The organism is Paraburkholderia piptadeniae (genome assembly GCF_900007165.1).
In the GTDB taxonomy this organism is placed as follows: Bacteria; Pseudomonadota; Gammaproteobacteria; order Burkholderiales; family Burkholderiaceae; genus Paraburkholderia; species Paraburkholderia piptadeniae.
The window spans coordinates 1-57,094 of record NZ_CYGY02000050.1 but is presented as its reverse complement, the minus strand read 5'-3'; the positions used below and the strand labels follow the sequence as shown (position 1 = coordinate 57,094).

The window sequence follows — 57,094 nt, the reverse complement described above, 5'->3', positions numbered from 1 at the left end:
ATGTTGGGCGGCGGCGTGCGGTCATAGGCCCAGTCCCACAGGTCGCCGTGCAGCAGGTATTGATGGCTCTGCGGCTCGAATATGTAGCCGTGGTGCGGATGCGCGCGTTCGAACATCGTCTTGAGCGCGTACATCTCCGGCAGATGCGCCATCGCGCGGCGCGTCTTCGCGTACGGAAACCAGATGCTGTCGGTCCAGCCGTAGCCCGAATGGCAATCGAGCGCGAACGACAGCGGCCGCACTGCCAGCTCTTCTTCGACGACGCGCAGCAGTGCCGCCGCCTCCACCTCCATCGGCGCGCCGCGCCGTCCGCGATACCACGGCAGCCATGGGCCGACGCGCTGTCCGCCCGCGAGCCACGGCACGCGTTCCTCGGCGTCCTGCGGCGCGTTGCGCATCAGGTCGACGCCGTTCGGATTCGCGCGCGTCGCGGCCCACATGCCGCCAGGATTGACGATCGGCATGAAGATGAGGCGGATCGATTGAAGCTGGCGCACGAGCAGCTCGTCCCATTCGAGCCGCCCGAGCAGCGCGCGCATGTAGTCGAGGACGAGTTGGGTGCCGATCCGTTCGAGCCCGTGGATGCCGCCGAAAAAGCCGATTGCAGGCGCCCGCGGATCGCGCGAGCCGATGCTCGCGGTGTGCACGAAGAAGGTTCTGCCGTGAGCGCGCGTTTCGCAAACGGTATGAATCTCGAAGCTGCCGCTGCCGACGTCGAGTATCGCCTTCAGATCTTCGTACTCCGTGAACGTATCGGGCAAAAAGCTGAGAGCGTGTGGCATGGGCGGCGCCCGTTGTGGAGGTTATTGGAGACGGCTCACGCGCTGATGCCTTCAACTATAGCGGTTCGCGCTTGCCAATGGATGACAGACGGCGGACAACGCCTCGCCTGTCATACGCCTGACACATTGCAGCGCTTTTCGCGCCGTTTTCGGGTCTTGTCGAAAAGATATAGTCGTCTAGATGTTGCGACACCTTCACTCAACCGTCATACACGCTTTCTAAAATGTTCCACAACTTCCGGCAAAGCACCGGAGTCATCGACAGGACACACATGGACGCAATCCGCATCGAACGTCTGAGCAAGACTTTCAGCAATGGTCGCAAGGCGCTCGACGAAATCGACCTGCGAGTCGAACAAGGCGAAATGGTCGCGCTGATCGGCGCGTCCGGCTCGGGCAAATCGACATTGCTGCGTCACATCGCCGGCTTCACGGCATCGGATGCGCAGCCCTCGCAGATCTCGATACTCGGCCGCCCGATCCAGCAGAACGGCCGCATCGTGCGCGAAGTGCGCAGCATTCGCCGCGACATCGGCTTCGTATTCCAGCAGTTCAATCTCGTGAACCGGCTGAGCGTCGAAGCAAACGTGCTGATCGGCGCGCTCGCGCGGCTGCCGCTGTGGCGCCGGCTCACGGGCGCCTTTCCGCGCGGCGAACGCCAGCTGTCGATGTCGGCGCTGAATGAGGTCGGCATCGGCGAGCATGCGCGCGAACGCGCGTCGAACCTGTCGGGCGGCCAGCAGCAGCGCGCAGCGCTGGCGCGCACGCTCGTGCAGCAGGCGCGCATCATTCTCGCCGACGAACCCATCGCATCGCTCGACCCCGAGTCGTCGCGCCGCGTGATGGACATGCTGCGCACGCTCAACATCGAGCACCAGTTGACGGTGCTGGTGTCGCTGCATCAGGTCGATATCGCGATGCAGTACTGCAAGCGCACGATCGCGATGCGGCGCGGCAAGGTCGTCTATGACGGGCCTTCTTCGGCGCTCACGCCCGCGCTGTTGCAAAAGCTCTATGGCGACGACGCGCGTGAATTGCTCGAGGACAACCCCGCCGCCGACAGCACGCCCGGCACGACGTCCCGCGCGTGCGTCATACCGTTCGATGCGGCACGCTCCGCCTGATCGCTTTCTTCAACCGTAACGCAGTAACCGACTCACTCACCTGGATCAGAACTCATGAAATTTTTGCGCTCTCTGCTCGTCGGCGTCGCAGCCGTATCGGCTTTCGCCAGCTTCGCCGCTCAAGCCGAAGACCTGAACCTCGGCATCATCTCGACCGATTCGTCGTCGGTGCTCAAGCAACGCTGGCAGCCGCTCATCGACGACATGAACAAGCAGACGGGGCTGAACGTCAAGGCGTTCTTCGCGACCGACTACGCGGGCATCATCGAAGGCATGCGTTTCAACAAGGTGCAGGTCGCGTATCTCGGCAATGCATCGGCGATGGAAGCCGTCGACCGCTCGAATGGCGAAGTGTTCGCCAAGACGACGTATGCGAACGGCGAAGCCGGCTACTACTCGCTGCTGATTACGAACGTGAAGAGCCGCTTCAAGACGCTCGACGACGTGTTCAAGAACACGAAGGACGTGACCCTCGGCTTCGGCGATCCGAACTCGACGTCGGGCACGCTGATTCCCGGCTACTACCTGTTCGCGAAGAACAACGTGAACGTGCGCACGGGCTTCAAGACGGTGATGCCCGCGAGCCACGAAGCGAACCTGCTCGCCGTCGTGAACAACAAGGTCGACATCGCGACGAACAACACCGAGCAGCTCGACTCGCTGCAGAAGCACCACCCGGAGCAGTTCGCGCAAGTGCGCGTGCTGTGGAAGTCGCCGCTGATTCCGTCGGACCCGCTCGTGTATCGCAAGGATCTGCCGGACGCCACGAAGGAAAAGGTGCGCAAGTTCTTCTACGGCTACGGCAAGACCGACGCGCATGAAAAGGCCGTGCTGGCGAACATTTTCGGCTATAGCGGATTTGCGCCGTCGACGGATGCGCAGCTTGCGCCCGTTCGCCAGGTCGCGCTGTTCCAGCAGAAGCAGAAGATCGAAGCCGACACGTCGCTGTCCGACGCGGACCGCAAGACGCAGACGGCCGCGATCGACGCCAAGCTGTCCGCACTCGGCGCAGCACAAAAGCAATGAACGCAGCCGACCTGAGCGCCGACCGCTCGACCACTTCGTCCGCACAGCCATCGAAGGCGACGGCTGCTGCTGCGGGCAAGCGCAGCTGGACATCGCTCGTCGGCTGGATTGCCGTGATCGCCGTGCTGGGCCTGTCGTGGCATCCCGCCGACATGCGCCCGCTCGATCTGCTGTCCGACTCGGGCAACATGGGTCAGTTCGCGCGGGACTTCTTTCCGCCTGACTTCAGCGACTGGCGCACGTATGTGCACGAAATGATGGTGACGTTCGCCGTCGCGGTGTGGGGCACCGCCCTGTCGCTCGTGTGCGCGGTGCCGTTCGGACTGCTGTCCGCGCACAACATGGCGCCCGCGTGGGTCGTGCAGCCCGTGCGCCGCATCATGGACGCGTGCCGCGCGATCAACGAAATGGTGTTCGCGATGCTGTTCATCGTCGCGGTCGGTCTCGGGCCGTTTGCGGGCGTGCTGGCGTTGTGGGTGCACACGACGGGCGTGCTCGCGAAGCTCTTCGCCGAAGCCGTCGAAGCCATCGATCCGCGTCCCGCCGAAGGCGTGCGCGCGACGGGCGCGTCGAGCCTCGACGAGATCATCTATGGCGTGCTGCCGCAAGTGCTGCCGCTGTGGATTTCGTATGCGCTGTACCGCTTCGAATCGAACGTGCGCTCGGCGATGGTGGTCGGCATGGTCGGCGCGGGCGGCATCGGCGTCGTGCTGTACGAGTCGATCCGCTCGTTCAACTACGCGCAGACGGCGGCCGTGATGCTGATGGTGATCGTCGTCGTGACGGTGATCGATCTGCTGTCGGCAAAGCTGCGCGAGCGCGTGATCTGAGCGTTCGCGCGTCTTCTGGACGCGGCGCTTGCAAGGGTCTCGATCAGGGCCCGTGCAAGCGCCGCGTTTTGTTTGGTGCTCTCCGTTCGGCGCGGGCCTGGACGCGCTAGCACGCCGCCCGCGCAATTTCCACAAATCCCCTCCTGTTCGCACAAAAAGCCACAACAACCCGCCCGACTGCGGAATAATCACTCTTTTGCTGTCCCCTCTTTTCCCTTCGATGGATACCCTCGTCGTTCTGCTCGTCCTGTTGTCCGCGATGCTCCATGCGAGCTGGAACGCGTTCCTGCGCCTCGCGGAAGACCGCATCTGGCTGCTCGGCATGATGTCGATTCCGTATATCGCCGTCAGCGCGATCGGCGTGGCCGTGCTGCCGCTGCCCGCGCCCGGCGCGTGGCCGTATATCGCCGCGTCCGTCGTGCTCGAATTCGGCTATTGCCTCGCGCTAATCCGCGCGTATCGCAGCGGCGACTTCGGACAGATCTATCCGATTGCGCGCGGGCTCTCGCCGCTGCTCGTGTTCGCCGGCGCGCTCGTGTTCGCGCACGAGTCGCTGAAGCCGCTCGCGGCGACGGGCGTCGCGCTGGTGTCGCTCGGCATCGTGTCGCTCGCGTTTCGCCGCGACATGCGCTTTTCCGGCGAAAGCGTGCCCTATGCGCTGCTGACGGGCCTCTTCATTGCGTCGTACTCGGTCGTCGATGGCATCGGCGCGCGCGTCGCGGGCAACGGCATGAGCTACATCATGTGGGTCTATCTGCTGTGGAACGTGCCCCAGTTCCTGCTCGTCTGGCATTGGCGCGGCGGCGCGAAGGGACTCTTCACGTCGCGCGAGACGATGCTCAAAGGGATGCTCTCGGGCGTGATCGCGCTGAGCGCGTATTGCCTGATCATCGAGGCATACCGCTATCTGCCCATCGCGATGGTGTCCGCGCTGCGCGAGCTCAGTTCGATTTTCGCGGTGCTGATCGGCTTTTCGTTCATGCACGAGAGGCTGACGGCGCGCCGTATCGTCGCTTGCACGCTCGTCACGCTCGGTGCGGTGCTGATCCGGCTATAGCTGCCGGACCGGCGTGAGTGTCACCGCGTTCACGCGCATTCACGCGAAGAGCGGCAACGTCGTATCGATCGCTTGCGCGAGCGTGTCGAACGCGGGCGCGATCTCTTCATCGGGTACGCACGCGTAGCCGATCAACAGCCCCGACTGCGCGCGCGACGCCTGCGCGTAATACCCAGACAGCGGACGCACGACGATATTGCGTTCGAGCGCGGCCGCGGCGACGGCACGGTCGTCGGTGCCTTCGGGCAGTTGCATCACCAGATGCAGGCCCGCATCGCCGCCGACCGCGGGCAACGCGTCGCCATAGCGCCGCGCGGCGGCGTCGAGCAATGCGGAACGCCGCTGGCCATAGAGCGTGCGCATCTTGCGGATGTGCGACGTGAAATGCCCTTCGCTGATGAACTCCGCGAGCATCGCCTGCTGTAGCAACTGCCCCTCGCGATACAGCTCAGCGCTCGCCGTCGCGAAACTCTCGGCCAGCGCCTCGGGCGCGACGAGATAGCCGATCCGCAGCCCCGGAAACAGCGTCTTGCCGAAGCTGCCGACATAGATCACCTGCCCCGTCGTGTCGAGACCCTGCAACGAAGCGAGCGGCCGGTTGCCGTAGCGGAATTCGCTGTCGTAGTCGTCCTCGATGATCCAGCAGTGGTGCTGCCGCGCGTATTCGAGCAGCATCCGCCGCCGCGCGAGACTCATCACCATGCCGAGCGGGTACTGGTGCGACGGCGTCACGAGCATCAGCTTCGGCGGATGCGCGAGATCGTCGGGCGAAGGGTTGATGCCTTCGTCGTCGACGGCAATCGGCCGCGACTTCAGTCCCGACACGTGCATCACGCTGCGCACGCCCCAATAGCACGGGTCTTCCGTCCAGATGACGTCGCCGGGATCGGACAGCAGACGCACGGCCAGATCGACGGACTGGTGAATGCCCGTCGTGATGACGATCTGCTCGGGCGTGCAGCGCACGGAGCGCGACGTGCGCAAATAGTCCGCGAGCGCGTGGCGCAACAGGGACAGGCCGCCGCCCGGCGCATACGTCAGCAGATCGGGCCGCAGACGCCGCCAGTACTTGTTGTGCAGTCGGCTCCACACGCGCGCGGGAAAGCGCGTCACATCGGGCACGCCGGGCATGAACGCGCCCCACTGACGCTTGGACACGCCCGCGCCCGCGATCAGCCGCGAACCGCGCTGCGACAACGCCCGCGCGGCGGGCTGCGTGTCCAGCAGCGCTTTGGACCTTGCAGGCGGCAACGCCTGCTGCAACGGCTCCAACGCGCTCGAGCGCATCGGCGTGGCCTGCGCATCGGGCGATCCGACGATTTCATCCGGCGACGTATCGGCGACGAACGTGCCGCGCCCCGTGGCCGACGTCACATAGCCTTCCAGCGCCAGCTGCTCGTAGACCTGCGTGACGGTATTGCGCGCGATGCCCAGTTCGTTCGCGAGCAGCCGCGACGACGGCACCTTGCTGCCCGCGGGCAACTCCCGCGTGAGGATCGCCTGTTGAAGCAGCCGGTGCAGCTGCCGATACACGGGCTGACCGTTGCCACGGTCCAGACGCTGGGCCAGCCAGTCGGACAACACGCTCGCGCGCATAAATTGGCTCCTGGTTTTTTATTGAAATGGCTCTGAAACCTAGAGCCAAATATAAGTATAGTCGGTGCATGTGCCGCGATGAGCGCGAGCGCCCGAACGAACCCAACCAGGAGATCTCCGTGAAGAATGCCGAACTGAAGAGCCGCAAGGACGCCGCCACGCCGCGCGGCGTGGGCGTGATGTGCGATTTCTACGCTGCGCGCGCGGAGAACGCGGAGCTATGGGACATCGAGGGCCGCCGCGTGATCGACTTCGCGGCGGGCATTGCCGTGTGCAACACGGGCCATCGTCATCCGAAGATCGTCGAGGCCGTGCGCGCGCAGCTGGACCAGTTCACGCACACGGCGTATCAGATCGTGCCGTACGCGTCGTATGTCGAGCTGGCCGAGAAGATCAACCAGCGCGCGCCGGGCGACTATCCGAAAAAGACGGCTTTCTTCACGACGGGCGCCGAGGCCGTCGAAAACGCGATCAAGATCGCGCGCGCGGCGACGGGCCGTCCGGGCGTGATCGCGTTCACGGGCGCCTTCCACGGCCGCACGATGATGGGCATGGCGCTGACGGGCAAGGTCGCGCCGTACAAGCTGAACTTCGGCCCGTTCCCGGCCGACGTCTTCCACGCGCCGTTCCCGAATCCGCTGCATGGCGTGACGACGGCCGACTCGCTGAAGGCAATCGAGCATCTGTTCAAGGCCGACATCGATCCGAAGCGCGTCGCGGCGATCATCTTCGAGCCGGTGCAAGGCGAAGGCGGCTTCTATCCGGCGCCCGCCGAGTTCGTGCGCGCGCTGCGCAAGCTGTGCAACGAGCACGGCATTCTGCTGATCGCCGATGAAGTGCAAACGGGTTTTGCGCGCACGGGCAAGCTGTTCGCGATGCATCACTATGACGTCGTGCCCGATCTGATGACGATGGCCAAGAGCCTTGCAGGCGGCCTGCCGTTGTCGGGCGTGGTCGGCCGCGCCGATCTGATGGATGCCGCCGCGCCCGGCGGACTGGGCGGCACGTATGCGGGCAATCCATTGGCGGTGGCTGCGGCGCATGCCGTGCTGTCGATCATCGATGAAGAGAAGCTCTGCGAGCGCGCCGTCGAACTGGGCGACCGGCTCAAGGGCCGCCTGAGCGCGCTGCAAGCGGAAGTACCGCAGATGGCCGATGTGCGCGGGCCGGGCGGCATGGTGGCCGTCGAGTTCTGCAAGCCGGGCACGTCGGAGCCGGATGCCGATTTCACGAAGCGCGTGCAGACGCGCGCGCTCGAGCGCGGGCTTCTGCTGCTGGTTTGCGGCGTCTATTCGAACGTCATCCGGTTCCTGTTCCCGCTGACGATTCAGGATGCCGTCTTCGACGAGGCGCTCGCCATTCTCGAAGATGCGTTGAAAGAGACCGTGGGCGTCGCTGCCTGAAGTCACCGCCAAGCAAAGGACAAACCGAAATGACCGATCTGCGTAGCAAACTGAAAGACCCGGCGCTGCTGCAAAGCAAGGCGTATATCGACGGCGAATGGCAAGACGCCGACAACAACGAAACGTTCGAAGTGCTGAACCCGGCAACGGGCGAACTGGTCGCACACGTCCCGCGCATGGGCGCACAGGAAACGCGCCGTGCGATCGAAGCGGCGAACAAGGCCTGGCCCGCATGGAAGGCGAAGACGGGCAAGCAGCGCGCGGAAATCCTGCGCAAGTGGAACGACCTGATGCTCGCCAACGCCGACGACCTCGCGTTGATCCTGACGACGGAACAAGGCAAGCCGCTCGCCGAAGCCAAAGGCGAAATCGGCTATGCGGCTTCGTTCCTCGAATGGTTCGGTGAAGAAGCGAAGCGGGTCTACGGCGACACGATCCCGACAGTGGCCAGCGACAAGCGCATCGTCGTGACGAAAGAGCCCGTCGGCGTGTGCGCCGCGATTACGCCGTGGAATTTCCCGGCCGCGATGATCACCCGCAAGGTCGGTCCGGCTCTCGCGGCCGGCTGCCCGATCATCGTCAAGCCCGCTGAAGCCACGCCGCTGTCGGCGCTCGCGCTTGCCGTGCTCGCCGAGCGGGCGGGCGTGCCCGCCGGCATCTTCAGCGTCGTCACCGGCGATCCGAAACCGATCGGCGGCGAGATGACCAGCAACGCAACCGTGCGCAAGCTGTCGTTCACGGGCTCGACGGGTGTCGGGCGTCTGCTGATGGCGCAGTGCGCGCCGACGGTCAAGAAGGTCTCGCTCGAACTCGGCGGCAATGCGCCGTTCATCGTGTTCGATGACGCCGATCTCGATGCCGCCGTCGAAGGGGCGATCGCGTCGAAGTACCGCAACAGCGGCCAGACGTGCGTGTGCACGAACCGCTTCTATGTGCACGACAGCGTCTACGATGCGTTCGCTGAAAAGCTGAGCGCGGCCGTCGCCGGACTCAAGGTCGGATACGGCACCGAACAAGGCGTGCAGCAGGGTCCGCTCATCAACGAGGCCGCGGTGCTCAAGGTCGAATCGCATATCGAAGATGCGCTCGGCAAAGGCGCGCGCGTCGTCACGGGCGGCAAGCGTCATGCGCTCGGTCACGGCTTCTTCGAGCCGACCGTGCTCGCCGATGTCACGCCCGACATGAAGGTGGCCCGCGACGAAACGTTCGGCCCGCTCGCGCCGCTGTTCCGCTTCACGTCGGATGCCGAGGTGATCGAGATGGCGAACAGCACTGAATTCGGCCTCGCGTCGTACTTCTATAGCCGCGATATCGGCCGCATCTGGCGCGTCGCGGAAGCGCTGGAGTTCGGGATGGTCGGCATCAATACGGGCGCGATCTCGAATGAAGTCGCGCCGTTTGGCGGCGTCAAGCAGTCGGGCCTGGGCCGCGAAGGCTCGCACTATGGGATCGACGAGTATGTCGTGATCAAGTATATGTGTATGGGGGGTGTTTGATTCCCTGAGCAGCACGCGTAGACGAAACAGGCCGGTTGTCTCTCATGCAACCGGCCTGTTTGCTTCATCGCACCCCGCTCACCCCCAACCCCGCCGTCTCATCCGCATGATACGACGAGCGCCCGAGCGGTCCCGACACCACTTCACTGAAACCCAGCCTCAGTCCCCGTTCGCGGCGTGCCGTCCATCGTCACGCCCCGAAGAAATCGTTGAGCAAGCGGTTCACTTCGGATGCCGACTCCATCTGCACCATATGCCCCTTGCCTTGCAGCACATGCACGCGGATATCGCCGGGCAATCCCTGCGCGTGGCTCGCCGGAATGATCTGGTCCAGCTCGCCCCAGATCACGAGCGTGCGCGGCGCGAGACTGCCGATGCGATCGCGATAGTTGCGCTGCTGCACGCCCTCGTTGAACGACGACGACGCGATCTTCTGCAACGTTTCGCTCACGCCTTCGAGCCGCTTGTACTTCACGATGTCCTCGACGAGTTGCCGCGTGACGAGCGAACCATCGGCGAACAGCTTCGTCAGATGCGGCTTCAGCGTATTGCGGCTGTTGCCCGCGACGAATCCGTCGATGTACTCGCGGTTGATCTCGCTGCCGAGACCCGCGCCCGAGATCAGCGCCAGCGATGCCACGCGCTGCGGAGCCCTGTCGGCCACCGTCATCGCGACGAGACTGCCCATCGAGTGCCCGACGAGATGCGCCCGCTCGATGCCGCGATCGTCGAGAAACGCAATCACGCTGTCGGCGAGTTCGTCCGCGCTGCCCGACTCGACGGCTTTCGTCGATTCGCCATGCCCCGGCAAATCCAGCGCATACACCGTGCGATGCGCGGCAAGGTCGGCGTGATTGAACAGCCAGTTGTTCAGATCGCCGCCAAAGCCGTGGATCAGCACGGCGGGCGTGCCGCCGTCGCCGATCTTCAGGTAACGCACCGTGCGTCCGCCGATCTGCGCTTTCTCGGGCTGCGGGCCGGCGTCCGCTGAATCGGCGGCGAGCGGCACAAAGTCTCGCTGAAATGCTTCGACGGCTGCATCGATGTCGGCGTCCGCGTCGTCAGCGTCGGCCACCACGCCCAGCAGCGCGCCGACGGGCAGCGTGTCGCCTTCCTGCGCGATCTGCCGGCGCAACGTGCCGTCGAATGCGCATTCGACGGCCGACGCGATCTTGTCGCTCTCCACGTCGAGTACTTCATCGCCCTTCGCCACCTTGTCGCCTTGCGATTTCAGCCAGCCGTTGACCTGCCCCTGCTCCATTGACAGGCCCCACTTGGGCATCGTGATCATGTGAATCGACATTGCTCAGTTCCTCCCTTGGTGCATGTTGATGCCGCGTCAATGCTGCGTCTGCTTGACGGCTGCGGCGATCTTGTCCGCCGACGGGATGTAGAGATCTTCGAGCACGCCCGAGAATGGCGTGGGCGTATGCGGTGCCGTCACGATCTCGATCGGCGCCTTCAGCGAATGGAATGCCTTCCGCGCGACGAGCGCGGCGATGTCGGTCGCAACCGAGCAACGCGGATTGGCTTCGTCCACCACGACGACGCGGCCCGTGCGTTCCGCGCTTTCCAGAATCGTGTCTTCGTCGAGCGGCGACGTGGTGCGCAGATCGATCACCTCGGCCTTGATGCCGTCTTTCGCGAGCTCGTCGGCGGCGTCCGTTGCGTAATGCACCATGCGTCCATACGTGACGATGGTCGCGTCATCGCCTTCGCGCACGACGTTCGCTTCGCCGAACGGAATCGAATACAGCTCTTCGGGCACGTCGCCTTCGCGGCTATACAGCAGCTTGTGCTCGCAGAAGATGACGGGATCGTTGTCGCGGATCGCCTGGATCATCAGGCCTTTCGCGTCATACGGCGTCGACGGGCATACGACCTTGAGCCCCGGCACATGCGTGAACAGCGAGGTCAGCATCTGCGAATGCTGCGCGGCCGCGCGCAAACCCGCGCCCTGCATCGTGCGGATCACGACGGGCGTCACGGCATTGCCGCCGAACATGTAGCGGAATTTCGCGGCCTGATTGAAGATCTGATCGAAGCACACGCCCATGAAGTCGATGAACATCAGTTCGGCGACGGGACGCATGCCCGCTGCCGCCGCGCCCACGGCCGCGCCGATGAAGCCGCCCTCCGAGATCGGCGTGTCGAGCACGCGGCCCGGATACTTGTGGAAAAGCCCTTTCGTGACGCCGAGCACGCCGCCCCATGCGTCCTGCTCGCCGGGCGCGCCCGCGCCGCCCGCATTGTCTTCGCCCATCACGATGACGCTTTCGTCGCGCGCCATCTCCTGACTCAGTGCTTCGTTGATAGCCTGAGAAAACGTGATCTTGCGTGCCATGTCTGTCTCCTGGTTTGCCTGAAAGTAATTGCGTTCAATTACGGATACGACACGTACACGTCGGTCAGCAGATCGGCTTCTGTCGGCAGCGGCGCGGCTTTCGCCTTCACCACGGAATCTTCGATCAGCGCTTTCACGTCTGCGTCGATCTTGCGCAGATCGTCGGGCGTCAACATCTCCGCGCGCACGACGCGCTCTTCGAAACGCTTCAGGCAATCCTTTTCGTCGCGCAGCTTCTGCACTTCGCCCGGCGCGCGATAGGTCTGTGCATCGCCTTCGAAGTGGCCGAAGTAGCGCGACAGCTTCACTTCGATGAGCGTCGGCCCGCCGCCGCCACGTGCGCGTTCGATCGCTTCGCCTAGTGCTTCATGCACCGCGAAGAAATCGAAGCCGTCGACGATCACGCCCGGCATGCCGAAGCCGCTCGCGCGATCCGCGATGTTGTCCGACGACACCGACCATGTCGACGATGTCGCCTCCGCATAGCCGTTGTTCTCCGCAACGAAGATCGCGGGCAGGCGCCACACGCTTGCGAGGTTCATCGATTCGAAGATCACGCCCTGGTTCGACGCGCCATCGCCAAAGAAGCACACGCCCACGCCGCCCGTCTTCTTCAGCTTCGCCGCGAGCGCCGCGCCGCACACGAGCGGGCCGCCCGCGCCGACGATGCCGTTCGCGCCCAGCATCCCCTTCGACAGATCGGCGATATGCATCGAGCCGCCCTTGCCTTTGCACACGCCCGTCCGCCGGCCGTAGATCTCCGCCATCATCCCGTGCACGTCGACGCCCTTCGCGATGCAGTGACCGTGGCCGCGGTGCGTCGTCGCCACATAGTCGCGGTCGTTCAGATGCAGCATCGTGCCCACGGCCGACGCCTCCTCGCCCGCGTACAGGTGCACGAAACCGGGTATGTCGCCAGTCGCGAACTCGACGTGCAGGCGCTCTTCGAACTCGCGAATGGTGCGCATCGACCGATACGCTTCCAGCAATTTCTCCCTGCTCAACTGACTCGAAACAGACATGGTGTGTCTCCTTGATGATGTCGATCGTGACTGCAACGGTCGCGGAGTGGGCTCCGCTTGATTGAATGAACTCCCTTTATTTCGCGTGCACGCGTGCTTGTGGCTGTGTTTGTGACTGCGCTTGCGACTGCATTTGCGCATGCGCTCGAGCGATTGCTTGCGTCGATGCGCCCGCCATCTCGCGCATCAACTGGCGCGACGCCGCGAAGCGCAGCGTGCGGCTCACGTCGACCGTCAACGGGCCGCTCCAGTCGAGCGAGATTTCATAGCGGTCGTCGCGCTCGATTTCGATTTCACGCTCGCCGTCGAACGCAAGCGTGCCGCGCGATGCATCGACGGGCAGCCAGTCGCCGACCTCGAAACGCTCGCAACTGCGCATCGTCACCTGATCGATGCGGCCGGGGGCGATCGGCGCGAAGATGGGCACCCCGTCGCCGTTCATTGCGCCGTGCTCGTCGGGCTGCGCGAACGTCAGATGCAAGCCGTGCGGCGCCGTGCGTTCGACGGGCGCCCACGCGCCACCGATCGACGACAGGCCGATGCCGTCGGGCGAAGCGAACGTGAGAAAGAGCGACTCGATATCCGACGGCTCGGACACGGCCCGCGCGCCGACGAAACGCTGACGGCTCACGCACACGTCGACGAGCGCGATCTCTTCGCGGCCCCGGTTCGGACCCGCTACGCAGCGCACGACGAGCCGCTTGTTGCGCGTCAGCGCGACATCGGGCGGCACGACGCCCGACGCGACGAGCGCGCCCGCGAGACCCGCGACCGTCGCTTCGCGCATGTCGGGAAACGCGTTGTTGGTGCCCGTCGAAAGCGTCAGCAGCGGCACGCCGCCGCAATGCGCGGCCACTGCGCGATGCGTGCCGTCGCCGCCCAGCACGGCGATCAGCTCGACACCTTCGCGCACCATGTGCGCCGTCCCCACATGCGTATCGGCGACGGAATCGGTGATGGGCAAATCGACGAACTCGACTTCGGGCCAGCGCTCGGCTGAACCCGTCGCCGCATGCGTGTCGAGCGCACGCAGCAGCAGCGAGGCGACACCCGTGCGATCGCGCAACGTGAGCACGCGATCGACGCCCAGCGCGCCAAGTCCCGCGAGCAGACGCACGACCATGTTGGCCTTCTCGGCGGTCGGGAACACGGACGCATGGGTCGTGAGGCGGCGAATGTCGCGACCCGACGCGGGGTTCGCAATCACGCCGACAGTGATGGGCGATGCCACTGGCTTGTCTCCTTGTGCTTGTCGATAGCGGCCCGCGGGTAGTGCGCGTAGGCCGCTTCGTGTGACGGGCATTACTGCAACACGTATGCCAATGTCACAACGTGTTCGTGCAAGTCGCTGAAAGCCTTCTGCGACAAGGGCTTCAGACTGTCGACAACATGCACGTGCAAGCGCGAGAACCGTCGCATGACGCGGCGCACATGACGCACATCGCATCTCGCGCGATGTGCGCGTCATTGCGATGGGCCGCGCATGCGTTGCGCCATCGAACGATGCGCGTCTCACGACTGTCTCACGCACAGGTGAGACGTTCGTCTCAGGCGTCTCGTGTGCTGCGACGCAATGTGATCGCACGGGCGGGATGTGCTACAAGAAGGTCCGATCAGCATGATCGACCGTCATCAACGGGACCATCCAGAGCGCGTGCGCTCGCCGGGAGCCGACCATGCCTTACGTCTCTCAAACGCAGCACATCGACCGCGTGCGCGGTGCGATCGAAGGACGCCTGCCCGCGCCCGCCAATTCGTCGCGCCTCGTGTCGTCGTGGCAGCGTTCGTATGAGCAATACCGGCTCGACCCGGGCTCGGTGATCGGGCCGCGCGTGCTCACGCCAGTCGAGTTGCGCGAAGTGCAAGGCAAGGAAGAAGCGTTCTTGCGCGCGTCGGGCCAGTGCCTCACGCGCCTGCACGACATGATCCGCGTGGCCGACTACTGCGTGATGCTGACCGACGCGCACGGCGTCACGATCGACTATCGGATCGACCGCGACCGGCGCGGCGATTTCAAGCATGCGGGCCTCTATATCGGCTCGTGCTGGTCGGAGCGCGAAGAAGGCACGTGCGGCATCGCCAGCGTGCTGACCGATCTCGCGCCCATCACCGTGCACAAGACCGATCACTTCCGCGCGGCGTTCACGACGCTCACGTGCAGCGCGTCGCCGATCTTCTCGCCGTCGGGCGAACTGATCGGCGTGCTCGATGCGTCGGCCGTGCGGTCGCCAGACAACCGCGACAGCCAGCGGCTCGTGTTTCAGCTCGTGCGGCAAAGCGCGGCGCTGATCGAGGACGGCTATTTCCTCAATCAGACGGCGCAGCATTGGGTGATCTTCGGACACCAGAGCCGCAACTTCGTCGAAGCGCAACCCGAAGTGCTGATCGCGTTCGACGAATGCGGCAACATCGCCGCGTCGAACCGCAAGGCGCAGGAGTGCATCGCGGGGCTGAGCGGGCCGCGTCATGTCGACGAGATCTTCGATACGTCGGCCGTGCATCTGCATGACGTGGCGCGCACGGATACCATCGTGCCACTGCGTCTGCGCGCGACGGGCGCGCTGCTCTATGCGCGCATTCGCGCGCCGTTGAAGCGGCCTTCGCGTGTCACGCCTGTCGCTACTTCCGCGAACGCCTTCAACGCATCATCCGATGCCCGCGCGGCCACGAATCTCGACGCCATCAGCCGCTTCCTGCACAGCCGCGATTCGCGTCTCGCGCGCAATGCGGAAGTCGCGTTGCGGATCGCCGGCAAGCATCTGCCGATCCTGATCCTCGGCGAGACGGGCGTCGGCAAGGAAGTGTTCGCGCAGGCGCTGCATGCGTCGGGCGCGCGGCGCGCGAAGCCGTTCGTCGCCGTGAACTGCGGCGCGATTCCCGATTCGCTGATCGAGAGCGAACTGTTCGGCTATGCACCCGGGGCGTTCACGGGCGCGCGCAGCCGGGGCGCGCGAGGCAAGATCGCGCAGGCGAATGGCGGCACGCTGTTCCTCGATGAAATCGGCGATATGCCGCTCAATCTGCAGACGCGCCTGTTGCGCGTGCTCGCCGAAGGCGAAGTGCTGCCGCTGGGCGGCGATGCGCCCGTGCGCGTCGATATCGACGTGATCTGCGCGACGCATCGCGATCTGGCGCGCATGGTCGACGATGGCACGTTCCGCGAAGACCTGTATTACCGGCTGAGCGGCGCGACACTGCATATGCCGCCGCTGCGCGAGCGCACCGATATTCTCGATGTCGTGCATGCCGTCTTCGACGAGGAAGCGCAAAGCGCGGGACATGTGCTGACTCTGGACGCGCGCCTCGCCGGGCGCCTCGCGTGTTTTGCGTGGCCGGGCAACATCCGCCAGTTGCGCAACGTGTTGCGCTATGCGTGCGCGGTGTGCGACTCGACGCGCGTCGAACTGCGGCATGTGTCGCCGGATGTGGCGGCGCTGCTCGCGCCCGACGAAGCAGCGCCGCGCCCCGCGCTCGCGTCTCTCGACGACGAGCGCGCGCGCATCGTCGATGCGCTCACGCGGAATCATTGGCGGCCGAATGCGGCGGCCGAAGCGCTGGGCATGTCGCGCGCGACGCTGTACCGGCGGATTGCGAAGCTGGGGATCGTCGGGCCGCATCGGGTTTGATGCTTGCGTTTGCGCGTTTGTGTGCGTTCGTGCCTTGCATGCACGCGCGCTTGCATGCGAGTGCCCCCGTGCGTTGTGCCGTTGAAGCCTTTGCGTTCGCGCAGTCAGCCCGCGTTGAGCGTCGCGATCTGCTCGCCGAGCTTGCGCAAACGCTCGCGCAATTCCGGCGGATCGAGTACTTCGACATGACCCGCGAAGCCTAGCAGTTGTTCGGCCGCGTAGCCGAACTGTTCGACGGGCAGCGTCACTTCTTGCCAGCCGTCCTGCTCCGAAGGCGGCATGATCTGCGCCTGTTCGACGGCCGCCGCGCCGAGCCGGTGCAGACGCGTCATGCCTTCCGGCGACAGGCGCAAGCGCGCCGTGTGCTTGAGCAGGCCCTTCTCGAAGGCCGCGACAGCCGACGTCCATTCGTCGCGCAAGTCGAAACCATCCGGACGTTCGAACGTTTCGTCATGCACCGTCAACTGCGTGATGCTCGACACGCGATAGGTGCGCAACTGCGTGCGCACGCGCGCGACCAGATACCATTCGCCGCCCTTCAGCACGAGCCCGAGCGGGTCGCGCACGCGCACGCCTTCGTTTTCGTCGCGGCCGTTCCACGTGCGGTACTGCATCGAGATGCGCTTCTGTTCCCACACCGCGCCCGCGAGCAACGTGAGCCACGGCGTCGGCGATGGCCGCTGATACCAGCCGACGGGATCGATATGCAGGCGCGAACCGATGCGCGAGGTGTCGGGCGCGGCATCGGGCAGCGCGGTGACGAGCTTGAGCTGCGCGGCCCTTAGCTGCTCTGACAGGCCGAGATCGGATGCCGCGCCCGTCAGGCCGGCAATCGACAGCGTTTCGGCTTCGGCCTTCGTGATGCCCGTCAGCTTCGCGCGATAGCCGTCGAGCAGCGCGAAGCCGCCGCCAGGCCCGCGATCCGCATACACGGGCACGCCCGCCGCGCTCAACTGGTCGATGTCGCGATAGACGGTGCGGATCGACACGTCGAACTCATCGGCGAGCGCCTGGGCGGTCACTCGGCCCTTGACCTGCAGCATCAACAGCATCGAAACGAGACGGCTCGTCGCCAATTTTCACGCCCTTCCTAATTCATGACATCGGTTGTCAGCTATTGAAGAGTATAAAGGTATTCATCGCTGATGATTCAATGAGGATACGTAGTATGCACGTTACGTATGTGGTCCGTTTCCAGGTGCGGCCCGACAAACTCGAACGCTTTTTGAGGCTGCTGAACGGCGTGCTCGACGCGATGCGCAACGAGCCGGATTTTCATGAAGCCGTGCTGCATCGAGACCCCGATTCGCCATGCCGTCTGATGCTCTACGAGACGTGGGAAAGCCGGGAAGATGCGAACGACGAACAGATTCACCGGCCGTATCGGCGTGCGTATCACGAGGCGCTTGCCGATCTGCTCGTGCGTCCTCGCGAGGTCACGGAATGGCACACGATGCGCGCGGACCGCGCCGATCGTCACGGCCGTCACGGCACGCCGTCGCAATCGCGCTGCGCGAACGAGCCGGCCGAGGTCCACGCATGAGCGCATCGACGCGCGCCGGGAGTCTGAGCGTGATGCAGGGCGCCGCGCTCTATGTGGGCGCGGTGCTCGGCACGGGCGTGATTGCGCTGCCCGCGCTCGCCGCCGAGGCCGCGGGCCCCGCGTCGCTCGTTGCGTGGCTCGCGCTCGTCGTGCTGTCGGTGCCGCTCGCGGCCACGTTTGCCGCGCTCGGTGCACGCTATCCGGACGCGGGCGGCGTCTCGACCTATGTGCGCAACGCGTTCGGGCCGCGCATCGCGGCCATCGTCGGCTGGTGCTTCTACTTTGCGGTGCCCGCGGGCGCGCCGGCCGCGGCGATGTTCGGTGGCGCGTATGTCGCGGCGGCGTTCGGTGGCGGCGAATGGGCAGTGATCGGCACAGCCGCCGCGTTGATGCTGACCGTGACGCTTGCCAATGCGCTCGGGCTCACGGTATCGGGAAGGCTGCAACTGGTGCTCGCCGCGTTGCTCGTCGCGCTGCTGCTCGCGGCCGTGATCGCATCGGCGCCACATGCGCAAGTCGCCAACCTGCATCCGTTTGCGCCGCATGGCTGGCTCGCGGTTTTTCCGGCGGCAGCGCTGCTGGTCTGGAGCTTCGCGGGCTGGGAGGCCATCACGCATCTCGCCGCGGAGTTTCGCCGTCCCGCGCATGATCTGCCGATGGCGGCGGGTATCGCCGTCGTCGTAGTCGGCGTGCTGTATATGGGCGTCGCGACAGCGAGTGTGATGGTGCTCGGGCCGAACGCAGGCGCGTCGGGCGCGCCGCTCGCGGAACTGCTCGCGCGGGGACTCGGCGGCAAGGTGCAGATACTGGCCGCAGTCGCCGCGCTGCTGCTCACGCTCGGCACGATGAACGCCTATTTCGCGGGCGCCGCAAAGCTCGGCGCGGCACTGGGGCGCGACGGCGCGCTGCCCGGGTGGCTCGCACAAGGCAGCCGCGCCGGCGATGTACCGCGTCGCAGCCTGTTCGTGATAGCAGCGCTTGCCACATTCGCGCTCGTCGTCGTGGTCATCGCGGGTGTCGGTCCGAAACCGCTCGTGCTGCTCACGACAGGTTCGTTCGTCACCGTGTATGCGCTTGGCACGGCAGCGGCATTGCGACTGTTGCCGCGCGGCAGCTGGGCGCATCGTTGCGCGCGCGTCGCGCTGGTTGCGGTGGCGGGATTGTGTTGCGCGACGGGCTGGTATCTGTTGTGGCCGCTCGTCATCACGGGCTGCGCATTGCTCTACCTGCGCGTACGCCGTGTATTCGTTTCGAGTTCGAGGGCAGTTTCATGATGATGCAACGCGCGCGAGAAAACTGGTTGACAATGCATCGGCGTCACGACAAACTCGAATACATGCTGACGCTCACCACCATCGCCTACGCGATTTATAAAAACCCAATGGAACGCCATCGCGGCGGGCCTATGGGAGCGTGCGTGCGTTAGATATCCGCAGCAGTCAGCTGAACGATCCCAAGGCCCCGCCGGTAAACGGAAGGGGCCTTTTGTTTGAGTGGCGCCTTCCGTCCTCCGGCTCATTTGACGGAGTGCATGATGGACAAGGTTTGCCAGCAGTTCACCGATGACGATTCGCTCTGCTTATCGCGTTTGCAGGAAGAGCGATTACCCAGAGTCGTCGTCCACTTCGAAGTACAACCCGGCGCGACGATGTCATGGCGCGTCGATGCGAACACCGAGCTTTTGGTGCAAGGCGCGCGCGTGTGGCTGACGCGCGCGGCGTCACCGTATGACCATTGGTTGCAGATCGGCGATACGTTCCGCCTGCAGCGCGGCGAGCGTGTCTGGGTCAGCGCGGATGGCGATATGGCTGCACGGCTTTCGCTGACCACCCATCTCGCGACATCACGCGGCATGCTGGCGCGATTGATCGAGCGTTGCTGTTCGCTGGGCGCGAATAGTTTTGCGCCGTGGTCGCGATGAGCGTCTTGCGTTGCGGGGCGGGTGTCGTCGGTCGGTTGCTTGTGTGCTCTGCGCGGCTAACAGCATGCGCGGATCGCTGCGGCATGCTAAAACGGTCAAAACAAATGCAGCCGCAGACCCACAAGCAAGGAATTGCATGCAGCCTTCCGATAGCCCTGTCCTGCCCGCGCTCGAATGCCGTGCACTGAGCAAGGCATACGACGTGAAGCGCGTCGTGCTCGAGCGCCTCGATTTCGCGCTCGGCGCGGGCGAGTTCGTCGCGATCATGGGCGATTCGGGCGTCGGCAAGTCGACATTGCTGAATCTGATCGCGGGCCTCGATCACGCGGATAGCGGTGACGTGCTGATCGACGGCACGCCCGTCTCCACGCTCGACGACGACGCGGCCACACGCCTGCGCCGTCAGAAGCTCGGCTTCGTGTTTCAGGCATTTCACGTGCTGCCGCATCTGACGCTCGCGCAAAACGTCGCGTTGCCGCTGCTGCTGAACGGCATCGCCCCGGCGCGCGCGAACGAAATGCTCGCGGCCGTCGGACTCGAAGGGCGCGGCGATGACATGCCGCGCCAGCTTTCGGGCGGCGAACTGCAACGCGTCGCGATCGCGCGTGCGCTGGTGCACCGGCCTACGCTCATCCTCGCCGACGAACCGACGGGCAATCTCGACCCCGACACCGCACACGAAGTGCTGGCGCTGCTGCGCGAGGAAACAAAAGCGAACGGCGCGGCGGCGATGATGGTCACGCATTCGGAGGCGGCCGCGGCCTTCGCGGACCGCGTCCTCGTTTTGAGCGACGGCAAGCTGCACGCAACGCACGTCCGCTCGTCGCACGCGCTGCGCCCCTCCGATGAATGACTCTGTATTCACGGACAACACGCGACGCAAGCCCCATGGACTGCGCACGCTCACGCGCTGGCTGCTCGCCGCCGAATGGCGCAGCCACAAAGGCCGCGCGCTGATCGCGATTGCGACGATCGCGCTGGGCGTCGCGCTCGGCTACGCGGTGCAGCTGATCAACAGCGCCGCGTTCAACGAGTTCTCGGCGGCCGCGCGCAGCCTGTCGGGCGAAGCGGACTTACAGGTGCGCGGCTCGCAGCCCACGTTCGACGAACGCGCGTATCCGCAGCTTGCGACACAAGCGGGCGTCGCGCTCGCGAGCCCCGTGCTCGAACTCGACGTAACGGTGCCGAGCCGCACCGCGCCGCTGAAGGTGCTCGGCATCGACGTATTTCGCGCAGGCCGCATCGCGCCCGATCTGACGGGCGTGACGGACAGCGATCATTCGTTCGACTCGCTCGCCGACGACGCGATCTTCCTCTCGCCCGCCGCGCAGCAGTGGCTCGGCGTGCGCATCGGCGATACGGTGACGCTGCGCAGCGGCACATCGGACGTGCGCTTGCGCGTCGCGGGCGGCATCGTCCGTGCGCGGCCCGGGCAGCGCATCGGCGTGATGGATATCGCGGCCGCGCAGTGGCGCTTCGGGCGGCTCGGCAAGCTGTCGCGCGTCGATCTGCAACTGGAGCGCGGCGTCGATCGCGAACGCTTCCGGCAAGCGTTGCAGGCGCGGCTCGGCAGCCGCTTCATGGTGACGGCGACGCGCGATGTCGAAAGCCGCACCGACCGGCTCTCGCGCGCCTACCGGATCAACATGAACGTGCTCGCGCTCGTCGCCCTTTTTACGGGCGCGTTTCTCGTGTTCTCGACGCAGGCGCTCGGCGTCGTGCGCCGGCGCGCGCAATTCGCGATGCTGCGCGTGCTCGGCATCACGCGCGCCCAGTTGCTGCGGCAGATCCTGCTCGAAGGCGCGTTGCTCGGGACGCTCGGCGCGATCGGCGGCATCGCGCTCGGCTTCGCGCTCGCTTATGCCGTGCTGCGCTTTTTCGGCAGCGATCTGGGCGGCGGCTATTTTCCTGGCGTGCAGCCGAGCGTCGGCTTCGAGCCCGTCGCCAGCGCGATATTTCTTGCGCTCGGCATCGGCGTGGCGCTGCTTGGCAGTCTCGTGCCCGCGCTCGAAGCGGCGCGCGCGCATCCCGCGCCCGCGCTGAAGGCGGGCGGCGAAGAAGCCGTGCTCGGCAAGCTCTCGACGCCGTGGCCGGCGCTCTGCTGCCTCGCGCTCGGCGTGGCGCTGACGCAAGCGCCGCCCGTCTTCGATATGCCCATCGCGGGCTATCTCGCCGTCGCGCTGCTGCTGATTGGCGGCATTGCGCTGATGCCGCGTGTCACGTCGCAGCTGTTCCGCGCGCTGAGCCGCGCGCGCGACGGACGGCAGCGCGCGCCCGTGACGGCGCTCGCGCTCGCGCGGCTCGCGAATGCGCCGGGGCAGGCGTCGATTGCGATGGGCGGCGTGCTGTCGAGCTTCACGCTGATCGTCGCGATGGCGATCATGGTGTCGAGCTTTCGCGTGTCGGTCGAGGAATGGCTCGCGCATCTGCTTTCCGCCGATGTCTACGTGCGCGTCGCGCCGAACGGCGACACGGGCGGCTTGAACCCGCAGCAGCAGGCGATGATCGCCGCGACGCGCGGCATCAGACACGCGGCGTTCGCGCGCACATCGCAACTGACGCTCGATCCGTCACGGCCCGCAGTGGCGCTGCTCGCGCGCGAAATCGACGCCGCCGACCCGGGCGCGAACCTGCAGATCACGGGCGAGACACTTCCGCCGTCCGCGTTGAGAGAGGGCGAAACGCCCGTCTGGGCGTCCGAAGCGATGGTCGATCTGTATGGCTATCACGTCGGTCAACGGTTGGCGCTGCCGATCGGCACATTTGGCACATTTGGCACTTCAAGCGCACCTGGCATGCACGCCGGACGTGGCTCGGTGTTCGTCGTCGCGGGCATCTGGCGCGACTACGTGCGGCAGACGGGTGCGCTCGAAATCCGTCTCGCCGACTATCGGCGCCTCACGGGCGACACCAGCGCCACCGATGCCGCCCTCACGCTCGATCGCGGCGTAAGCGCCGCGCAGGCGATCGCCGCCTTGCGCGCGCTGCCGTTCGCAAGCGCACTCGACTTCGCGCAGCCCGGCGACATCCGCGCACGCACGTTGACGATCTTCGACCGCAGCTTCGCCGTCACCTATCTGCTGGAAGCCGTCGCCATCGTGATCGGGCTGTTCGGCGTCGCGGCGACCTTTTCCGCGCAGACGCTCTCGCGCTCGCGCGAGTTCGGCATGCTGCGCCACGTCGGCGTGACGCGCGGACAGATTCTTGCGCTGCTCGCGACGGAAGGCGGATTGCTCACGGCGCTCGGCATCGCGATGGGCTGCGCGCTCGGCTTCGCGATCAGTCTGATACTCGTGTTCGTCGTCAATCCGCAGTCGTTTCACTGGAGCATGTCGCTGCATGTGCCGTGGATGTTGCTGTCGGCGCTGGCCATCGTGATGCTCGCGTCGTCGTGCACGACAGCCGTCGCGGCAGGCCGGCGGGCCGTATCCGTCGATGCCGTGCGCGCCGTCAGGGAGGACTGGTGATGCGTGGCGTGCTTCTTCTGTTGCCGGCGTTCGCTTGCGTGTTGTGCGCGTCGTCGGCTGCGCTTGCGGCAGCGCCGCCCGGCGACTCCCCATTCGCGAACGTGACGCCCGACAAGCCCGTCGTGTTGCCGCAAGACACGGGCGCGCATCCCGCGTTTCGCACCGAATGGTGGTACGCGACGGGCTGGCTAGAAACGCCCGATCATCAGCCGCTCGGCTTTCAGATCACGTTCTTCCGCTCGGCGACGGGCCATCCCGCGAGCGACCCGAGCGCCTTCGCGCCGACGCAGCTGATCATCGCGCATGCCGCGCTGAGCGACCCGGCGTTCGGCCGGCTCGTGCACGATCAGAAGATCGCGCGGCAAGGTTTCGGCCTTGCCTATGCGAAGCCGGATAACACCGACGTGCGGCTCGATACATGGCGCATGGTCCGCGCGCCGGACGGTCACTACGACGTCACGGCCGACGCCGCCGGCTTCGCGCTGCATCTCACGTTCACGCCGACGCAGGCGCCGCTCGTTCAGGGGGCGAACGGCTATTCGCGCAAAGGGCCGCTGCCGGAGCAGGCGAGCTACTACTACAGCGAGCCGCAACTGCGAGTGACGGGCAGCGTCACGCGTCCTGCCCCGAACGGCGCCAGTGGCGCGGCGGCATCGACGCCCACGCCCGTGACGGGCAGCGCGTGGCTCGATCACGAATGGTCGAGCGCGCTGCTCGCCGCTGACGCGGCAGGCTGGGACTGGCTCGGGGCGAATCTGTCGGACGGCGCGGCGCTGATGGCGTTCAAGGTGCGCGGCGTCGACGGACACGCGGTCTGGGCCCATGCAGCGCTGCGTGCCGCCGATGGGCGCGTCACGCAATACGGTCCCGGCGCAGTCGATTTCACGCCCGTCCGCCAATGGCGCTCGCCGTGCACGAATACGCTCTATCCCGTGGCGACCGTCGTGCGGACAGGCGACACGCGCTGGCAACTGACGCCGTTGCTCGACGATCAGGAACTCGATTCGCGCGATTCGACGGGCGCGCTGTATTGGGAAGGCGCCGTCGCCGTCAGCCGGGACGGTCAGCCGGCCGGGCGTGGCTACCTCGAACTGACCGGCTACGGGAAAAAATTGAAGCTGGAGCAGCGCTGAGCCGATGAACCTTGTTGCAGCGGATCTCCAGGTGTTAACCCTTGTTTTTGGAAAAATCACTTCCCGCAGACAGCCTTAATCTTAAGCGGCTACTTACCTACACTCCCTCTCACACTGATTGCGAACAGGGCTGTTCGCAAAGTCATAGCAAAGTTGGAGGTTGTCATGAAGTCGCTGATCAAGGCTGTCGCCGTCGCCGTTGTTCTCGTTGCTCCCGCCATGTCGTTCGCTCAGGCGAACCAGTCTGTCACCCGCGCCCAGGTCCGCGCGGAACTGGTTCAACTGGAGAAGGCCGGCTATCGTCCGGGCGCAGGCTCGGAAGCGCACTACCCGGATGAACTGCTCGCCGCACAGACACGGGTGAACGCGCAAAACAGCGCAGCGAGCGGTTACGGCGGTGTCGCAAACGGCGCGTCGCAAGCGGGCCGTCCGGGGGTTTCGGCTGCGGACTGGAACGCGATGTACGGCCGTCCGTAAGTCGTCGCACGGCTTGAACGTCTGCGACGGTGCGCGACTGCGTCTTGTCGATCGTTCCGGTTGAGTCGTCGATATGCATCGCGTCGCGGGAACGTCTGTGTCTGCGAACGGACACGTGCCAGATGCACAAGAAAGCCTGTCCCGTCACATCAGGACAGGCTTTTCGCGCGAGGAAAGCGTTTGTGCAAGAGGGGTCAGGTTGCGCAAAGTCGCATCGGATGTATTTCGGATTCCATTGCATCTGACTCGATGCAATCGAATTTCCCGTCTGAACCACAGGCTCATTCGGACGGGATCAGCAAGCCTTTTGCCCGCCCCTGACTTACCCACAGATTTTCTTGATAACCCTGTGGACAACACCCGGACTCCAAACGCATCTGCTTGACTCACCAAGACTTTTCACGTCGGAGCAAGCTCTCGGCACCCGCCGCTACTGATGCGCACGCGCCCGCTCCGGAACGCCCTCCAACCGCTGCCGTACGAACCGCACGTGCTCGCGCAGCACGTAGAAGCCGTCGGCGTAGGCGAGCGGCATCCGTAACGTGTTCAACGACGCGTCGATCTGATCGAGCTCCATCAGCAGCTTGCTGCGCTCCTCGGCCGACGAGTCGCGCATCGCCTCGCGCTCGATCGCGATCAGCGAGCCGTAGTAGCGATAGATGCGCGAGCGCACGCGCCAGGTGAAGAGCGCCGGAATCAGCCGCAACGCGGGGAACAGCAGCACGGCGATCGGCAGCAGCAGCACCAGCAGGCGGTCGACCACGGTCGCGAGCCAGAACGGCAGCGTCCGGTACAGGAAGCTCTTGCCTGACTTGTAGTAGCGCGTCGCGTCCTCGCTGATGCGAAACTCGCGCACCGTCGGATTCGGAAACTGCCCCGCCTTCTGCAACAGGCCGGCCATCCCGTGCACTTCCTGCGCGGCTTCGATCAACAGGTCGGAGATCGCCGGATGAAGGTTGCCCCGCGCGACGAGTTCGACGGTCGGGCTGATCAGATGCACCGTCTCCGGCGGAATCCTCCGGCGCAGATCGAGCACGCCAGGCGGCAGGTCGAGTTCGTCGAGATAGGGGAATATCCTCGTGTAGGCGCTCGCCTCGCCGAAGTCCATCACCGAGATACCGGGAATGCCGAGCAGCCGCAACATCAACACGCGCGTGGCCGAGTCACCACTCAGCAGCGCCGCGTCGACCTGGTTCGAGACGAGCGCCTTCGCGGCATCGAGCCCGTCGAGCGGCAGCAGCGTCGTTTCGCCGCCCGCGTAGACGCCGTTCGATTCCAGCAGATTCAGCGACAGCATCCGCGTCCCGCTACCCTCGCGGCCGATCGCGATGCGCTTGCCTTCCAGATCCGACAACTGCGTCAAACCCCGGCCGCGATAGAACACGATGATCGGCACATATGTGACGCTTCCGAGCGACATCAGCGACGTCGTATCCCGTCCGCCAGACACGCCGCCTTGCACGAGCGCGATGTCCACTTTCTGTTTCGGATCGAGCAGCCGGTCGAGGTTCTGCACCGAGCCGTCCGATGCCAGCACATTGAGCGTCACGCCGTTGCGCGCGAGGATCTTTCGATACTCCTGCGCGATCTGCATGAACGAGCTGTCGCGCGGGCCAGCGCTGATCGTGATCGAACGCGGCGGCGCCGGATCGACCAGCCACACGACGAGCCACACGACCACGGTGAACAGCAGCACGAATGGCAATGACGTCCATGCCAGATCGCGCAACACGGTATGCGTGTGGTCGCGAACGAAGTGCGGAAAATGCGGACGAAATCCTTTCATGAACCGGCTCGCCTCCGATATGCGTCATCGTCAATCGTAGCCGTCTCGCGCCGTTCTGGGGAGCACCCGAAACAGGAACAGCGCGGCGCCCGCGCGTCGTTCAACGGCCAGGTCCCGCGCGCACCCGGCCACCGGCACAAAATCACGCCGAGGGCTTGCGCGATCGAAAGTGTGTCTCTATAATTCGCGCCTTCGCTAGGCTCGTAGCTCAGCTGGTTAGAGCACCACCTTGACATGGTGGGGGTCGTTGGTTCGAGTCCAATCGAGCCTACCAACGAATACATGAAGTACACGGAAGCGGCAAGCATCGGATGCTTGCCGCTTTTTTGCGTTCTGGCTCTGCGTGAGCTACCCGCTTTGCGGCGCCCTGTCCGCTTTCATTTCCCCTTGGGCTTGCACGCCGACTCGCGCCGCGTGATACGGCATTACGGCGTCGTCACTTCCGTTCGCTTGCCGTTCGCGCGATAGCGCCCCCCATCGGCGCGCCAACAGAAAAGCCGAAGAACATCTCTGTCCTTCGGCTTCGCTTCCGCCTGCATCGCGTCTCACGACGCGATGCCCGGATACATCGTCAACGCTGTTAGCGCGACATCATGTTCATGCTGACGTTGTGCATCACCCATACCGTCCCGAACACCAGAAACATCGCGGCAAGCACCGTGTAAGCGAGCGCGAGGGTATTCCAGCGTTGGCCCGGCGTCGACACGCTCATGTGCAGGAAAAACACCAGATGCACGACGATCTGCACGACGGCAAGCGCGGCAAGCGCGAGCGGTGCCGAACTGGCAGGCAGCCAGCCTTGCATCACGACACCGAACGCGGTGGCCGTCAACACCACGGCCAGAACGAAGCCAACCACATAGCTGCCGATCCCGCCGTGGCCCGCTTCCGGATGAAGCGCATGTGAATTCGAGTGAGCCATTTAGAGCACGCTCCCGAGATAGACAAAGGTAAACACGCCGATCCACACGACGTCTAGGAAGTGCCAGAAGAGGCTCAGGCACGTCAGACGCGTGATCTCGCGCCGCGTCAGTTGCGGCGCGCGCGCCACCTGAACGGCAAGCACGGCCATCCAGATCAGGCCCGTCGCGACGTGCAGGCCGTGCGTGCCGACCAGCGCGAAGAACGACGACAGGAACGCGCTGCGCGACGGACCGGCGCCTTCCGCGATCAGATGTGAGAACTCGGTCAGTTCCAGCTTCAGGAACAGGAGGCCGAGCACGAAAGTTACGGCGAGCCACGTCAGCACGGCACGCGGATTGTCGCGGCGCGCAGCGACCATCGCGAAGCCGTAGGTGATGCTGCTCAACAGCAGCGCAGCCGTTTCGAGGGCGACGCCGGGAATGTCGAACAGATCCTTGCCCGTCGGCCCGGCGTTGAACTGGTGCGCCATTACGGCGAACACCGCGAACAACGACGCGAACAGCACGCAGTCGGTCATCAGGTACAGCCAGAAGCCGAACACGGAATGCGATTCGCCATGATGGCCGTGGCCGTCGACCTCGTTCAAGGTAGCGGCAGAGACTTTTTGCAGCATCACTCGACCTCCGCGAGAGCCAGCGGCGCTTCAGCATGCTTCGGAAGCGGCGCGCGGCCTTTGTTTTCGATTGACCGCACCACGTCGGCCGGGATGTAGTAGCCCTCGTCGCGGCCGAAGCTACGGCCGATCACGGTCGCCGCGATCGCCACCAGCGACACGATCGCGAGCCACCAGATATGCCACACGGCGGCGAAACCGAGCGAGAGACTGAACATGCCGATGAAGAAGCCAGCGCCCGTGTTCGACGGCATGTGGATGTCCTGATACTCCGCCTTCACGCCAAGCCCCCTGCCCGTTTCCTTCATGTGCGCGAACGCATCCAGTTCCTCGACGACGGGAATCGTCGCGAAGTTATAGGCGGGCGGCGGCGACGAGATCGACCATTCGAGCGTGCGCGCACCCCACGGATCGCCGGTCACATCGCGATACTCCGGCTTGTTGCGGTTGATGATGCTGACCACCACCTGCGTGACCTGGAACACGACGCCGATCGCGATCAGCGCGACGCCGATCGCGGCAGCGATCATGTACGGCTGCCATGCAGGGTTGTCGTAGTGATTCAGACGGCGCGTCGCACCCATGAAGCCGAGCACGTAGAGCGGCATGAACGCCACGTAGAAGCCGACGAACCAGCACCAGAACGCGCTCTTGCCGAGCTTGTCGTTCAGCTTGAAGCCGAACACCTTCGGGAACCAGTAGCTGAAGCCAGCGAGATAACCGAACACCACGCCGCCGATGATCGCGTTATGGAAGTGCGCGATCAGGAACAGGCTGTTATGCAGCACGAAGTCCGCGCCCGGAATCGCCAGCATCACGCCCGTCATGCCGCCGATCGTGAACGTGATCATGAAGCCAATGGTCCACAGCACGGGTGCCGTGATTTCGAGGCGGCCGCGGTAGATCGTGAACAGCCAGTTGAAGATCTTCACGCCCGTCGGAATCGCAATGATCATCGTCGCGATGCCAAAGAACGCGTTGACATCAGCGCCCGAACCCATCGTGAAGAAGTGGTGCGCCCACACGAGGAACGCCAGCACCATGATCACGCACGATGCGTACACCATCGTCTTGTAGCCGAACAGCGGCTTCTTCGCGAATGTGGAGATCACTTCCGAATAGATGCCGAACGCCGGCAGAACCAGAATGTAGACCTCGGGGTGTCCCCAGGCCCAGATCAGGTTCAGATACAGCATCGCGTTGCCGCCGGCCTCGTTCGTGAAGAAGTGCATGTCCATGTAGCGGTCCAGACCGAGCAGCGCCAGCGCAACCGTCAGGATCGGGAACGTCGCCATGATCAGCACGTTCGAGCAGAGCGCCGTCCACGTGAACACGGGCATCTTCATCAGCGTCATGCCGGGTGCGCGCATCCTGACGATCGTCACGAAGAAGTTGATCGCCGTGATCAGCGTGCCGACACCAGACAATTCCAGCGCCAAGATGTAATAGTCGACGCCCACACCCGGACTGAATTGCAACTCGGAGAGCGGCGGATACGCCAGCCAGCCGACTTGCGCGAACTCGCCGATCACCAGCGAAATGTTCATCAGGATCGAGCTGATCGCCGTCATCCAGAAACTCAGCGAGTTCAGGAACGGAAACGCGACGTCGCGCGCGCCGATCTGCAACGGCACGACGATGTTGAACAGGCCCACCATCAGCGCCATCGCCATGAAGAAGATCATGATGACGCCGTGCGCGGTGAAAATCTGGTCGTAGTGATGCGGCGGCAGATAGCCCGCCGCGCCGCCGCTCGCGAGTGCAAGCTGCAGACGCATCATCACGGCGTCAGCGAAGCCGCGCAGCAGCATCAGCACGGCCACGACGATGTACATCACGCCGATTCTCTTGTGATCGACGCTCGTGAGCCATTCGGTCCACAGCCAGCGCCACTTGTGTGCGCGCGTGAGAAACACGCCGACGGCCAGAACGATCAGCCCCATGAGAGCGCCCGCGCCCATGATGATCGGCTGATCGAACGGAATCGCCTCTAAAGTCAGATTGCCGAACATGCGTTACTCCTTCGAAGCGTTCGTGCCGCAGTTGGCGTCACGGAAATCGACGACATGGCCACTGTTGTATTTCGCAATGACGTTGTGGAACAGCTTCGGGTCCACCGACGAGAAATAGCGAACCGGCTCCTTCTCGCTCGGCTTCGCGACGACGCCGTAGCGGTCCATGTCGAGCCGGTCCGGCGACGCCTTGACCTTCTGCACCCAGCCGTTGAAATCGGCCTCACTCACGGCGAGCGTGCGGAACTTCATGTCCGAGAAGCCCTTGCCGCTGAAATTCGCCGACACGCCCGCGTAGTCGCCCTGCGCATCCGCGATCAGATGCACGCGCGTCTGCATGCCCGCCATCGCGTAGACCTGCGTGCCGAGTTGCGGGATGAAGAACGAGTTCATCACCGAGTCGGACGTGATGTGGAAGTTGACGGGCGTGCCGACGGGCATCGCCAGCTGGTTCACCGATGCAATGCCAAGGTCGGGATAGATGAAGAGCCACTTCCAGTCGAGCGCGACGACTTCGACATCGATCGGCTTGACGTTCGATTCGAGCGGCTTGTACGGATCGAGCTCGTGCGTGGTTCTCCACGTCAGGATGCCGAGGAACAAAATGATCAGCGCGGGTATCGTCCACACGACCACTTCGATCGCCGTGGAGTGCGACCACTTCGGCGCATAGGCCGCGTTCCGGTTCGACGCCCGATAGCGCCACGCGAACAATAACGTCAACAGAATGACGGGAATGACGACGATCAGCATTGTCCAGGTCGCCGTCGCTATCAGCGACTTTTCGGCGACCCCGACGTTGCCTTTCGGGTCAAGCACTTCGAGTTGACATCCCGTGAGAAACGCAGTCAGACCGATGCTGACCGGTATGAGGCAACCTCTTAAGGTTCTTTTGGCTAACATATTTGCCCAATAATCGTTGAACCACGCTATGCACGTGTGGGGTTTGCAAGGCAAAGTGCACAAGGTCTTATGTGCTCGGCGATTCTAGAGACGCGCCGTTTTTGAAATCGTGATCTCCATCAAGGACGCGACCAGGAATCTGGTGTTAGGCGTGCGACCTGATGTCACACAGTCGATGCTCGCGGGCGCCTTGTCCCATTGCAGCGGCCCATTGGGTCAGCGACGCACAGACATTTCTTGCCTGATCTCAGTCTCGTGATCGTTTCTCGCTCCGCTCAGAGATTCGAAACCGCATTTCACTCACCGCGAACGTCGGCAACGCTATTGTCGAGTGACGCCAGCGAATGTCGATCGCGGACCGTCACGCGCCGTCGGCCGCAAGTTTCACGCTTGTTTGCAATCCGGTGCATGCATGCGACACCTTCTTGTCAAATTTCGAAAAAACTATGGATAACTGATCACAGTCTTGTCTTTTCGGATAAAAAATCGAGGTTCGAAGCGCTTGCCTTCGCATCGCAGTGGTCGCGCGATGACCCGACTGTCGCCCGCAAAAAGCGCCTGTCCGTTCCCAACTTCCGCAAAAACACCACGATCATGAGAAAACTGTTGCCTCTCGTCACCTGCGCCTTGTCCCTTTCGCTGCTGGCCGCCTGCTCGGGACTCGATCGTCAAAATGAAGAAGCGCTCAACCGGAAAGCCGGCATCGAAGTGACGCAGGTCAAGGACGGCGTGCAGGTGCGTCTGCCCGAGAAAGTGCTGTTCGACTTCAACGAATCGAGCTTGCGCGCCGACTCCGAATCCGCCATCGCACGCGTCGTCGTCGTGCTGAACCGCACGAAAAAGCCAATGATCGTCGAAGGCCATACGGATAACGTCGGCACGCGCGAATACAACCAGCAACTGTCGGAAGCGCGTGCAAAGACGGTTGCGGATGAACTGGAGCGCCGCGGCATCGGCGCTTCACGCGTTTCATTGAAGGGCTACGCGTTCGACCGTCCCGTCTCCGACAACGACACGCCCGAAGGACGCGCACGCAATCGCCGCACGGAGATCGTCGTGACGGGCGAATCGCTCGAAGCCGTGATGGGCAAGTGAGCGACAGCGGTTCTAGCGGGCGTTTTCGGACGCCTGCCCTCCATCGCTCATCCACTCACGTGGCAATAACGGTAAACATCTGTCAAGAATTCGGCCCGACGCCGGCACTTCGTCAACGCGAACTTTTCGAGACCGTTAGATCCCGTTTCCCGTGACGATATGGGGGTCGATCGTGTTGTCCATCCGCTACTTTGGAATACTATGCATTTCGGGTTTATGTGCCGCTTGCGCACAAAACCCATCAGAGCACCAGGCATCCCGTGCGACCGCAACCATCTCAGATTCGGCGCCGCACATGTCGACCGCCACTTCCGTCGATGTTTCAGCAAGCGAGTATCTCGCGCCGCCCTTGGACATCGCGTTCAAATCTACGGGTAGTGCGCTGCAATTGGGCGATGCCTCGTGGTATGCATCGAAGTTCCACGGACGCCGGACCGCAAACGGAGAACGCTACGACCATCTGTCTATGACAGCCGCTCATCGAACGCTACCGTTCGGTTCGTACGTGCGCGTCACTTCGCTGGTAACGGAAAAGTCAGTCGTCGTGCGCATCAACGATCGCGGTCCGTTCGTGAAGGGCCGCATCATCGATCTCTCTTACGCTGCGGCGAAGGCATTAGGACTGACACACGCGCGGTCGAGGCGCGTACAGATCGAACGGATCGGCAAGACAGCAGACAAATTGACGTCGGCCGACGGATCGGAATCTTGATCCGCCAGGAGCCCTACGCCCCCGTTCGCGCGAGGCGGCACATCGAAAGTTGTCGCGAGTGGCGCGCACGCGTCCGCTTCGTCACGTTAGTCCGGCGGCTCGTGCTCACAGTATGCGGGCTCGCACTGTGCGCCGCCGACGCGTTAGCGGTTCAACCCGGTATCGCGCCGACGATCGTCGTGCTGCCGTTGGAAAGATTTGGTGGCATACCTGCGAAGCCCTCTGCCAAAGTTCATGCGCCGAAACCGATGCCTGCGCGCACGATGCGACGTAAGCGCAAGGGGGTCCGTAAAACTGGCGCGCGTCATCCGGACATTTACTACCGCTGGTCCACCGAACAACTGATGCTGGGCGGCGTCAATCCATCCGGAATCGGCAAGGAAGCGGCCAGCGCGGGCGGAAAGCTGGCAACGGACAGCGCGGCTCGCGCCAGGCAGAAGCCGCGCCGGTTGCATCAACCTTCTTGAGCCGACTCAGGCCGACGCACCGCCGAACTTCACGACATCGAGAAGTGTCTTCTTCCTGTCCTGATAGTGATACAGCGTAATCGCGCCTTCCTTCATGTCGCCGTGCGCATCGAATGCGATGTGGCCGATTACGCCGTTGTAATCGGTGGCAGGGATCGCTTCCAGCACCTTCGCGGCATCCGTCGTGTTGGCCCGCTTCATCGCGTCGGCGACGACGTACACGGCGTCGTAGGCGAACGGCGCGTTGAAGAGAATCGGTCCATTGAAACGCGCCTCGAAGCGCTTTTCGAACTCAGCGCCCTTCGGCATGCGCGACACGGCAAGACTCGCTTCAGAACAGACAAGATTGTTCACCGCGTCGCCGGCGAGTTCCGCCACTTTCTCCGTGCATGCGCCGTCGCCGCTCAGCACCTTGGCGGTCAAGCCAAGCGCGGCCGCCTGGCGGATGAACGGGCCGACGGTCGAATCCATGCCGCCGAACATGATGACGTCGGGATGCGCGCTCTTGATGGTGGTGAGAATGGCGCGGAAATCGGTTGCCTTGTCGGTCGTGGCCTCCCGCGCGACGATGCGCCCGCCGCCCGCCTGCGCCGCTTTCGCGAACTCGTCGGCGAGACCCTTGCCGTACGCCGTCGCGTCGTCGACGACGGCAATCGACTTCGCATTCAGCGACTTGAGCGCATAGTTGCCCACCGCGGGCCCCTGCTGCGCATCCGTCGCGACCACGCGATACGCGCTTTTGTAGCCGCCATCACGCTAAAGTGTAGAGAAAATGGACAAGCTGAAAGCCTTGTAAATAGGCAGTATCGCAATATCGGGCTGTTCATCGGCGACCGGGCGAAATGGACAAAAATATGCGAAATTGTCCATCGAAATTCGGGCTATGCTCGGAACTCACGACATACGCAAGATAAACTGGATCAACCTGTCACCCCGAAGAAGCGAGGGCCGTATAACGATCACATCGCTCAATCTACGCGCACGAACATACGGGCGCAGAACGCATGCGCTTTTATAGTTGCCGTAGATGCCAACGATACAAGCAACGCACCATTGACCGATCGCTTGTGATCGATCCCGGTCTGGACATTGTGCCCTCGCCGTTGTTGCCTTGGTAATCGGCCGCGTCAGGCAGCAGCCGACCCATCAGAGACATCCGGTCATGCGGAATCAAAGTCAGGTCCTCATCGCAAAAGAGCCGTTTAAAGCTACCAAACCTAGTCTTGTGCAAAACGTGGAAACCAGTGAGGAATGTCATCGCGCGCGAGCCCAACGGCACAATTTCCTTACCGCAAAAGCTCGACTATCACGACATCGGTGTCGTCTCGCGCCACCAATGTAAGCTGCGATTCGTCGCGTACGGCAACTCCATCGCGTGGCGCGAGCCGGACTTCGCCGACATCAAGCCGACCATGATCGGCAACCAGATACGCCCGGCGTGACGTCGGCAGCACGTGGTGCACCGTCGTGCCTTCGCGTAACGTTGCGATACGCACGCGCGCGTCCGCATGGATGGGCAGCGCGCCCGCGCGCACATCGTCGGGATCGCCGCTCGCGAGCGTGACGAAGCGGCCTTCGCGACATCCGCGCGAACAGATACGCGTCGCCCAACGGGGCGTGCCGCCCGACGTGCGCGGATGCAGCCAGATCTGGAATAGCCGTGCAGGCACATCTTCTTCGTTACGCTCGGAATGGTGGACCGCGGTGCCCGCACTCATCACCTGTACGGAATCGGCGACCAGTCGCGCGCGATTGCCCGCGTCGTCTTCGTACGTGATCGCGCCCGAGCGCACCCATGTCACGATCTCGACGTCGCGGTGAGCATGCAGGTCGAAGCCCGAGTGCGGCGCGAACTCATCGTCGTTCCACACGTAGAGCGCGCCGATCGGCGCAGGGTCGGTTCGTCCGCATTGGCCGACTCGGAAATGCGCTCGCGTGTTGAGCCAATCCCACCTGACTGCGCCGCGCGCAATATGAGGACGATGTTGGATCATGATGTGCCTGCGCTCAAATGCCTTACGCGCCGGGCGCGGGTGCGATTTCCGAAGACCGCCTCCGCTGCGCCCTGCGCGCTCGAACTACGCCTAGATCTGCTGCTGGCCGCCATCGACGAACAACTCGATACCGTTCACGAAGCTCGCGTCGTCCGAGGCAAGGAACAGCGCGGCGCTCGCGATCTCGCCGGGCTCGCCGAGGCGCGCCATCGGGATCTGGGCAGCCAGGTAATCGGCGAGACCCTGGCGTTGGGCGGCATCGGCACCGGCGAGGTCGAGCAGGCCGGGCGTGCGCGTCGCGCCCGGGCTAATCGTGTTCACGCGGACGCGGCGATCCTTCAAATCGAGAATCCAACTGCGTACGAAGGCGCGCACCGCGGCTTTCGAGGCCGAATACACGCTGAATGCAGCCGTGCCCGCACTGCCTGCCGTCGAACCCGTGAGAATCACCGACGCGCCCTCGGCGAGCAGTGGCAGCGCCTTTTGCACCGTGAAGAGCACGCCCTTCACATTGCGATCGAAGGTGTCGTCGTAGTGTTCTTCGGTGATGCTGCCAAGCGGAAGCATCGAACCGCCGCCGGCGTTCGCGAACAGCACGTCGAGATGCCCCTGTTCTTCCTTGATCTGCGCATACAGCGCGTCGAGCTCACCCAGCTTCGTGGAATCGACACGTACACCCGTCGCGTTGCCGCCTGCTTCGCGGATGCTCTTTACCGCGGCATCGAGTTCAGCCTGACGGCGGCCGGTGAGGAAGACGTGCGCCGCTTCTGCCGCGAAACGCTGTGCGGTGGCGAGGCCGATGCCGCTGGTTGCGCCGGTAACGAGTGCGATCTTGTTGTCGAGCTTGCGTGCCATGGTGTTTCTCCTGTAGTTCGGTAAGTGGGTGACTGCGGTCGGTGTTGCGTGCTGCGATGTGAGGAGAATATCGACGCCCCAGGCTTTTCGAAATAGAATTGATTGCAATCTAACGTTGCAAAAATGAAAAGATGAGGGGAAATGGCGAAGCTGCCTGATTTCGAAGGACTCGCGATGTTCGCGAAGGTCGCCGAGGAAGGATCGTTCGCGGCCGCTGCGCGCGCGATGGGGGTATCGGTGGCTACGGTCTCGCGTGGCGTCGCTCGTCTGGAGGACCGGCTCGGCGCACGGCTTTTCAACCGTACATCGCGCCAGCTCTCGCTTACCGAGTTCGGCAGGACGATCTGCGAGAAGGCTGGAGAGATCTACCGTCAGGCCGAAGAAGCAGAAAGCGCAGCGCGCGAGATGTCAGTGCAGCCGCGCGGACTGGTGCGCCTGGCCGTGCCGATGTCGTTCGGGCTGCGCTGGGTCGCGCCGCTGCTGCCCGGCTTCTTTCGTGCGTACCCGGAGGTGTCGATCGACCTGCATCTTTCGGATGCGTCGGTCGATCTGGTCGCCGATGGGTTTGACGCCGCACTGCGCATCGCCGCGCTGCCGGATTCGTCGCTGGTCGCGCGACGGCTGTGCGCGGTCACACAATTCGTGGTGGCGTCGCCAGCGTATCTGAAGCGCGAAGGGCGGCCAGCGCATCCGCGCGAACTGGTGGAGCGGCCGTGCCTCTCATACGCGTACCGCGCGCGCAGCGATGTGTGGCGCTTCACGAACGCCGCGGGCGAGGAGGAGCCGGTCATGCCGACCGGCCCATTGCGCGTGACGAATTCCGATGCGCTGCTGCCCACGCTGCTCGACGGCCTCGCAATTGCCGAGTTGCCCGAATTCATCGCTGGCGAATATCTGGCCGATGGCCGCCTCGAAGCGATCCTCACCGACTGGTCGTTGACGAAGGGCGGCCTCTACTTCGTCACGCCATCGGCGCGCGCGCGTCCTGCGAAGGTGGCTGCGCTGTCCGATTATTTTGCGGAGCATCTGTCCGAGCCGTCATGGCGATGGCCAAAGTAATGCGTTCGCCGAGCTGAATGGCTTGCCGCCCGCGCTCAGCTGTTGTGTGAGGCGCTGGACACGGTGGCAGCGGAAGACGCGTTCGCCGTGACGCGCACCGCTTGATTATTGCATTGATGAAAGGCCGCTTTGTCGATCGAAGGGGCCTGACGATATTTCATGCGGATTGGCCGCTCATGGCCGCACTGTGCCGCCGCCGTTGCTGCCGAGCCGCTCTTGTTGCCGATCGACTGTCCATTGCGCGGGCAATAAAGCTGTCGACCGCCGGACGCATAACCAATTCCCTCGCGGCCAATGACCAGGTTATTGGAATTCCGCTGCCAGGGACGATCAGATCGAGCGTCGGATTCTTCCTCGCTATGACGTATGCCGCCTCGCGGATGCGGGGCCCCGCCTCACAGGTGCCCTGAAACAGGAGCGACAGAATCGAATCGATTCGCGGCGCCGCGTTGCTGAACGACAATTCCGGCACCGTCACACCCTACAGGATGAACAATATTCAAGGAGCGCGTTGCTATCGGTCATGGGCGCAGCGCACGTGCGATTCCGGCACACGTATGCCGCCGCCCGACCATTGACCGGGTGGCACTCCCGGCCGATCGGCAGGTCTCCTGCGAAAGCCAGCACGCGCGCGGGGAGGTATGCCCGGTGAACGCCGGTTGCAAGTGCTGTGGCCGCCGATTTCTCGCCGGCCAGGACGATCTCGAACGGGCCGCGCTCCACGAAGTCCCGCGCGGCCATGAGGTGCGCGAAAGCGGACGGTGCTTTGCCAGCTGCGGACTCGTATCTCTGGATTTCATGCTCGGCGCGATCGATGTAGAGATCGTGGTTGGTCAGTGCATGCAGACGCAGGAAGGCAAATACGCTGGATGAGATGCCCGACGGCGACGCGCCATCGTATGGGGCACGGGGCCTGTGCACCAATGGCTCGCCATCGCACGGTGTGAAATACAGCCCGTCGTCCCAGAACTTGTCGAGGATGAGTGTCGCGAGTTCGATCGCACGATCGAGGTGGCGCCTCTCGAAGCAAGATTCGTAGAGGTCGAGCAGCGCATTACAGAGGAAGGCGTAGTCCTCCAGGAAGCCCGGCACCTTGGCTACGCCGTCCTTCCAGGCCCGGAACACGCCTCCGTCGGCAAGTGTCAGTTCGTTCTGGATAAAGGTGGCCGCACGATTTGCCGCGCTGAGATACCCGGTAACACCCGTCGCCTGGAAAGCGGCACAGAGTCCCGCGATCATCAGGCCGTTCCACCCGGTGAGAATGTTATCGTCCCGCGCCGGGCGCACACGTCGGGCGCGCGCCGCCAGCAACCGCTCGCGCCAGCCCGCGACCTGCGCTTCTTCCACAGCGTCCAGCTCGACCGCACGGTGGAGCACCGTGGCGCCGTGCTCGAAATTGCCGCGTTCTGTCACACCGTAGGCCTGGCACGCCAGTGCCCCTTCGGACTCGCCAAGGACTGCTTTGATCTCGGCGGATGTCCAGCAATAGAATTTGCCTTCGTGGCCCTCGCTGTCGGCATCTTCGCTGGCATAGAAGCCGCCTTCGGGGTGCGTCATGTCGCGCAGAATATAGGCGAGGGTCTCCTCGAAGATGCGGCGCCATGTTGGCTTGCCGGTCAGGCGGTAGGCATCCGCGTACAGCTTCACAAGCTGCCCATTGTCATAGAGCATTTTCTCGAAGTGCGGCACGGCCCAATGTGCGTCAACGCTATAGCGGGCGAACCCGCCGCCGAGCTGGTCATAGATGCCGCCCGCCGCCATGTGGTCGAGCGTGCGGTCCAGTGCGTCAAGCAGCACGGGTTCGCGGCTTCGTTCATAGACGCGCAGCATGAGGTCGTAACAGCTCGGATTGGGGAACTTGGGCGCGCCGCCGAGCCCACCATGAGCCGGATCCGTGTTCCGTGCCAACGCGTGGGCTGTCTGTGCAGACAGATCTTCGACATCGGCGGTTGGCCCGCCCTGTTGTGCCTGATCGAGTTGCCAGAAGCCCTGCTGAATCTGCGCAATGCTGACCTGCAGTTCATCTTGCCGATGCCGCCAGGCTTCACTCAGGGTTATCAACACGCGCGCGAACCCGGGGCGGCCATAGCGGTCGTCCGGCGGGAAATAGGTGCCGCCGAAGAACGGCTCTCCCTGTGGCGTGAGGAACACCGTAAGCGGCCAGCCACCACCTTGTCCCATCATCTGGCTGACCTGCTGGTAAATTTCATCGATGTCGGGACGCTCCTGCCGATCCACCTTGATGCTGACATAGCGCTCATTCATCAGGCTGGCAATGCGCGGATTCTCGAAGGATTCGTGCGCCATGACGTGGCACCAGTGGCACGCGGCGTAGCCCACCGAGAGAACGATCGGCTTGTTTTCCGCGCGTGCACGGTGAAATGCCGTTTCGCCCCACGCATACCAGTCCACCGGGTTGCCCGCATGCTGGCGGAGATAAGGCGAGGATTCTGTAGCGAGCCGGTTTGTCATGTCGGTCTCCGTCCGGGCGCACGCACCAGCGCTCATGATCAATTCGTGCAGATTCGCGTGCCCTGCAAGGGCGCGGCCAACTGCGCCGCCCTCGTCGAACCGTCCGGTTCATCGACCACCATGGCACCAGGTCGGCCATAGCCGTCACCAGAGGGCCAGGCAATCGGAATTGCTCTTCGAAAGCTCTAGCCTCGCGTCAACATCCCGGATGTGCCCATGGCCGTGACGTCGATGTCGCTAATCCGTCGCAACTCGGCGCGAATGGCGGCGTCATCAAGTTCGTCCAGCGGTAGCTCGACGAACGCCTCGACCTTGCATCGAATCTGCTGGTACACCTGTTCGAATGCAGCACGTCTGCTTTCATCCGGGCCCTCCACGGCGGCGGGGTCGGAAAAGCTCCAGTGTGCTGATGCGGGATGGCCGGGCCACAATGGGCATACCTCTCCAGCGGCCTGATCGCACACGGTAATAACGAAGTCCATGAGGGGTGCGCTCGGTTCGGATATGGCGAACTCGTCCCATGATTTGCTGCGCAGATTCGCCAGGTCGTACCCAGTCTTGCGCACCTGTTCGATGGCAAAAGGATTGATCTTTCCGATCGGATTACTTCCTGCGCTGTAGGTGCAAAACCGACCTTTCCCTAGTGTGGCGAGAAGCGCCTCTGCCATCACGCTGCGCGCCGAGTTGCCGGTGCAAAGAAAGAGCACGTTATACGTCAGGTCATTCATGACGGCTCCCTGAAGAAACGTTCGCGAACGTCGTCAGAGGGGTGCTGTCCGCGCGTCAAGCTGTCAGTCTAATCCCGTCACGCACTTGCGGGGAACGCAGTGATCAACGCAATCAACGACCGGGTCGATATGGCAGTCTTGCAAACCCTATACCCGAATAGCGCGCGCCCGTCGGACCTGATCTGCCGTAAATCGCGTCGATACAGCGCTGACGCGCACCGCCGACGGCCGCTACGGGGCATGCGTCGCGCCGCCCACCCGTGAGACTTTCGAAAAGGCATCGCTGCGGTTCCCACGCCGTGTGCGCCCATCCACCCATCCTTCTTCTGACTGGATTCTGGCTGGGCTGGAAAGTGTCAGCGGCTAACGGTTGCGAGTCAAACACGTGACTCGTTGAATACCGGCGACGGCAGCGATATGCTTCGCACCTTGACGGAAATGAAGAAGACCGACAGACGTTACGGAAGGAAAACCACACAATGCGACTGCGACGCATCACAGCACGACGTTCGTCTGTGCATGGCAAGGGACTCTTTGCACTGCTGCCCATCGGCGCCGGCGAGCGGCTCATCGAGTACAAGGGTGAAGTAACCAGCTGACGGCGGGCAGCCGCGCGTCAGCGATCGGAGGTCGGACACACATTCGTCTTCGGCCTTTCCAGCGGACGCGTGATCGACGGCAGTCGCGGCGGAGCAACCTGTCAGCGGATGCCTGATGTCGACCCACAACGGTCACCCACTATGATCGAAAGCAGACATTCAGTCGCGACGGAGCGTGAGATCATGCATGCAAACGCCAATCCGTCGGCGACACGTGTGCTTAACAAAACAGGCAAGACCAGCGATTTCGAAGAGAACTGAAAATATCGTCGGAGGCACTCTTGCAATGCGCAACCGCTCTCCACAGCGACCATTCCATCCGCGCGCCCACAACTCTCGAACGCCGACCAAAGTCGCAGGAATATTGGTCTGCCTACCTGTACTTTACGCGTTGTGGTTCCAATTCTCGCCGAATAGGCATCACAGATTCTTTGTCCATCCAGACGCGTTCCTGATGTTCCTGTTCATGATCTTCATGCCTAGCGCGCTCTTGTACGTATGCGCCAGAATTTCAGGGCTTCGGACTGCGTGGATATGCGTAACTGCCTTATTGTTTTTCGTCATCGTTGACTTCTGGTTGTTTAGCGTTGGTGGCGGTCTCGTCGCTCCGGGCGTAGCCTTGGGCGAACTGATAGTCGGTGGTGTGTTACTGCCAATTGCGGTTGCTACGGGCGATCGCCGAACTGGACTTTAGTCTCAGCCCCCGCTGCGCAGTGCTACTTGTGATTGCAGATCCAGTCCGACGCTGGCAGCGCAAGTTATTGATTGCAGACCGACCCCCAGGCGGACTTTCGTATTTCCAAAAGCAGCCATTCTCCTCATTCGAAAGCGCGCTGTATCTGGTTGATCAGAGCAGCAAGCTCCGGATTGTCTCCCCACATCTCGAATTCCCGTGTGGCGATCAGTCCCATGGTAAGCGGTCCCTGCTTCGACTCTGATGTTTCGCCTGAGATTTGGGCTCGGCACCACATCAATTGCCGGTGAATGCTCTGCACATTAGGCCATGTGGGAGCCAGCATAGGTTCAACGACTGATAGCGCTTCGTCGATCTTGTATAACAGTTCGTCGTTCGTCATGACGGTCAAAAAAGCCGGGCGCTAAAAAATACTCGCCGAGCTATCTACATGCAGCGGAACGCCGTGGCTCATACACCACGCTGCCAATTGGACGTAGACTGAGTTCCAATACGGACGCGCCCATGTCGGCGCTAGGTTCTGCCAGGCGTATTCCGTGGGAATATACACGGAGGGAACGCCCATTGCCATCTCAAGGACGAATTCGCCTAGCGTACAGGAGCAAACTAACTCTTCTTTCCATCGAGGATGAAAGGTGAAGTTCAAATGATCAGTCTCCGGAAATCACGCGGTCAGAACGATTTTCAGGCGCAGCCGATTGAGCACATTGAATACGATGTCCGGATCGATTTGTGCATGGTAGTTGAAGTGCATATATAGCCCGTCGGAACGAGAGTCAAGGTCCGAAAGCGCAATGGGCGACACGCTCAGAGGTTTCGGGTCGGGCCACTGCTGCGCAATGACGGCGAGTGGACGCCCCGACACTGCAGACCAAGTCGCTTTCCCGCCGGCTACCGAAGGTAGGTAGCTCAATTGCGAGACATATCGAAGAATGTCAGCGATCGCCCGATCGTTTGAAACACCAAACTCTAGGCGATGTGGAGCGTCAAAATCGTCTCCGGCTCCAACGCTATCGCGCGTAACGACGATTTTCATGATGTAGCCACTGTCAGAACGTGTCACTTCTACTAAATTCAAGCACGGGGCTGAGAACGCGTGACCAGCTAGCGGTTCCGCTCAAGTCGTAGTTCGACCAGGAGTTCAGCAGAGGCTAAAAAGGTGCCGACCTGGTGCGATGCACTCGGATTGAGCTCAGGATGTTCCTGGCTCAAGTATTCGATTGTCTCGGCGGAGGACCAAGGTCCCAGCGAAGCCATGTAATCAGCGACGTCATCTTGAATGTGGCGCCACGACTCATAAGGTCGACGGGAGAGGAGGATTCGATCACTTCGCGTATAGATCACATGCAGATCCATGAGCATTTCTGGTCACCGGAAAACGTTTCAAAAACCCGCACAACAACTTCGATCTCTCGGATCTGATACCTTCGAGAATCGGGTTGATTGTTAACGATCTACGCGGCGGTGTCGACTGGCCGTTGTTGGCCGGCCCCGGCTGTTTGCGATCGCACGGTTGGAGGACTACCCCATCAGCTCTATAAGGGCCGGGAGGGCGAAGGAGCAAGCATCATACTGGAGACCTTGCCGTCGTTCTCGATTTCGACAAAACCGATTCTTCTGTACCAGTCAGAGGCAACCCGGTTGCACATCAAGACATGCAAGTACAGCGGCTTTTGTAAGGAACTGGACAACGACATCAACTTGGCCATCGCCTCACTGCCGATCGACTTGTTTTGCATCCCCGGCACGATACAAAGCATCCTCAGCCATACAAGATCCGGTTCGACTTCCCAGTGCACAAACCCGCATCGGTTGCCTTCCCGCATAACTATATGACAAGCACCTTGGCGAAGGCTTTTTGCAAACGCCGCTCGTTGCACGTTCTCGTCCCAACCATACGCTACAGCAACGAAACCTCTCATCGTTCGCTGGTACGTGTCAAATAGCCATTCCGAGTCTCCGGATACGGCCTGTCGAAAATCTAGATCCATGACAACAGCCGCTCGCGACGAGGAGGTCTTCGTCAGAGTACCGGATGCAAGGGATGGTAATCAACTCGTCGGGCGTCTGGACCGGCGGACGCCAACTTACGCATAATGCCGGTTGAAGATCCGCGACTGGCCGAACCAGGCTCGCAACGCACTACTGGAATCGGCCCTGAAGAGACATTGAGATCTCTCGAAAGCGGCCGTTCGAAATGATAGGCCCTTTCGTCACACTGAATCTGTTCATTTCTTGTGCCGACGCCGACCCTGACGATCCACTCGTTTCTTGTCACTAGACACGCTGCAACCGCCGTTGCCTGAAGGTCCGGCAAATCAATAGTCGTACACGTGCTCGACCGTCAGTCCCATCGCGGAAGCCTGCACGAGAAACGTGGACAGGCTGCCGACCGGCATCAGTAGCGCGATACGTCGCGTTTGCGCGGGCAGCGTGAGCGGCTGCTCGAACAGCACGCGCCAATACCCAGCCGACAGTTTCGTGTCGTTGGCCGCCCATACCGTGACGAGAATCGGCGTCGACGCGCCGTTGCCTGCGATGTCGTCGATTCTCACGCCTTGCCGCGCTAGAGCCGTAGCCGCAATACGAAAGTCGAAATAACGAGGCAGCGACAGCAGCACGCGCCCATCCGGCAAGCGCTGCTGCACGCTCACGCGCGCGGGCGGCGTCCATCCCTGCTGCAGGCGGTCGACCACGACGTCGGTGGTCATCAGTGCCGGCGTATACGTCGCGCGCGTCGCTTTCTCGATCAGCTTGCCGTACACCGCCTTGATTGCGTACTCAGTCGTGAGCTCGTAGCGGCGCTCCCACTTGCGCACGAGGCCAGGTCCGAAGAGCGGCACGTCTGTCCATAGGTGCTTCAGTCGCGACCAGAAATCGAACAGATACCATGGCTCCTGGCGGATGAAATCGACGTAGTCCTGGGCAGCCTTCGCCCCATAACGATCCTCGTTCGTCAGGCGGCCTCCACCAAGCAGCCAGCTCGCACGCCCGACCGTGTTTTCGTAGACGGCGCGCAGCGTGTATTCAACCGTCGTGCTCGTGGCGATCACAAGGATCATCAGGTGATAGCCCGGGTTGAGCGGATACCGGTCACGGATCTGCTCTTCGGTCACCGTGCGATAGGTGGACCAAAGCTGCTCCGTCTGCGCAATGAACGGGAACGCATGTGCCGGCCGCTGCTCGACGATGCGCGCGTACTCCGCAGGACTGTGCACGAGATACCATTCGGGGAACGTCAGCAGAGTCTGCTCGGTGTCGCGCCGCGCCTCCGGTGGCACGGGGCTGTCTGCATCCGGTGCGGCGGTACACGCGAGCGCGATCGCGAGCAACGTCGGACACAGTGCAGCGGCCACGCGTGCGATGCGGTATCTCATTGCCGAGCCCCATTGCGCACGAATGCGAGCAACAGATTGCCGGACGGGTCGCCCGCTTGCGCGAGCCGCGCGCCGGTGTGACTGAAACCGACCGTCTCGATGCGTGCGATCCAGTCCTCGATGCTCGCGAAATGGCGCAGCTCGTCCCGATTCGTCTCCCACGATTCGCCGAGGCCTGCGTTGAACACCGTATGCGCAAGCGACACGAACGCATCCATCGCGGGCGTCGTCACGTTGTGGTCGCGAACAATGAAATAGCCGCCTGGTCTCGTGATCTGCGCGATCGATTCAAGAAAGGGCATGAGCAGCGACGGCGCCATGTGATGCAGCCCGACGAAGCAGCTGACGAGATCGGCGCTTTGTGCCGGCAGCGCAATGGGTGCATAGCCGTTCAGCGGCACGAACCCACCCGGCTTTCGAAGCTGTCCGCGTTCGACGATATCGACGGGCCCCGCGCCCGGCGCCACGTCGTGCACTAACGTCACGCTGCCCGTCAGGCGAAGGTGCTTTTTCATCGCCCGTACGTAGCGTCCCGTCGTACCGATCTCGACGTAATCGCGCAGCGCTTTCCCGCCGACCAGCGTGGCTGCCTGGCGGCCCATCTCCGCCTTCTGCGTCGCGAGCGACGGCAAGGCGTGCGTGAGCATCGCCAACGGCGGCGTGATCGACTTCAGGCCAGCCTGAATACCGCGATAGATGGCGTCATCGTTGTCCGCGTGCTTCGCGGTCTCGTTGCGGATCAGCGTGTGGAGCCGGTCCTCAGGCAGCACGTGGAAGATGTTCTGCAGAAACGCGTAGAAGCGATCGGCCTCACGTTCGTCGCGGTAGACGGACGCGAACAGCGACGGAGAAAATCGGCCATTCGACGACGCGCCATCGTCGCGTGCACAGGCCGGTGCGGTCACGAAGCGCGGCGCGTAGTAGCGATCCCACAGCGCGCCGCGCAGGCGATAGCGCGGATCGATCTCGCTCTTCAGGGCGAACATCTCCCGTGCACGCGGATAAGCGCGATGAAACTGCTCGTCGGTCGCGTGAAGCTGATAGGGCAGATAGTAGGTGCCGCCCGCCGCGAGCACCGCGTCGATCAATTCGCGGGTCCAGACGGCGACACGCGCCTTTGCGCTTTCGCGCGTGCGCTGCTTGTAGTACAGCACGAACGCGAACGTTTCGCCCCGCGCCCACGCCATCACGGTCTGGTTGTCAGCAAGAGCATGGCGCACGGAAATGTTGACGACGTTCACCCGATGCTTCGCGAGAACGGCCCCCATCGACTCGGCAAACGCGCCGACCGCATCGGAAGGCACAAAATATTCCTGCAGCACGTAGGTCCGACGCATCCGACCGATGGGCTCTAGCTCAGCGACGTCGTAACCGGCCTCGTAGTTTCGCCAGTGCACCTTCTTGCCGAGATGCAGCAGCGGATCGTACAGGTACTCGCGGCGGAACTTGCCGAGCGGCGTCTCCGTGATCCCCCACAACAGGTATTTCGCGAGCCAGAAGCCATGCGTGAGCGGCTGCAGGCGTGGGGCGGTGGCGGGTGCGTCGGTCACGGTCCAGCTCACCGCCCGCCCGCGCGTGTAGCGCGGCGGATAGAGGTCGAAGTTGTGGAATACCACGTCCTCGTGACCGCGGACGTTCGCATCGAACCACGCCTTGTATTGGGTGGTATCCATCTTCTTGTCGCTGCGCGCGACACGCGTGTTCGGTACGAGCTCGATCTCGGCCTCGACGATGATGCCGATGCCGCCGTAGCCGCCGATCGCCGCATTGAACAGTTGCGTGTTGAGCGTGCGCCTTGCCTCGACGACTTCACCGCTAGCCAGCACCAACGTGATTGCACGCACCGACAGCACGAGCGGCCCGAGCCCCACGTAGCGCCCATGTGCGTTCACAGAGAGCGCACCGCCAACGGTGAAGTTTGCATAGGTCTGCATGATCTTCACGGCGAAGCCATGCGGATCGATGAAGCGCTGGATGTCGCACCAGCGGATGCCTGCCTGGACGCGGATCACTCCCGCTTGCGGATCGAAGCGCAGCACACGGTTCATCTGGCGCATATCCAGATGCAGCGTGTCCGGGCTCGCCGTCTGGCCACCCATGCTGAAGTGCCCGCCGCCAACCGAGACCGGAAAGTCGGAGTTGATGAGCGCACTCACGACTTCCTGGGTCGATGCTGGCGTGATAACCGAGAGAACCGAAATGCGGTTCAGTTGGGTAACGTCGTTGACTGTCGGCATGGAGCGCTTCACCTGGCGATGTCGACGAGCAGATAATCGATCCGGCTGGCCGGATCGGCTCCAAAGCGATTCGAATGATCGACGCCGCGCTTGAGCAGTTGTCCAAGCACCCACAACGGGCCGATCACGGGAACAATCGCCACGACGAGCGCACCACCGGGCCGGCCGACGTCGTGCAGACGTTGGGTGGCGAGCGCGATGGCAATCCAGATGAACAGCAGCGCGAAGCATCCCGAGCCGACCTCGCCGAACGCTGCCCCGGCCAGACTGCCGAATGCCGCACAAACGAGCGCCGCTATCGCAACGCGCGTCAGCCATTCGCTTCGGGTGATGCGTCCACGCAGCAGGAGAAATGCGGCATAGAGGGGAATGAATGGCATGGTGATGCGCGTTCCGGTTTGTGGGGTTATCGGAAAACGTCTCGGCGAATAATGCACTAACTGCGGACTACCGGAAAGGGTGTTGGGCTTGATGTTGGACGGTTCTCGCCTATGACCACGAGCGGAGTATTTCGGTCGAGGTGGCAATGGACCTAACGCTTATGCACGTCCCGGTAGAGCATCATGTCTTTCAGCCGTTGTTCCTTTTCGTCGTCAAAGCCACATTGACCGTCCCACGCAACAGGATTGTCGTAGGTCCCGAAGAGCATGTCCCACCAGGTGATATCGCCATAGTTGTTCCTGTGCGATCCGCGCTCATGGTGAATACGATGCATCTCGGGGCGTTGAAAAAAGAACCCAATCCAACGAGGTGTCTTGCAATTCGTGTGGTAGAAAAACTCTCCGGCGGCCGTGCAAAAGGTATAGACAACACCCGCCTGCACGGACAGGCCGAGTAGTGAGTAGACGAGGAGACTACCAATCACGGAGTTAACGACCATCTCGCCAGGGTGCTTATAGAACGACGTGATGACCTCCAGCCTTTGCGGGCTATGGTGGATCTGGTGGAATAGCCGCCAAAATGCGTCTAGTTCATGGCGCCAGCGATGCCACCAATAGAACACGAAGGTCGCGATGAAGTACGCGCAGACACCTCCAACGCCCGGCGTCACGTACTTCGACAGATGAAAAAGCGAACCTGTTGATAGCCACTTCTCCCACGTCATTCCGGCCACAGTAACGACGCCGAGCTGGACGCTATTGATGACTAGTACCCGAACAGGCCATGTCCGCACGCGCGGCAGGTTCCAGCCTGGTCGACACATCTCCAGCACCAGGCAAGATCCGAAGAGAAGAACAATCGCGGCCATCATGGCGCCTCCCGGCCGGTAGCCGCTTCGACACCGCCACACGAAGCACAGTCGACGATGATGAACATGGTGAATTTCTCCATTCGTTTTATTGCGTGCAGGATGTCACAGGGTCTCGTCATATGCACTTTTTCCGTGAAATTATGCGTAAAATGACCCGTCACGTACTGAATTTCGATACTTTCATGACAGAGATTGCTCGATTGGTCGCGACGCTCAAGCACCGCTTCAAAGCGGCGGGTCTTACCTATCGGGAGGTTGCATGCGCGCTAGACCTGTCCGAGGCCAGTGTGAAGCGCCTTTTCGGCAACGGACGCATGACTGTCGAGCGCCTCGCCCAGTTATGCGACCTGCTGGGCCTGACGATGGCTGAGCTGCTTCATGAAGCCGAGAGCTCAACGACACGTTTGCACACGCTCACGCCAGAGCAGGAAGCGCGTCTCGTCTCGGACGAGAAGTTTCTATTGGTGACGGTGTGCGCGCTCAACCACTGGTCGGTGAATGACGTCGTCGCGACGTATCGGCTGACCGCGGCGGAGTGCATCAAGTACCTGCTCGCGCTCGACAGGATGGGCCTCGTCAAGCTGAAACCTGGCAACCGGATTCAACCGCTTGTCGCGCGCGACTTCGACTGGCTGCCTGGCGGCCCGATTCGACAATACTTTTCCCAGCGCGGGCTTCCAGACTTCATGGATAGCACGTTTGACACGCCGGACGAGTCGATGAGCTTCATTCACGGCATGCTGACGAAAGGAGCACTCAATCAGTTAAACGACGAATTGTTCAAGCTTCGTTCGAAGTTTGCCGCTCTCCATGACCAATCATGCTCAGCACCGTTGCCGGAGAGGAGCGGAACGGCTCTCGTTCTAGCCATGCGCGGATGGGAGCCCCAAGCGTTCAGGAAGCTCCGACGTACGACAGCGGTAGTCGTTGCCAGGAAGAACCGGTAGCGGCGCACGGTTTTCGCTGATCGCCGGATAGTCTTTCGATTGCAAGGCCGATTGTCGACGATTCGTGCGCCAGCCTCGAATGACCGCTCGTGGCCGGCCACCCGGTCCGACGTCGAACAGGCCGCCGTGGTCCGTCGTTGATCGACCCACATCGGGCAGCAGCCGACCCACACCAGCCGCTCCCGTGTGACGAACTGATTTGACTGCTTCCCGGTGCTCTTCGGACGTCCATGCTATCAGCGTGAGCCCGCAGATAAGAAAAACCTGTTCCGCACACTCTCCGCATAGCGCACCGTCAACGACCGGGAAGTTGACCAGCGAGCCAAAGCGCGACATTAACAGCATATCGATGGATATCCGGCAGCGCTTGCTGCTTCAGCGCCATCCCGTTCCCGGGGCCTTCATCCACAAAGCTGGGACAACCCAGTCGCACGTCCCAGTTGTAGTCGGCAAAGTGATGAAACGAACTGTCGGCGACCGCAGGGCCTCCCTGCATGGAGGGTTCGAACGCAACTGCAAGATTGAACCTCGTTCCCGTGATTTTGCTTTTGCCCCGTGCAATCACGCGGGCTGATTCTCCGTCAGGAGCGTCAACAGCACCCTCGTGTGGATGGGCCGGCAGGAACCGGATTTCGCCCGTGGGCGCTGCGGCGTTCTTCAAGATCGGATGTGTCGGTGCGACGACTTCAATCTCCTGGAAGTCTCCATTTGCGCCCGAGTGAAAATTTGGCCAGGAAATATGGGACGAGAATGTATCGTCGCATACCCGTCTGGATCCATCCGGATCCGGATTGTGCGTATGGAAGTAATGCGCCTTGCCCACTCCCCCCAAGCTGCATACTGAACTGCCCACATCCATGTGATCCCGGCTGACCAACAGGCCACGGCCTGCCCGCCGGAATCGCGTGATTCCGTCACAATCTTCGGCGGTCAGGCCGTTTCCTTCGTCAACGGCAAATAGCCACAGCTCATCAAAATCGGTTTCATCGAGATGAGAAAGTACAGGGTCTGGCTGCCCGAACTGCTCGCGGTCGCGAGCGACGACACTAAAGGTCACGCGTCCCTCAGGATCTCGATAGCTACGCAGAAGTTCGGTCAGGCGGCTGAATCGCGCAATTGACCAGTCGTCGGCGATCGGTGGGATGGTGGTCTGAAGGAGAATCTTGATGGTATTCATAATGGCCGCGTAGTTACGTCAATAGGACAGGCAGCGGTACCAGCGATGAGTTACGACCCCGCAGTAACGTCGAATGTTTGATCATTGTCGCAGGGTGCAACTTATTGCCGTAGACATATAAACAGATACACCGTGTTGCGTGTCGAACATCGATCAAAAGCCTCGCCCGGTCCGCCCGGCAGCCGGAATCCAGATGCGCGGTACAAGGACAGGCACACAACGGCCCACCGCGGACTATACGGCAGGACGCGCCACGACTGCATCAGCTCGCCGCCGATGCAACGACCGTCCTCGGAGCAGGACAGCCTCGCAATCGCGGCATCACAACGCGAAACGCCCCTGAGACCTAATCCCCGAATGGAGTCGTCAGTTCCATCTCACTCCTGCCCACCCCGAACACCGCGAGGGGTTTGGCCGACTTCGTCTTGCTTCGCATTTGCGCTGACTGCGATCTCCGGCCAGCTCGGAGAAGCTTTGCCCTACCTTTTATACGGTCACAGGTACGTCGTTCACTTTGCTGCGGATTGCGCCCTCGAGCACGGTCGAATAGATGAACGCTGACTTTGGATGTGTGTGACCAGGTGAATAGCCGCCCGGACCATATTCGGCGAGCACGCTCTTGACACTCCTGCCAGGAACGTTCGGTAGCTCGTGCTGGTAGACGAGAGTCACTTTCGCGCGCCTTTCCTTTAGTGTCTGCGCCAGAACGCTGCCAAACGGCAAAGCCGCGACGGTGCGCAGAGAATGTATTTCACGTAACACCTGCTTTTACTTAAGCTTAACGATGAGAATCACGCCTTGCCCTGCGAGCGCCGAAGCCATTCGTCGACGCCGATATGGCCGAGGCGCGCCTCACCGAGCGGCACGAGCGAATGCTCTTCGACCCGGCCGCCAAAGTAACGGGCCTCAGGGTCGCGCACAACTTCACGCGTGTCGCCGACCGCCTTCAGGTAGCTGGCGATGATTTCGTCGAACGGCGCGCGTTCCGGACCCGCAATTTCGATGATGCCGTTGCGCGGAGCGCCAAGCGCCACATCGGCGACGATCGCGGCGACGTCGTCAGCCGCGATGGGTTGGAACAGACCCGGTGAAAGCCCGACGGTGTTCCCTTCCGTGCCTGAGTCGGCGATGCCGCCGAGGAATTCGTAGAACTGCGTCGAACGGATGATCGTGTAGGGAATGCCGGAAGCCTCGATCAGTTTTTCCTGCGCGACCTTGGCGCGGAAATAGCCGTTCTCAGGCGTTCGGTCGGTTCCGACGATCGACAGCGCGACATGATGCCGGACGCCCGCCTCCCCCTCAGCGGCGTGAAGAATACGGCCGGAAGTTTCGAAGAATTCCAGCACGGCCTTGTCTTCGAACGACGGTGAATTGGCAAGGTCGATCACCACCTGCGCGCCGGCGAGTCCTTCCTTGAGCCCCTCGCCGGTGAGCGTGTTGACGCCGGTCCTCGGCGACGCAGCGATGACGTCATGGCCAGCCTGACGCAGAATGGCCACGGTCTTCGAGCCGATCAGGCCGGTGCCGCCGATGATAACGATCTTCATGATTGACCCTCCGTCGTCGATCGTTAGAGAAACTTGAACAGTTCCAAATGCAGCGGAGGCTTCCGTGACCCGTATTCGGATTGCACCGCGGCAGATGACCACCTGTGGCTGGCCGAGCCCATCCCGCGTGCGTCGAGCCGCCCATCGCCGTGCAAAAACCGCGGGTGGCGTTCGAGGTGGCAGATGCACGTGAAGAATCGACAGAGGGCCGGTAAACTCCGGTGCGCGTGAAGGAAAGCACACCATAAAAACATAGACGGTCTTCAGGAAAATGGAATGCCAAATTGAGACAACCGTACTGTATTTGTATTCATGCCGCTGTCGCCGCGCCCCATCGAGGCAAGCTGTCGCGCCAATCCTCGCGCGCCGCGCGCCATCAGTCGATCGGGTTCGCATCAACCGGCTGATGCATGCCGATCGCCATACGATTCCACGCATTGATCACTGCCACGGCCCACGTCAACTCGACGATTTCCGCATCATTGAAATGCTCTCGCAGCGCCTGGTATTCGGCGTCACGCTCCGCGTGAACGTCCGCGAGGCATGTCAGTGTCTCCGCCCATGCCAGCGCGGCCTGCTCTTTCGCTGAGAAGAACTCAGTCTCGCGCCACACAGACAAGATATTCAGACGCTGCCATCGCCGAGCCGGAATCAAACGCCGCCGACTTCTGTCAAGGGTCCGAGTTCGACCCGAACCATCCGTTCGATCTAGTGCAAAGCAAACGGATGCTTTCGGATCTTTTGCCGTCGCTAGAGCTTACGGCGTGAACGACCGAGACTCGCTGTGCGGCATGGGCGATCACTTGATCGATCCGGACTCCTGCGTCGGACTTTTGCGAAAGCCTACTAAATGTCTTCCGAATGCTCGCACCTTTAAAAAGTATCCGTCTACACGCCGCGCCACTGGACTAATTCGGAGCCGACGCGTACCACGTGTATACGCTCGTCCCATCGTTGAACAGGAACATCTATCGGCGACGATAACCGCGCATGGCCGCGCCGACGCTTACTGATCCGTTCGGAGGTCTTCGCGCCCGGACTGCACCGCGTCAACCAGCAACTAAGGAGGTGTAGCATGAGCAACCAACAGAAGGTCATTGTTATCACCGGCGCTTCGCAAGGTATGGGAGCAGAGGCGGTCAAAGCATTTCGCAGCCGGGGGCACCGCGTTGTCGCAACGGCCCGCTCCATCAAACCGACTGATGACGCCGACCTGTTGGCCGTGGCAGGCGATATCGGCGATCCCGCCACCGCGCGCCGTGTGATCGATGAAGCGATCGAACGCTTTGGGCGCGTCGACACGCTACTGAACAATGCCGGCATTTTCGTCGCGAAGCCTTTCGCCGAATACACGGCCGAAGATTTCACCTCGTTGATCAACGTGAACCTGGCGGGCTTTTTCTATGTCACGCAGCTCGCGCTGGCGCAAATGGAGAAGCAATTGAGCGGGCACATCGTCAACGTCACGGCGAGCCTCGTCGACCACGCGATGGAAGCCTTGCCGGCGGCTTTGGCGTCGCTGACGAAGGGCGGACTCGCCGCGGCCACGCGCGCGCTTGCGATCGAATATGCGAAGCGCGGCATCCGCGTGAATGCGGTCTCACCGGGGATGATCAAAACTCCGATGTTCCCCCCGGACTTGTACGCGAAATTCGGCGCGTTGCATCCGATGGGCCGTATGGGCGAAATGAGCGACATCGTCGAGGCGATTCTGTACCTGGATTCGGCGCCGTTCGTGACAGGCGAAATTCTGCATGTCGATGGCGGCCAGGTCGCCGGTCATTGAGTACGCTTCGTCAGCGCTGCCGACCGGCAGCGCTCGTTTGTCATTGCTACTGCGACGCCTTGGCGCGCAACAGCAATTTGCCCGCTGTCACGTAGCGACCCGCTCCGGCCCTCTGACCCAGCACGAAATCAAAGGCAAGTTCCGGGGTACAACCGCCATTCACTCCGCCATGTCGGACGGCGTGTGATTGGCCATCGCTACTGTTGGACCATGAACACGTCAGTGGCAGGTATGCAACGCCTAAAGTTGTAGTCCGCTCGATAAAGCAATCACGAAGCAAGAACCTCAACTGCTGGTCTGCTTCGAGGCAGACCGGCAGTTCTTTTCGGGTTGGTGCAGTCAGGCCTTGATGAAGGTTAGGAGGTCCGCGTTGATGACCTCCGCCTGCGTCGTCGGCATGCCGTGCGGGAAACCCTTGTAGGTCTTCAGCGTGCCGTTCTGCAGAAGCTTGGCCGACAGCGGGCCAGAGTCCGCGTAGGGAACGATCTGATCGTCGTCTCCGTGCATCACCAGCACAGGCAGGTGGATCTTTTTCAGGTCCTCGGTGAAATCGGTCTGCGAGAACGCAACGATGCCATCGTGGTGCGCCTTTGCGCTACCCATCATTCCTTGCCTCCACCAGTTCTCGATAATGCCTTCCTGAGGCTTCGCACCCGGTCGGTTGAAACCATAGAAGGGCCCCGATGGGAGGTCCCGGAAAAACTGCGCCCGGTTGGTGGCGGTCTGCGTCTGCAGACCGTCGAACACATCCTTCGGCAGGCCGCCTGGATTGGATGCGGTCTTCACCATAAGCGGCGGCACTGCCGCAATCAGGCAGGCCTTCGAAGCCCGCTTCTCGCCATGACGTGCCAGATAGCGCACAACTTCGCCGCCGCCGGTGGAATGGCCCACGTGGATGGCACCCGTAAGGTTGAGGTGACTCGCCACGGCGGCAAGGTCATCGGCATAGTGGTCCATGTCGTGCCCATCCCAGACTTGCGACGAGCGTCCATGGCCTCGACGGTCATGTGCAATGACGCGATATCCCTTGGAGAGGAAGAACATCATCTGCGCATCCCAATCGTCGGAAGAAAGAGGCCATCCGTGCGAAAAGACGATGGGAGTCGCATTTTTGGGACCCCAGTCTTTGTAGAAAATCTGGACGCCGTCCCGGGTGGTAACGTAGTTCATCGAAGCGTTTCCTTGTGGGGTTGCTGCGCGGTTAGGCGCGCGAGAGGCAGCCGAGACAACGGCGGGCAAAGCCGCCGTTGCTGCTGCGCTCGTACTGAGCACTAGCAGTTGGCGGCGAGATATCCCGGCAGAGGTTGACAGCTGTGCTGTAGGCGCGAGTTTCATAGGATCAAGACCTTTCATTGATGAGGCCACGGCAATGGAGACCAGATTCGGAGTCCTTCTCATGTCAGAATCGATCTGAGAAGGTATCGCTGTCACACCAGCCCGATCGTGAGGCCGGTGATGTCAGCGTGGATTGGCAACCGAGCCACAGCCAAAGCGTAGAGGCCCGTCGGTTCCGTGACTAGACGATAGAATGGGATGGATTCGTGCAGAATTGACAGGTATCCCCCATGGACCTCAATGACATCGCGCTCTTTGTACAAGTCGTTCGTGCAGGAAGCTTTGCGGAGGCTGGTCGGCGCCTGAATATTCCGCCGAGCACGGGAAGCCGCAGGATTCAGCAACTTGAGGCGCGTCTTGGCGTCCGGCTGATGCAGCGCTCGACGCGCAAGCTTGTGCTAACCAATGCAGGCCAGATGTTCTTTGCCCAGTGCGCGCAGCAGGTCGATGTTTTGCTCGAGTCCGCGCGGAAGCTGTCCGATCTGCATGATTCGATCTCAGGTCGTGTGCGCGTGGCCGCGCCAGCGAACTTCTTTTTCTGGTTTCCCGTAGAGGCTGTTCACAAGTTCCTTTCGGATCATGCTGGTGTGCACATAGAGTTTGAACTTACCGATGAACGAGTGGACCTGTTGGCCGAAAAGATCGACGTCGCGTTCCGTGTAGGGCGGATCAGCGATCCTTCTCTGATCGTGCGCAAGATCGGATGGACCAGGTCGATACTGGTGGCAAGCCCCGACTATCTTGCTGCACGGGGAAAACCGGTACGCGTTAGTGACCTCGCGGATCACGACTGCATTACGCCGTCTGTCACCAACGATTCGCCGTATGTCTGGAGACTCGATGGCAAGGAAGGAGTTGTCGAAACGCCTGCGCGGGGGCGATTCTCAGTCAACACTGGGTTGGCTCAGCGGGCAGCCGCTTTAGCTGGCTTGGGGATCGCCTTGCCGCCGCAAGTCATGACGGCATCCCATATCGCGCGGGAAGAGTTGCGCCAGGTATTGCCCGATTATTGTGTGAGCGGGCTGGAGGTCAGCCTGATCTATCCGAGCCAGCGGCACGTGCCGCGCGCAGTCAGCCTGTTCGCGAACATGGCGTCTACGGTCCTGCTGGAGTCCAACGCCGTGATGCCGTTCCCATCGCTTGGCGCGAGCTCGTAGCGACGAAGCTGGCCAACAGGGCGCGGGAATGACATGACGTGATTTCGCTTCGAGTTTCGACGTGCGATAGCAGCCTGCGCAGCCAAAAAGACGGCTTCGTGCGTCGCAGTGACACGGCTTCGGTCGAGTGAGGTAAGCGCGGCTGCTATAGGCGTGAACCGGACACTCGAATGTCGTGGCGAACAATCGGTCGAATGACCACTGATGGCCGATTCTGTTGAAAAACTCGCTCATCGCCGCAGCGTGACCGTGTCGCGAAAAATCGGCCTCTCAGATCGCTCTACAAGCCGCTCGTGAGCATCGGTTAGGGGTAAGAGGACCCTTGAAAACCCGACAGAGCACCCGCTCAAAGAGTTTTTCAACACTATCGGCCGACCACTGCCTGACGCGATCGGCTCAGACCGTTAAGGTTTATTCGATGCCTGCCATCGGCCGCAGGAATGTGCATGCCTCCGCGCATGTCGGCAGGCGTCGAATAAACCCGAGGGAGAAAACCGTGGAATGCCACAATGCGGCTTG

49 protein-coding genes, 1 tRNA gene and 2 pseudogenes (1 of these 52 cut by a window edge) are annotated in these 57,094 nt (G+C 62.5%); 24 read left to right on the top strand and 28 right to left on the bottom strand.

Annotated features, from left to right (window positions below; genetic code table 11):
* Nucleotides 1-782: the 5' portion of a M14 family zinc carboxypeptidase gene (locus BN2476_RS25515; RefSeq protein WP_087736945.1), read on the bottom strand. It extends 256 nt beyond the left edge of the window; only the first 782 of its 1,038 coding nucleotides appear in the window; the start codon lies at nt 780-782; its stop codon lies off the left edge, out of view.
* Nucleotides 783-1,054: 272 nt separating this feature from the next.
* On the opposite strand from BN2476_RS25515, the gene phnC reads away from it, so the two are divergent.
* The 4 genes from phnC to BN2476_RS25495 all read left to right on the top strand — a co-directional run bounded on the left by phnC (nt 1,055) and on the right by BN2476_RS25495 (nt 4,819).
* Nucleotides 1,055-1,906 carry a phosphonate ABC transporter ATP-binding protein gene (gene phnC / locus BN2476_RS25510; RefSeq protein WP_087736944.1) on the top strand — a complete coding sequence of 284 codons (852 nt, stop codon included), beginning with the start codon at nt 1,055-1,057 and terminating at the stop codon, nt 1,904-1,906.
* A 54-nt stretch (nt 1,907-1,960) separates the two neighbouring features.
* Entirely contained in the window at nt 1,961-2,932 is a 972-nt protein-coding gene (gene phnD / locus BN2476_RS25505; RefSeq protein ID WP_087736943.1) for a phosphonate ABC transporter substrate-binding protein, read from the top strand.
* Nucleotides 2,929-3,762 carry a phosphonate ABC transporter, permease protein PhnE gene (gene phnE, locus BN2476_RS25500; protein ID WP_087736942.1) on the top strand — a complete coding sequence of 278 codons (834 nt, stop codon included), beginning with the start codon at nt 2,929-2,931 and terminating at the stop codon, nt 3,760-3,762. Before phnD ends, phnE begins: the two co-directional genes overlap by 4 nt.
* Nucleotides 3,763-3,982: 220 nt before the next feature.
* Complete coding sequence (locus BN2476_RS25495; protein WP_087736941.1) at nt 3,983-4,819, top strand: EamA family transporter; 837 nt, start codon at nt 3,983-3,985, stop codon at nt 4,817-4,819.
* Between the two features lie 39 nt (nt 4,820-4,858).
* Here BN2476_RS25495 and pdxR read toward each other — a convergent pair whose 3' ends face one another.
* Complete coding sequence (pdxR, locus tag BN2476_RS25490) at nt 4,859-6,415, bottom strand: MocR-like pyridoxine biosynthesis transcription factor PdxR (protein ID WP_087736940.1); 1,557 nt, start codon at nt 6,413-6,415, stop codon at nt 4,859-4,861.
* Between the two features lie 119 nt (nt 6,416-6,534).
* Between pdxR and BN2476_RS25485 the strand changes: the two genes are divergently transcribed.
* Complete coding sequence (locus BN2476_RS25485; RefSeq protein WP_087737076.1) at nt 6,535-7,818, top strand: 4-aminobutyrate--2-oxoglutarate transaminase; 1,284 nt, start codon at nt 6,535-6,537, stop codon at nt 7,816-7,818.
* A 29-nt stretch (nt 7,819-7,847) separates the two neighbouring features.
* Nucleotides 7,848-9,314 (top strand): NAD-dependent succinate-semialdehyde dehydrogenase, encoded by a 1,467-nt coding sequence (locus BN2476_RS25480; RefSeq protein WP_087736939.1) that lies wholly within the window; start codon nt 7,848-7,850, stop codon nt 9,312-9,314.
* Nucleotides 9,315-9,504: 190 nt separating this feature from the next.
* On the opposite strand, the gene BN2476_RS25475 is transcribed toward BN2476_RS25480, so the two are convergent.
* From BN2476_RS25475 to BN2476_RS25460, 4 genes are all read right to left on the bottom strand, one after another.
* Nucleotides 9,505-10,617, bottom strand: a complete 1,113-nt coding sequence (locus BN2476_RS25475) for an acetoin dehydrogenase dihydrolipoyllysine-residue acetyltransferase subunit (RefSeq protein ID WP_087736938.1) — start codon at nt 10,615-10,617, stop codon at nt 9,505-9,507.
* A gap of 36 nt (nt 10,618-10,653) precedes the next feature.
* Entirely contained in the window at nt 10,654-11,658 is a 1,005-nt protein-coding gene (locus BN2476_RS25470; RefSeq protein ID WP_087736937.1) for an alpha-ketoacid dehydrogenase subunit beta, read from the bottom strand.
* A 38-nt stretch (nt 11,659-11,696) separates the two neighbouring features.
* A complete protein-coding gene (locus tag BN2476_RS25465) occupies nt 11,697-12,680 on the bottom strand; it encodes a thiamine pyrophosphate-dependent dehydrogenase E1 component subunit alpha (protein WP_087736936.1) in 984 nt (327 codons plus the stop codon).
* Between the two features lie 76 nt (nt 12,681-12,756).
* Nucleotides 12,757-13,911, bottom strand: coding sequence for an ATP-NAD kinase family protein (locus BN2476_RS25460; protein WP_087736935.1), 1,155 nt, complete (start codon nt 13,909-13,911; stop codon nt 12,757-12,759).
* A gap of 445 nt (nt 13,912-14,356) precedes the next feature.
* On the opposite strand from BN2476_RS25460, the gene BN2476_RS25455 reads away from it, so the two are divergent.
* Nucleotides 14,357-16,306 carry a sigma-54-dependent Fis family transcriptional regulator gene (locus tag BN2476_RS25455; RefSeq protein WP_087736934.1) on the top strand — a complete coding sequence of 650 codons (1,950 nt, stop codon included), beginning with the start codon at nt 14,357-14,359 and terminating at the stop codon, nt 16,304-16,306.
* 104 nt (nt 16,307-16,410) lie between these two features.
* Here the strand turns inward: BN2476_RS25455 and BN2476_RS25450 are convergent, their stop codons facing one another.
* The gene (locus tag BN2476_RS25450) at nt 16,411-17,382 is read right to left on the bottom strand and encodes a helix-turn-helix transcriptional regulator (protein ID WP_087736933.1); all 972 of its coding nucleotides are present in this window, start codon (nt 17,380-17,382) and stop codon (nt 16,411-16,413) included.
* A gap of 92 nt (nt 17,383-17,474) precedes the next feature.
* Between BN2476_RS25450 and BN2476_RS25445 the strand changes: the two genes are divergently transcribed.
* The 8 genes from BN2476_RS25445 (at nt 17,475) to BN2476_RS25415 (ending at nt 24,847) form a co-directional block, all read left to right on the top strand.
* Nucleotides 17,475-17,849 carry a putative quinol monooxygenase gene (locus BN2476_RS25445; RefSeq protein WP_087736932.1) on the top strand — a complete coding sequence of 125 codons (375 nt, stop codon included), beginning with the start codon at nt 17,475-17,477 and terminating at the stop codon, nt 17,847-17,849.
* A complete protein-coding gene (locus BN2476_RS25440) occupies nt 17,846-19,123 on the top strand; it encodes an APC family permease (protein WP_087736931.1) in 1,278 nt (425 codons plus the stop codon). Before BN2476_RS25445 ends, BN2476_RS25440 begins: the two co-directional genes overlap by 4 nt.
* The gene (locus BN2476_RS46580; protein ID WP_160111753.1) at nt 19,120-19,275 is read left to right on the top strand and encodes a hypothetical protein; all 156 of its coding nucleotides are present in this window, start codon (nt 19,120-19,122) and stop codon (nt 19,273-19,275) included. Before BN2476_RS25440 ends, BN2476_RS46580 begins: the two co-directional genes overlap by 4 nt.
* 108 nt (nt 19,276-19,383) lie before the next feature.
* Entirely contained in the window at nt 19,384-19,770 is a 387-nt protein-coding gene (locus tag BN2476_RS25435; RefSeq protein ID WP_087736930.1) for a DUF2917 domain-containing protein, read from the top strand.
* Nucleotides 19,771-19,906: 136 nt separating this feature from the next.
* Entirely contained in the window at nt 19,907-20,623 is a 717-nt protein-coding gene (locus BN2476_RS25430) for an ABC transporter ATP-binding protein (protein WP_087736929.1), read from the top strand.
* Nucleotides 20,616-23,237, top strand: coding sequence for an FtsX-like permease family protein (locus BN2476_RS25425; RefSeq protein WP_087736928.1), 2,622 nt, complete (start codon nt 20,616-20,618; stop codon nt 23,235-23,237). The genes BN2476_RS25430 and BN2476_RS25425 overlap by 8 nt, the downstream gene beginning before the upstream one ends.
* Complete coding sequence (locus BN2476_RS25420) at nt 23,237-24,370, top strand: lipocalin-like domain-containing protein (RefSeq protein ID WP_087736927.1); 1,134 nt, start codon at nt 23,237-23,239, stop codon at nt 24,368-24,370. The genes BN2476_RS25425 and BN2476_RS25420 overlap by 1 nt, the downstream gene beginning before the upstream one ends.
* 165 nt (nt 24,371-24,535) lie before the next feature.
* Nucleotides 24,536-24,847, top strand: coding sequence for a DUF4148 domain-containing protein (locus BN2476_RS25415; RefSeq protein WP_087736926.1), 312 nt, complete (start codon nt 24,536-24,538; stop codon nt 24,845-24,847).
* Nucleotides 24,848-25,277: 430 nt separating this feature from the next.
* Here BN2476_RS25415 and BN2476_RS25410 read toward each other — a convergent pair whose 3' ends face one another.
* Nucleotides 25,278-26,633 (bottom strand): TAXI family TRAP transporter solute-binding subunit, encoded by a 1,356-nt coding sequence (locus BN2476_RS25410; RefSeq protein WP_087736925.1) that lies wholly within the window; start codon nt 26,631-26,633, stop codon nt 25,278-25,280.
* Between the two features lie 197 nt (nt 26,634-26,830).
* Here BN2476_RS25410 and BN2476_RS25405 point away from each other — a divergent pair.
* Nucleotides 26,831-26,907: transfer RNA gene (locus BN2476_RS25405), tRNA-Val, on the top strand.
* Nucleotides 26,908-27,213: 306 nt separating this feature from the next.
* Here BN2476_RS25405 and cyoD read toward each other — a convergent pair.
* From cyoD to cyoA, 4 genes are read right to left on the bottom strand one after another with little or no spacing between them, the layout of a single operon-like run.
* Entirely contained in the window at nt 27,214-27,555 is a 342-nt protein-coding gene (gene cyoD, locus BN2476_RS25400) for a cytochrome o ubiquinol oxidase subunit IV (RefSeq protein WP_087736924.1), read from the bottom strand.
* Nucleotides 27,556-28,170 (bottom strand): cytochrome o ubiquinol oxidase subunit III, encoded by a 615-nt coding sequence (gene cyoC / locus BN2476_RS25395; RefSeq protein WP_087736923.1) that lies wholly within the window; start codon nt 28,168-28,170, stop codon nt 27,556-27,558.
* Nucleotides 28,170-30,182 (bottom strand): cytochrome o ubiquinol oxidase subunit I, encoded by a 2,013-nt coding sequence (gene cyoB, locus BN2476_RS25390; protein WP_087736922.1) that lies wholly within the window; start codon nt 30,180-30,182, stop codon nt 28,170-28,172. The genes cyoC and cyoB overlap by 1 nt, the downstream gene beginning before the upstream one ends.
* Before the next feature lie 3 nt (nt 30,183-30,185).
* Nucleotides 30,186-31,085 carry a ubiquinol oxidase subunit II gene (cyoA, locus tag BN2476_RS25385; RefSeq protein WP_087736921.1) on the bottom strand — a complete coding sequence of 300 codons (900 nt, stop codon included), beginning with the start codon at nt 31,083-31,085 and terminating at the stop codon, nt 30,186-30,188.
* A 594-nt stretch (nt 31,086-31,679) separates the two neighbouring features.
* Between cyoA and BN2476_RS25380 the strand changes: the two genes are divergently transcribed.
* The 3 genes from BN2476_RS25380 (at nt 31,680) to BN2476_RS25370 (ending at nt 33,359) form a co-directional block, all read left to right on the top strand.
* Nucleotides 31,680-32,180 (top strand): OmpA family protein, encoded by a 501-nt coding sequence (locus BN2476_RS25380; protein WP_087737075.1) that lies wholly within the window; start codon nt 31,680-31,682, stop codon nt 32,178-32,180.
* Nucleotides 32,181-32,352: 172 nt separating this feature from the next.
* Complete coding sequence (locus BN2476_RS25375; protein WP_235850961.1) at nt 32,353-32,892, top strand: septal ring lytic transglycosylase RlpA family protein; 540 nt, start codon at nt 32,353-32,355, stop codon at nt 32,890-32,892.
* On the top strand, nt 32,889-33,359 hold the full coding sequence (locus BN2476_RS25370) for a hypothetical protein (RefSeq protein WP_143811037.1): 471 nt from the start codon (nt 32,889-32,891) through the stop codon (nt 33,357-33,359). The genes BN2476_RS25375 and BN2476_RS25370 overlap by 4 nt, the downstream gene beginning before the upstream one ends.
* A gap of 6 nt (nt 33,360-33,365) precedes the next feature.
* Here BN2476_RS25370 and BN2476_RS25365 read toward each other — a convergent pair.
* The 3 genes and pseudogenes from BN2476_RS25365 to BN2476_RS25355 all read right to left on the bottom strand — a co-directional run.
* A pseudogene (locus BN2476_RS25365) lies at nt 33,366-34,106 on the bottom strand (branched-chain amino acid ABC transporter substrate-binding protein); the annotation flags it as partial.
* A gap of 539 nt (nt 34,107-34,645) precedes the next feature.
* Entirely contained in the window at nt 34,646-35,353 is a 708-nt protein-coding gene (locus BN2476_RS25360; protein WP_087736918.1) for a pirin family protein, read from the bottom strand.
* 90 nt (nt 35,354-35,443) lie between these two features.
* The gene (locus tag BN2476_RS25355) at nt 35,444-36,208 is read right to left on the bottom strand and encodes an SDR family NAD(P)-dependent oxidoreductase (RefSeq protein ID WP_087736917.1); all 765 of its coding nucleotides are present in this window, start codon (nt 36,206-36,208) and stop codon (nt 35,444-35,446) included.
* Between the two features lie 141 nt (nt 36,209-36,349).
* On the opposite strand from BN2476_RS25355, the gene BN2476_RS25350 reads away from it, so the two are divergent.
* Entirely contained in the window at nt 36,350-37,267 is a 918-nt protein-coding gene (locus BN2476_RS25350; RefSeq protein WP_087736916.1) for a LysR family transcriptional regulator, read from the top strand.
* A 474-nt stretch (nt 37,268-37,741) separates the two neighbouring features.
* On the opposite strand, the gene BN2476_RS25340 is transcribed toward BN2476_RS25350, so the two are convergent.
* Together BN2476_RS25340 and BN2476_RS25335 are read right to left on the bottom strand one after the other, a co-directional pair.
* Nucleotides 37,742-39,739, bottom strand: coding sequence for a thioredoxin domain-containing protein (locus tag BN2476_RS25340; RefSeq protein ID WP_087736914.1), 1,998 nt, complete (start codon nt 39,737-39,739; stop codon nt 37,742-37,744).
* Between the two features lie 185 nt (nt 39,740-39,924).
* Nucleotides 39,925-40,467, bottom strand: a complete 543-nt coding sequence (locus tag BN2476_RS25335) for an arsenate reductase ArsC (RefSeq protein ID WP_087736913.1) — start codon at nt 40,465-40,467, stop codon at nt 39,925-39,927.
* Between the two features lie 479 nt (nt 40,468-40,946).
* On the opposite strand from BN2476_RS25335, the pseudogene BN2476_RS25330 reads away from it, so the two are divergent.
* Nucleotides 40,947-41,159, top strand: a pseudogene (locus tag BN2476_RS25330) (SET domain-containing protein); the annotation flags it as partial.
* Between the two features lie 725 nt (nt 41,160-41,884).
* Here the strand turns inward: BN2476_RS25330 and BN2476_RS46575 are convergent.
* From BN2476_RS46575 to BN2476_RS25285, 7 genes are all read right to left on the bottom strand, one after another.
* Nucleotides 41,885-42,142, bottom strand: coding sequence for an immunity protein Tsi6 family protein (locus BN2476_RS46575; protein ID WP_087736911.1), 258 nt, complete (start codon nt 42,140-42,142; stop codon nt 41,885-41,887).
* Between the two features lie 282 nt (nt 42,143-42,424).
* Nucleotides 42,425-42,796: a hypothetical protein gene (locus BN2476_RS45670; protein ID WP_143811036.1), complete on the bottom strand. Its 372-nt coding sequence runs from the start codon at nt 42,794-42,796 to the stop codon at nt 42,425-42,427.
* A gap of 499 nt (nt 42,797-43,295) precedes the next feature.
* Entirely contained in the window at nt 43,296-43,682 is a 387-nt protein-coding gene (locus tag BN2476_RS25305) for a GNAT family N-acetyltransferase (RefSeq protein ID WP_235850960.1), read from the bottom strand.
* Nucleotides 43,683-44,078: 396 nt separating this feature from the next.
* Nucleotides 44,079-45,137, bottom strand: a complete 1,059-nt coding sequence (locus BN2476_RS25300; protein WP_235850959.1) for a hypothetical protein — start codon at nt 45,135-45,137, stop codon at nt 44,079-44,081.
* A complete protein-coding gene (locus BN2476_RS25295) occupies nt 45,134-47,374 on the bottom strand; it encodes an FAD-binding protein (RefSeq protein ID WP_087736908.1) in 2,241 nt (746 codons plus the stop codon). The genes BN2476_RS25300 and BN2476_RS25295 overlap by 4 nt, the downstream gene beginning before the upstream one ends.
* Before the next feature lie 8 nt (nt 47,375-47,382).
* The gene (locus tag BN2476_RS25290) at nt 47,383-47,754 is read right to left on the bottom strand and encodes a DUF805 domain-containing protein (RefSeq protein WP_087736907.1); all 372 of its coding nucleotides are present in this window, start codon (nt 47,752-47,754) and stop codon (nt 47,383-47,385) included.
* A gap of 152 nt (nt 47,755-47,906) precedes the next feature.
* Nucleotides 47,907-48,626 (bottom strand): sterol desaturase family protein, encoded by a 720-nt coding sequence (locus tag BN2476_RS25285; protein WP_087736906.1) that lies wholly within the window; start codon nt 48,624-48,626, stop codon nt 47,907-47,909.
* Between the two features lie 182 nt (nt 48,627-48,808).
* Here BN2476_RS25285 and BN2476_RS25280 point away from each other — a divergent pair, with 182 nt between their 5' ends.
* Nucleotides 48,809-49,573: a helix-turn-helix domain-containing protein gene (locus BN2476_RS25280; protein ID WP_087737072.1), complete on the top strand. Its 765-nt coding sequence runs from the start codon at nt 48,809-48,811 to the stop codon at nt 49,571-49,573.
* Between the two features lie 295 nt (nt 49,574-49,868).
* Here the strand turns inward: BN2476_RS25280 and BN2476_RS25275 are convergent, their stop codons facing one another.
* The 3 genes from BN2476_RS25275 to BN2476_RS25260 all read right to left on the bottom strand — a co-directional run bounded on the left by BN2476_RS25275 (nt 49,869) and on the right by BN2476_RS25260 (nt 52,910).
* The gene (locus BN2476_RS25275) at nt 49,869-50,750 is read right to left on the bottom strand and encodes a hypothetical protein (protein WP_087736905.1); all 882 of its coding nucleotides are present in this window, start codon (nt 50,748-50,750) and stop codon (nt 49,869-49,871) included.
* A 791-nt stretch (nt 50,751-51,541) separates the two neighbouring features.
* On the bottom strand, nt 51,542-52,297 hold the full coding sequence (locus tag BN2476_RS25265; RefSeq protein ID WP_087736904.1) for an SDR family oxidoreductase: 756 nt from the start codon (nt 52,295-52,297) through the stop codon (nt 51,542-51,544).
* 376 nt (nt 52,298-52,673) lie between these two features.
* A complete protein-coding gene (locus BN2476_RS25260; RefSeq protein WP_235850958.1) occupies nt 52,674-52,910 on the bottom strand; it encodes a carboxymuconolactone decarboxylase family protein in 237 nt (78 codons plus the stop codon).
* 462 nt (nt 52,911-53,372) lie between these two features.
* Between BN2476_RS25260 and BN2476_RS25255 the strand changes: the two genes are divergently transcribed.
* On the top strand, nt 53,373-54,083 hold the full coding sequence (locus tag BN2476_RS25255; protein WP_087736903.1) for an SDR family NAD(P)-dependent oxidoreductase: 711 nt from the start codon (nt 53,373-53,375) through the stop codon (nt 54,081-54,083).
* A 339-nt stretch (nt 54,084-54,422) separates the two neighbouring features.
* Here BN2476_RS25255 and BN2476_RS25250 read toward each other — a convergent pair whose 3' ends face one another.
* Nucleotides 54,423-55,253: an alpha/beta fold hydrolase gene (locus tag BN2476_RS25250; protein WP_087736902.1), complete on the bottom strand. Its 831-nt coding sequence runs from the start codon at nt 55,251-55,253 to the stop codon at nt 54,423-54,425.
* Between the two features lie 395 nt (nt 55,254-55,648).
* On the opposite strand from BN2476_RS25250, the gene BN2476_RS25245 reads away from it, so the two are divergent.
* Nucleotides 55,649-56,575, top strand: a complete 927-nt coding sequence (locus tag BN2476_RS25245; protein WP_087736901.1) for a LysR family transcriptional regulator — start codon at nt 55,649-55,651, stop codon at nt 56,573-56,575.
* Nucleotides 56,576-57,094 lie beyond the last annotated feature (519 nt).

Coding starts and splice junctions, on each gene's coding strand:
- BN2476_RS45670 (WP_143811036.1), bottom strand. CDS start 42,796: ATGAAAATCGTCGTTACGCGCGATAGCGTTGGAGCCGGAGACGATTTT.
- BN2476_RS25430 (WP_087736929.1), top strand. CDS start 19,907: ATGCAGCCTTCCGATAGCCCTGTCCTGCCCGCGCTCGAATGCCGTGCA.
- cyoB (WP_087736922.1), bottom strand. CDS start 30,182: ATGTTCGGCAATCTGACTTTAGAGGCGATTCCGTTCGATCAGCCGATC.
- BN2476_RS25360 (WP_087736918.1), bottom strand. CDS start 35,353: ATGATCCAACATCGTCCTCATATTGCGCGCGGCGCAGTCAGGTGGGAT.
- cyoC (WP_087736923.1), bottom strand. CDS start 28,170: ATGCTGCAAAAAGTCTCTGCCGCTACCTTGAACGAGGTCGACGGCCAC.
- BN2476_RS46575 (WP_087736911.1), bottom strand. CDS start 42,142: ATGACGAACGACGAACTGTTATACAAGATCGACGAAGCGCTATCAGTC.
- BN2476_RS25380 (WP_087737075.1), top strand. CDS start 31,680: ATGAGAAAACTGTTGCCTCTCGTCACCTGCGCCTTGTCCCTTTCGCTG.
- BN2476_RS25465 (WP_087736936.1), bottom strand. CDS start 12,680: ATGTCTGTTTCGAGTCAGTTGAGCAGGGAGAAATTGCTGGAAGCGTAT.
- BN2476_RS25275 (WP_087736905.1), bottom strand. CDS start 50,750: ATGAATACCATCAAGATTCTCCTTCAGACCACCATCCCACCGATCGCC.
- BN2476_RS25250 (WP_087736902.1), bottom strand. CDS start 55,253: ATGAACTACGTTACCACCCGGGACGGCGTCCAGATTTTCTACAAAGAC.
- BN2476_RS25255 (WP_087736903.1), top strand. CDS start 53,373: ATGAGCAACCAACAGAAGGTCATTGTTATCACCGGCGCTTCGCAAGGT.
- BN2476_RS25480 (WP_087736939.1), top strand. CDS start 7,848: ATGACCGATCTGCGTAGCAAACTGAAAGACCCGGCGCTGCTGCAAAGC.
- BN2476_RS25245 (WP_087736901.1), top strand. CDS start 55,649: ATGGACCTCAATGACATCGCGCTCTTTGTACAAGTCGTTCGTGCAGGA.
- pdxR (WP_087736940.1), bottom strand. CDS start 6,415: ATGCGCGCGAGCGTGTTGTCCGACTGGCTGGCCCAGCGTCTGGACCGT.
- BN2476_RS25295 (WP_087736908.1), bottom strand. CDS start 47,374: ATGCCGACAGTCAACGACGTTACCCAACTGAACCGCATTTCGGTTCTC.
- phnE (WP_087736942.1), top strand. CDS start 2,929: ATGAACGCAGCCGACCTGAGCGCCGACCGCTCGACCACTTCGTCCGCA.
- BN2476_RS25300 (WP_235850959.1), bottom strand. CDS start 45,137: ATGAGATACCGCATCGCACGCGTGGCCGCTGCACTGTGTCCGACGTTG.
- BN2476_RS25435 (WP_087736930.1), top strand. CDS start 19,384: ATGGACAAGGTTTGCCAGCAGTTCACCGATGACGATTCGCTCTGCTTA.
- BN2476_RS25305 (WP_235850960.1), bottom strand. CDS start 43,682: ATGAGAGGTTTCGTTGCTGTAGCGTATGGTTGGGACGAGAACGTGCAA.
- BN2476_RS25440 (WP_087736931.1), top strand. CDS start 17,846: ATGAGCGCATCGACGCGCGCCGGGAGTCTGAGCGTGATGCAGGGCGCC.
- BN2476_RS25355 (WP_087736917.1), bottom strand. CDS start 36,208: ATGGCACGCAAGCTCGACAACAAGATCGCACTCGTTACCGGCGCAACC.
- BN2476_RS25265 (WP_087736904.1), bottom strand. CDS start 52,297: ATGAAGATCGTTATCATCGGCGGCACCGGCCTGATCGGCTCGAAGACC.
- BN2476_RS25410 (WP_087736925.1), bottom strand. CDS start 26,633: ATGAAAGGATTTCGTCCGCATTTTCCGCACTTCGTTCGCGACCACACG.
- BN2476_RS25420 (WP_087736927.1), top strand. CDS start 23,237: ATGCGTGGCGTGCTTCTTCTGTTGCCGGCGTTCGCTTGCGTGTTGTGC.
- BN2476_RS25350 (WP_087736916.1), top strand. CDS start 36,350: ATGGCGAAGCTGCCTGATTTCGAAGGACTCGCGATGTTCGCGAAGGTC.
- cyoA (WP_087736921.1), bottom strand. CDS start 31,085: ATGTTAGCCAAAAGAACCTTAAGAGGTTGCCTCATACCGGTCAGCATC.
- BN2476_RS25445 (WP_087736932.1), top strand. CDS start 17,475: ATGCACGTTACGTATGTGGTCCGTTTCCAGGTGCGGCCCGACAAACTC.
- BN2476_RS25470 (WP_087736937.1), bottom strand. CDS start 11,658: ATGGCACGCAAGATCACGTTTTCTCAGGCTATCAACGAAGCACTGAGT.
- BN2476_RS25280 (WP_087737072.1), top strand. CDS start 48,809: ATGACAGAGATTGCTCGATTGGTCGCGACGCTCAAGCACCGCTTCAAA.
- BN2476_RS25285 (WP_087736906.1), bottom strand. CDS start 48,626: ATGATGGCCGCGATTGTTCTTCTCTTCGGATCTTGCCTGGTGCTGGAG.
- BN2476_RS25335 (WP_087736913.1), bottom strand. CDS start 40,467: ATGAATGACCTGACGTATAACGTGCTCTTTCTTTGCACCGGCAACTCG.
- BN2476_RS25415 (WP_087736926.1), top strand. CDS start 24,536: ATGAAGTCGCTGATCAAGGCTGTCGCCGTCGCCGTTGTTCTCGTTGCT.
- BN2476_RS46580 (WP_160111753.1), top strand. CDS start 19,120: ATGATGATGCAACGCGCGCGAGAAAACTGGTTGACAATGCATCGGCGT.
- BN2476_RS25290 (WP_087736907.1), bottom strand. CDS start 47,754: ATGCCATTCATTCCCCTCTATGCCGCATTTCTCCTGCTGCGTGGACGC.
- BN2476_RS25475 (WP_087736938.1), bottom strand. CDS start 10,617: ATGTCGATTCACATGATCACGATGCCCAAGTGGGGCCTGTCAATGGAG.
- phnD (WP_087736943.1), top strand. CDS start 1,961: ATGAAATTTTTGCGCTCTCTGCTCGTCGGCGTCGCAGCCGTATCGGCT.
- phnC (WP_087736944.1), top strand. CDS start 1,055: ATGGACGCAATCCGCATCGAACGTCTGAGCAAGACTTTCAGCAATGGT.
- BN2476_RS25455 (WP_087736934.1), top strand. CDS start 14,357: ATGCCTTACGTCTCTCAAACGCAGCACATCGACCGCGTGCGCGGTGCG.
- BN2476_RS25340 (WP_087736914.1), bottom strand. CDS start 39,739: ATGACAAACCGGCTCGCTACAGAATCCTCGCCTTATCTCCGCCAGCAT.
- BN2476_RS25495 (WP_087736941.1), top strand. CDS start 3,983: ATGGATACCCTCGTCGTTCTGCTCGTCCTGTTGTCCGCGATGCTCCAT.
- BN2476_RS25425 (WP_087736928.1), top strand. CDS start 20,616: ATGAATGACTCTGTATTCACGGACAACACGCGACGCAAGCCCCATGGA.
- cyoD (WP_087736924.1), bottom strand. CDS start 27,555: ATGGCTCACTCGAATTCACATGCGCTTCATCCGGAAGCGGGCCACGGC.